The sequence below is a fragment of the Stenotrophomonas sp. GL_101 genome (genome assembly GCF_057835675.1).
The window spans coordinates 3982997-4040667 of record NZ_CM174432.1; the positions used below are offsets into that span (position 1 = coordinate 3982997).

The 57671-nt window shown below is 67.5% G+C and carries 46 protein-coding genes (1 of these 46 cut by a window edge); 11 read left to right on the forward strand and 35 right to left on the reverse strand.

The window, feature by feature from the left end:
- Positions 1 to 6: 6 nt before the first annotated feature.
- Together AC3IR9_RS17535 and AC3IR9_RS17540 are read right to left on the reverse strand one after the other, a co-directional pair.
- On the reverse strand, positions 7 to 873 hold the full coding sequence (locus AC3IR9_RS17535; protein WP_489292323.1) for an SDR family oxidoreductase: 867 nt from the start codon (positions 871 to 873) through the stop codon (positions 7 to 9).
- Between the two features lie 26 nt (positions 874 to 899).
- Positions 900 to 1556 (reverse strand): O-methyltransferase, encoded by a 657-nt coding sequence (locus tag AC3IR9_RS17540; RefSeq protein ID WP_489292324.1) that lies wholly within the window; start codon positions 1554 to 1556, stop codon positions 900 to 902.
- 130 nt (positions 1557 to 1686) lie between these two features.
- Here AC3IR9_RS17540 and AC3IR9_RS17545 point away from each other — a divergent pair, with 130 nt between their 5' ends.
- Complete coding sequence (locus AC3IR9_RS17545; protein WP_489292325.1) at positions 1687 to 2316, forward strand: TetR/AcrR family transcriptional regulator; 630 nt, start codon at positions 1687 to 1689, stop codon at positions 2314 to 2316.
- A gap of 68 nt (positions 2317 to 2384) precedes the next feature.
- Here AC3IR9_RS17545 and AC3IR9_RS17550 read toward each other — a convergent pair whose 3' ends face one another.
- The 3 genes from AC3IR9_RS17550 to AC3IR9_RS17560 all read right to left on the reverse strand — a co-directional run bounded on the left by AC3IR9_RS17550 (position 2385) and on the right by AC3IR9_RS17560 (position 6658).
- Entirely contained in the window at positions 2385 to 3011 is a 627-nt protein-coding gene (locus AC3IR9_RS17550) for a LysE family translocator (protein ID WP_489292326.1), read from the reverse strand.
- 147 nt (positions 3012 to 3158) lie between these two features.
- Positions 3159 to 6032 carry a TonB-dependent receptor gene (locus AC3IR9_RS17555; protein WP_489292327.1) on the reverse strand — a complete coding sequence of 958 codons (2874 nt, stop codon included), beginning with the start codon at positions 6030 to 6032 and terminating at the stop codon, positions 3159 to 3161.
- A 218-nt stretch (positions 6033 to 6250) separates the two neighbouring features.
- A complete protein-coding gene (locus tag AC3IR9_RS17560) occupies positions 6251 to 6658 on the reverse strand; it encodes an ExbD/TolR family protein (protein WP_489292329.1) in 408 nt (135 codons plus the stop codon).
- Between the two features lie 143 nt (positions 6659 to 6801).
- On the opposite strand from AC3IR9_RS17560, the gene AC3IR9_RS17565 reads away from it, so the two are divergent.
- Both AC3IR9_RS17565 and AC3IR9_RS17570 read left to right on the forward strand, forming a co-directional pair.
- A complete protein-coding gene (locus AC3IR9_RS17565; protein ID WP_489292330.1) occupies positions 6802 to 8781 on the forward strand; it encodes a transglycosylase SLT domain-containing protein in 1980 nt (659 codons plus the stop codon).
- 10 nt (positions 8782 to 8791) lie between these two features.
- Complete coding sequence (locus tag AC3IR9_RS17570; RefSeq protein ID WP_489292332.1) at positions 8792 to 10012, forward strand: multifunctional CCA addition/repair protein; 1221 nt, start codon at positions 8792 to 8794, stop codon at positions 10010 to 10012.
- A 286-nt stretch (positions 10013 to 10298) separates the two neighbouring features.
- Here the strand turns inward: AC3IR9_RS17570 and AC3IR9_RS17575 are convergent, their stop codons facing one another.
- From AC3IR9_RS17575 to AC3IR9_RS17605, 7 genes are all read right to left on the reverse strand, one after another.
- Complete coding sequence (locus AC3IR9_RS17575) at positions 10299 to 11336, reverse strand: S41 family peptidase (RefSeq protein WP_489292333.1); 1038 nt, start codon at positions 11334 to 11336, stop codon at positions 10299 to 10301.
- A 105-nt stretch (positions 11337 to 11441) separates the two neighbouring features.
- The gene (locus tag AC3IR9_RS17580; protein ID WP_489292334.1) at positions 11442 to 14423 is read right to left on the reverse strand and encodes an autotransporter family protein; all 2982 of its coding nucleotides are present in this window, start codon (positions 14421 to 14423) and stop codon (positions 11442 to 11444) included.
- Positions 14424 to 14575: 152 nt separating this feature from the next.
- The gene (locus AC3IR9_RS17585; RefSeq protein ID WP_489292335.1) at positions 14576 to 15643 is read right to left on the reverse strand and encodes an acyltransferase family protein; all 1068 of its coding nucleotides are present in this window, start codon (positions 15641 to 15643) and stop codon (positions 14576 to 14578) included.
- Entirely contained in the window at positions 15640 to 16788 is a 1149-nt protein-coding gene (gene nagA, locus AC3IR9_RS17590) for an N-acetylglucosamine-6-phosphate deacetylase (protein ID WP_489292336.1), read from the reverse strand. The genes AC3IR9_RS17585 and nagA overlap by 4 nt, the downstream gene beginning before the upstream one ends.
- Complete coding sequence (locus tag AC3IR9_RS17595; protein ID WP_489292337.1) at positions 16788 to 17816, reverse strand: SIS domain-containing protein; 1029 nt, start codon at positions 17814 to 17816, stop codon at positions 16788 to 16790. Before AC3IR9_RS17595 ends, nagA begins: the two co-directional genes overlap by 1 nt.
- Before the next feature lie 8 nt (positions 17817 to 17824).
- Positions 17825 to 18892, reverse strand: coding sequence for a LacI family DNA-binding transcriptional regulator (locus AC3IR9_RS17600; RefSeq protein ID WP_489292338.1), 1068 nt, complete (start codon positions 18890 to 18892; stop codon positions 17825 to 17827).
- 42 nt (positions 18893 to 18934) lie between these two features.
- On the reverse strand, positions 18935 to 20227 hold the full coding sequence (locus tag AC3IR9_RS17605) for a sugar MFS transporter (protein WP_489292339.1): 1293 nt from the start codon (positions 20225 to 20227) through the stop codon (positions 18935 to 18937).
- A gap of 368 nt (positions 20228 to 20595) precedes the next feature.
- Between AC3IR9_RS17605 and AC3IR9_RS17610 the strand changes: the two genes are divergently transcribed.
- The 3 genes from AC3IR9_RS17610 (at position 20596) to AC3IR9_RS17620 (ending at position 26872) form a co-directional block, all read left to right on the forward strand.
- Positions 20596 to 21615 (forward strand): glucokinase family protein, encoded by a 1020-nt coding sequence (locus tag AC3IR9_RS17610; protein ID WP_489292340.1) that lies wholly within the window; start codon positions 20596 to 20598, stop codon positions 21613 to 21615.
- Between the two features lie 154 nt (positions 21616 to 21769).
- Positions 21770 to 24439, forward strand: coding sequence for a TonB-dependent receptor (locus tag AC3IR9_RS17615; protein ID WP_489292342.1), 2670 nt, complete (start codon positions 21770 to 21772; stop codon positions 24437 to 24439).
- Positions 24440 to 24535: 96 nt separating this feature from the next.
- A complete protein-coding gene (locus AC3IR9_RS17620) occupies positions 24536 to 26872 on the forward strand; it encodes a beta-N-acetylhexosaminidase (protein WP_489292343.1) in 2337 nt (778 codons plus the stop codon).
- A gap of 105 nt (positions 26873 to 26977) precedes the next feature.
- Here AC3IR9_RS17620 and AC3IR9_RS17625 read toward each other — a convergent pair whose 3' ends face one another.
- Positions 26978 to 27367 carry a VanZ family protein gene (locus tag AC3IR9_RS17625; protein ID WP_489292345.1) on the reverse strand — a complete coding sequence of 130 codons (390 nt, stop codon included), beginning with the start codon at positions 27365 to 27367 and terminating at the stop codon, positions 26978 to 26980.
- A 1-nt stretch (position 27368) separates the two neighbouring features.
- Complete coding sequence (locus tag AC3IR9_RS17630; protein ID WP_489292346.1) at positions 27369 to 28553, reverse strand: class I SAM-dependent methyltransferase; 1185 nt, start codon at positions 28551 to 28553, stop codon at positions 27369 to 27371.
- A gap of 55 nt (positions 28554 to 28608) precedes the next feature.
- Here AC3IR9_RS17630 and AC3IR9_RS17635 point away from each other — a divergent pair, with 55 nt between their 5' ends.
- Positions 28609 to 29346, forward strand: coding sequence for a pteridine reductase (locus AC3IR9_RS17635; RefSeq protein WP_489292347.1), 738 nt, complete (start codon positions 28609 to 28611; stop codon positions 29344 to 29346).
- Between the two features lie 122 nt (positions 29347 to 29468).
- Here AC3IR9_RS17635 and folK read toward each other — a convergent pair whose 3' ends face one another.
- Positions 29469 to 29960 carry a 2-amino-4-hydroxy-6-hydroxymethyldihydropteridine diphosphokinase gene (folK, locus tag AC3IR9_RS17640; RefSeq protein WP_489292348.1) on the reverse strand — a complete coding sequence of 164 codons (492 nt, stop codon included), beginning with the start codon at positions 29958 to 29960 and terminating at the stop codon, positions 29469 to 29471.
- Between the two features lie 84 nt (positions 29961 to 30044).
- On the opposite strand from folK, the gene AC3IR9_RS17645 reads away from it, so the two are divergent.
- A complete protein-coding gene (locus AC3IR9_RS17645) occupies positions 30045 to 30791 on the forward strand; it encodes a proteasome-type protease (RefSeq protein WP_489292350.1) in 747 nt (248 codons plus the stop codon).
- An 85-nt stretch (positions 30792 to 30876) separates the two neighbouring features.
- On the opposite strand, the gene AC3IR9_RS17650 is transcribed toward AC3IR9_RS17645, so the two are convergent.
- The 4 genes from AC3IR9_RS17650 to AC3IR9_RS17665 form a co-directional block, all read right to left on the reverse strand.
- Positions 30877 to 32394 (reverse strand): two-component system sensor histidine kinase NtrB, encoded by a 1518-nt coding sequence (locus tag AC3IR9_RS17650; protein ID WP_489292352.1) that lies wholly within the window; start codon positions 32392 to 32394, stop codon positions 30877 to 30879.
- 4 nt (positions 32395 to 32398) lie between these two features.
- Positions 32399 to 32839: a response regulator gene (locus tag AC3IR9_RS17655; protein WP_017354409.1), complete on the reverse strand. Its 441-nt coding sequence runs from the start codon at positions 32837 to 32839 to the stop codon at positions 32399 to 32401.
- Positions 32836 to 34653: a sensor histidine kinase gene (locus tag AC3IR9_RS17660; protein WP_489292354.1), complete on the reverse strand. Its 1818-nt coding sequence runs from the start codon at positions 34651 to 34653 to the stop codon at positions 32836 to 32838. Before AC3IR9_RS17660 ends, AC3IR9_RS17655 begins: the two co-directional genes overlap by 4 nt.
- Before the next feature lie 196 nt (positions 34654 to 34849).
- Complete coding sequence (locus AC3IR9_RS17665; protein WP_489292356.1) at positions 34850 to 35224, reverse strand: BON domain-containing protein; 375 nt, start codon at positions 35222 to 35224, stop codon at positions 34850 to 34852.
- A 180-nt stretch (positions 35225 to 35404) separates the two neighbouring features.
- Here AC3IR9_RS17665 and AC3IR9_RS17670 point away from each other — a divergent pair, with 180 nt between their 5' ends.
- The gene (locus AC3IR9_RS17670; RefSeq protein ID WP_489295885.1) at positions 35405 to 36448 is read left to right on the forward strand and encodes an oxidoreductase; all 1044 of its coding nucleotides are present in this window, start codon (positions 35405 to 35407) and stop codon (positions 36446 to 36448) included.
- Between the two features lie 75 nt (positions 36449 to 36523).
- Here the strand turns inward: AC3IR9_RS17670 and gnd are convergent, their stop codons facing one another.
- From gnd to AC3IR9_RS17705, 7 genes are all read right to left on the reverse strand, one after another.
- Positions 36524 to 37429: a phosphogluconate dehydrogenase (NAD(+)-dependent, decarboxylating) gene (gnd, locus tag AC3IR9_RS17675; RefSeq protein ID WP_489292358.1), complete on the reverse strand. Its 906-nt coding sequence runs from the start codon at positions 37427 to 37429 to the stop codon at positions 36524 to 36526.
- 3 nt (positions 37430 to 37432) lie between these two features.
- On the reverse strand, positions 37433 to 38680 hold the full coding sequence (locus AC3IR9_RS17680) for a hypothetical protein (RefSeq protein ID WP_489295887.1): 1248 nt from the start codon (positions 38678 to 38680) through the stop codon (positions 37433 to 37435).
- A gap of 75 nt (positions 38681 to 38755) precedes the next feature.
- Positions 38756 to 39397, reverse strand: a complete 642-nt coding sequence (locus AC3IR9_RS17685) for a DUF2242 domain-containing protein (protein WP_489292360.1) — start codon at positions 39395 to 39397, stop codon at positions 38756 to 38758.
- Positions 39398 to 39536: 139 nt separating this feature from the next.
- Entirely contained in the window at positions 39537 to 41714 is a 2178-nt protein-coding gene (locus AC3IR9_RS17690; protein ID WP_489292362.1) for a carboxy terminal-processing peptidase, read from the reverse strand.
- Positions 41715 to 42099: 385 nt separating this feature from the next.
- Positions 42100 to 43116 (reverse strand): lipoyl synthase, encoded by a 1017-nt coding sequence (lipA, locus tag AC3IR9_RS17695; protein WP_489292364.1) that lies wholly within the window; start codon positions 43114 to 43116, stop codon positions 42100 to 42102.
- An 18-nt stretch (positions 43117 to 43134) separates the two neighbouring features.
- Positions 43135 to 43839 (reverse strand): lipoyl(octanoyl) transferase LipB, encoded by a 705-nt coding sequence (lipB, locus tag AC3IR9_RS17700; RefSeq protein WP_489292365.1) that lies wholly within the window; start codon positions 43837 to 43839, stop codon positions 43135 to 43137.
- On the reverse strand, positions 43827 to 44105 hold the full coding sequence (locus tag AC3IR9_RS17705) for a DUF493 family protein (protein ID WP_489292367.1): 279 nt from the start codon (positions 44103 to 44105) through the stop codon (positions 43827 to 43829). Before AC3IR9_RS17705 ends, lipB begins: the two co-directional genes overlap by 13 nt.
- Positions 44106 to 44298: 193 nt before the next feature.
- On the opposite strand from AC3IR9_RS17705, the gene AC3IR9_RS17710 reads away from it, so the two are divergent.
- Positions 44299 to 45363 carry a lipid A deacylase LpxR family protein gene (locus AC3IR9_RS17710; RefSeq protein WP_489292369.1) on the forward strand — a complete coding sequence of 355 codons (1065 nt, stop codon included), beginning with the start codon at positions 44299 to 44301 and terminating at the stop codon, positions 45361 to 45363.
- 160 nt (positions 45364 to 45523) lie between these two features.
- Here the strand turns inward: AC3IR9_RS17710 and AC3IR9_RS17715 are convergent, their stop codons facing one another.
- The 9 genes from AC3IR9_RS17715 to AC3IR9_RS17755 all read right to left on the reverse strand — a co-directional run bounded on the left by AC3IR9_RS17715 (position 45524) and on the right by AC3IR9_RS17755 (position 56896).
- On the reverse strand, positions 45524 to 46732 hold the full coding sequence (locus tag AC3IR9_RS17715; protein ID WP_489292370.1) for a D-alanyl-D-alanine carboxypeptidase family protein: 1209 nt from the start codon (positions 46730 to 46732) through the stop codon (positions 45524 to 45526).
- Between the two features lie 102 nt (positions 46733 to 46834).
- Positions 46835 to 48052, reverse strand: a complete 1218-nt coding sequence (locus AC3IR9_RS17720) for a septal ring lytic transglycosylase RlpA family protein (RefSeq protein ID WP_489292371.1) — start codon at positions 48050 to 48052, stop codon at positions 46835 to 46837.
- On the reverse strand, positions 48049 to 49194 hold the full coding sequence (mltB, locus tag AC3IR9_RS17725) for a lytic murein transglycosylase B (RefSeq protein ID WP_489292372.1): 1146 nt from the start codon (positions 49192 to 49194) through the stop codon (positions 48049 to 48051). Before mltB ends, AC3IR9_RS17720 begins: the two co-directional genes overlap by 4 nt.
- A gap of 611 nt (positions 49195 to 49805) precedes the next feature.
- Positions 49806 to 50912, reverse strand: coding sequence for a rod shape-determining protein RodA (rodA, locus tag AC3IR9_RS17730; RefSeq protein ID WP_489292373.1), 1107 nt, complete (start codon positions 50910 to 50912; stop codon positions 49806 to 49808).
- A 144-nt stretch (positions 50913 to 51056) separates the two neighbouring features.
- Complete coding sequence (rodA, locus tag AC3IR9_RS17735) at positions 51057 to 52169, reverse strand: rod shape-determining protein RodA (protein WP_489292374.1); 1113 nt, start codon at positions 52167 to 52169, stop codon at positions 51057 to 51059.
- Positions 52166 to 54229 carry a penicillin-binding protein 2 gene (mrdA, locus tag AC3IR9_RS17740; RefSeq protein ID WP_489292375.1) on the reverse strand — a complete coding sequence of 688 codons (2064 nt, stop codon included), beginning with the start codon at positions 54227 to 54229 and terminating at the stop codon, positions 52166 to 52168. Before mrdA ends, rodA (AC3IR9_RS17735) begins: the two co-directional genes overlap by 4 nt.
- Position 54230: 1 nt before the next feature.
- The gene (gene mreD, locus AC3IR9_RS17745) at positions 54231 to 54716 is read right to left on the reverse strand and encodes a rod shape-determining protein MreD (RefSeq protein WP_489292376.1); all 486 of its coding nucleotides are present in this window, start codon (positions 54714 to 54716) and stop codon (positions 54231 to 54233) included.
- Positions 54713 to 55720, reverse strand: coding sequence for a rod shape-determining protein MreC (mreC, locus tag AC3IR9_RS17750; RefSeq protein ID WP_489292378.1), 1008 nt, complete (start codon positions 55718 to 55720; stop codon positions 54713 to 54715). The genes mreD and mreC overlap by 4 nt, the downstream gene beginning before the upstream one ends.
- A gap of 129 nt (positions 55721 to 55849) precedes the next feature.
- Positions 55850 to 56896: a rod shape-determining protein gene (locus AC3IR9_RS17755; protein ID WP_489292380.1), complete on the reverse strand. Its 1047-nt coding sequence runs from the start codon at positions 56894 to 56896 to the stop codon at positions 55850 to 55852.
- 273 nt (positions 56897 to 57169) lie between these two features.
- On the opposite strand from AC3IR9_RS17755, the gene AC3IR9_RS17760 reads away from it, so the two are divergent.
- A protein-coding gene (locus AC3IR9_RS17760) for a carbohydrate kinase family protein (protein WP_489292381.1) crosses the window boundary here: on the forward strand, positions 57170 to 57671 show its 5' portion. 437 nt of this gene lie beyond the right edge of the window; the window shows 502 of its 939 coding nt (coding positions 1-502); it begins with the start codon at positions 57170 to 57172; the stop codon falls past the right edge of the window.

The window sequence follows — 57671 nt, forward strand, 5'->3', positions numbered from 1 at the left end:
CACCGCTTACCGGACGTAATAGCGGGGCTGATCCAGATCGGCCAGCAGGGCCGGCCCCACCGGCGTCCAGCCAAGCCGTTCCCGGGTGGCGGCGCTGGATACGGCCATGTCCGCGCCGGCCATGCGCGCGAACCAGCCGAAATGCGCGGCATCGCGTGCAGCCACCGGAACCTTCAGGTGGCGCCCGATCATCTCGGCGATGGCCTTGAACGGCACCGCTTCATCGGCCACGGCGTGGTACACCGGCTGCGAGGCGCCGTCCTCCAGCGCCAACCGGTAGACCCGGGCCGCATCATGGCGATGCACGCCGGACCAGCAGTTGTCGCCGGCGTCCAGATACGCCGACACGCCGGTCTGCCGTGCCAGATCCACCAGGAGCGGTACGAAACCATGATCGCCCAACCCATGCACCGACGGCGCCAGCCGCACCGTCGCCGCGCGCACGCCACGCTCGGCCAGCGCACGCGCGCTGGGCTCGGACAATCGCGGCGAGGCGGGATCGGGCAGCGCGGTTTCATCGGCACCGCGGCGCAGGCCAAGCAGCCCCGAGGTGACCAGCAGCGGGCGCGATGAGCCCTGCAGCGCTTCGCCCAGCGCCTCGATGACGCGACGGTCCAGCGCGCAGTTTTCAATGAATCGCGTGAAGTCGTGGTCGAACGCCGTGTGGATCACCGCATCGGCGGCGGCGGCCGCATGGCGCAGCACGCCTACCTCGTCCAGGGTGGCACGCACCACCGCCGCACCACTGGCAGCCAACGCCACGGCCTTGTCGCGGCTGCGCACCTGGCCGGTCACGGTGTGGCCGGCGGCCAGCAGTTCGTGGACCACGGCCGAGCCCACCCATCCGGTCGCGCCGGTGACAAATACATGCATGTTCTGTTTCCTTCTGTGGGGGACGATCAGCCGATCCGCATCGACACTTCAACGTCCCCGCCCACGGCAACGGACAGGTATCCGCTATCGGCTGCGCGCGCGCGCGCGAGGTAGTCCGGGGCGTCATCGGCGTTGTCGGCCACGATCAGCGCACCCGGGCCCAGCCGGGCTTCAAGCAGGTCCAGGATGTCGCCGTACAGCGCCTTGGCGCCGTCGAGCAGCAGCAGGTCGATGCGCTCGGGCAGGTCCTCGCGCAAGGTCAGCAACGCATCGCCTTCGCGGATCTCGACCAGGTCGTCCAGCCCAGCGGCCCGCAGGTGTACACCGGCCTGCTTGACCTTGCCCGGCTCGAACTCGCTGCTGACCAGGCGCCCGCCGCCGTTGTCGCGCAGTGCCGCGGCCAGGTGCAGGGTGGAGATGCCGAAGGAGGTACCGAACTCGACGATGCAGCGCGCGCGGCTGCTGCGCGCCAGCAGGTAGAGCAACGTGCCGGTCTCGCGGGAGACCGGCAGCCACAGGTCCTTGAGCTGGGCATACAACGCCAGATAGTCGGTGCGGCTGTGCTTCAGGCGCGCGCGGTCAGCGGCGGTCATGCCGGCCAGGGCCGGGCTGGTGGCCGCCTCGGCCTGGTTGAACAGGGTTGCCAGCAGCGGCGCCAGTGGTGGGGTGGTGAGTGTGTTCATCGGGGGACTCGGCAGGAGGATGGAGCGTGCGGTCGGGTTGACCTAAAATGCGAGTGATTCGTCGCATTTCCAGAATACGTGCGATCCCGCCGTCCCACTATTCGCATTCCCCAGGCACGCCATGGCGACCATGACAACACGCGCAACCCCGCAGATTTCCTCACGAAAACGCCCGCGACAGGCACGCTCCAGCGAGCTGGTGGCGGTGATCCTGGAGGCGGCTGCTCAGGTTCTGGCCCAGCACGGCGCGGCCCGTTTCACCACCGCCCGGGTCGCCGAGCGCGCCGGGGTCAGCATTGGTTCGCTGTATCAGTACTTCCCGAACAAGGCCGCGATCCTGTTTCGCCTGCAGGCCGACGAGTGGGCCCAGACCACCGACGTGCTGCGGCGGACGCTGGAGGACATCAGCCTGCCTCCACTGCAGCGGCTGCGTGCACTGGTGCATGTCTTCATCCGCTCCGAATGCGATGAAGCGCAGATGCGCGGGGCATTGAATGACGCGGCCCCGCTCTACCGCGATGCACCGGAAGCCCGGCAGGCACGTGCCGACGGTGACGCCGCGTTCGAGGCCTTCATGCGCGAGGTGCTCCCCGATGCGCCTGCTGCGGCGCGTGACGTGGCCGGTGACCTGATCATCACCACACTGAGCACGGTGGGAAAGGAGTTCTCCAGCACGGCACCGTCACCTCCCGCAATCGATGCATACGCCGAGGCGATGGCCGACATGTTCTGCGCGTATCTGCAGGCGCTGACCCGGTAATGCCGGCCAGCGGCCGGCAACCTCATGAACGATGACGGTCTTGCCTGGTTGCCGACCAGCGGCCGGCACTACGGCCGCGCGCGCAGCAGCGCCGCCCCGAACGCGATGAAGATCGTGCCCACCACGCGGTCGAACACCTTGCGCAGGCCCGGGCGCGCCAGGTAACCGGCCAGGCCACGGCCGCCGGCGGCGTATACGCCATACCAGAACATTTCCATCAGTGCGAAGGTGCCCACCAGCAGCACGAACTGCGGCAGCTGCGGCTGGGTGAGATCGACGAACTGCGGCAAAAACGCCGAGGCGAACAACAGCAGCTTGGGGTTGCTGATGCCGATGATGAAGCCATCGCGGAACAGGATGCGGCGCCGGGCCGGGGCGATCGCCTCGGTGCTGCCCACATCCAGCGGCGCGTCGCCGCCGCGCCAGGCCTTGATGCCCAGGTAGACCAGGTACGCCACGCCGGCGTAACGCAGCACGTCGAACACCATCGGCGAGGCCTTGAGCACCGCGCCCAGCCCGGCCGCGGAGATCGACAGCGCCAGTACCAGCGCGGTGAGGCAGCCGGCCATCGCGGCCACGCTGCGGGCAAAGCCGACCCGCACGCTGCGGGTCATCACGTGCAGCATGTTCGGGCCCGGCGTACCGCACAGGACGAAAACGGTGATGGCGAAGATCCACCAGGTATGCAGGTTCATGGCAACGTTCGTTTCAGAAGGAGGTGGCGCCGGGGGATACCCGGCGCCACCATGATGCCCGATCCTCGTAGAGCCGACCGTTGGTCGGCTGGATGCCAGGAGCAGCCGACCAACGGTCGGCTCTACCGCTTGTCGAACGCCGTTACCTCAGAACCGCAGGTCCGCGCGCAGGTACCAGTAGCGCCCGCGCGGGATGTCGTAGGTGGAGGCGTCATAGCCGTTGAGCGAGCACGACAGGCAGATCGGTGGATCCTTGTCGAACACGTTGTTCAAGCCGGCGGTCAGCTGCAGGCCCTTCATCCAGTCGATCTTGTAGCCCACCTGCATGTCATGGAAGGTGGTGGCGCTGAGCGTGTTGGTGCCGTCGGTCTGGTTGCTGCACACCGGGAAGGCCACCGCATCGCCGCACTGCTCGGTCAACTCGGAGATGTGCCGCACCGTCCACGAGGCATTCCACTTGTCCAGGCTCCAGCTCACGGTGGCGTTGCTGGTCCACTCCGGAATCGAGCTGTCGGCCACTTCCACGCCCGGCTCCTGCGGCTGCCGCTGGCCGGCCGCGCCGAGCGCTTCATAGCGGCCGACGAAGGTGTTCTGCCACCCCAGCTTGAACTGGCCGACGCTGCTTTCCGGCAATGTCCAGAACAGGTCCACGTCCCAGCCATCGGTCTTGATCGAACCCAGGTTGGTGAGCCGGTTGTTGAAGCTGCTGACCGCCCCGGTGCTCGCACGGCTGATGCCATCGCAGTACACCGGGTCCAGCGATTCCACGCACAGGTCCAGCTGGGTCTGGGCGTTGATCGCCTGGATGGCGCCTTCGATGTTGTGGCGATAGAAGGTCACTTCCACGTCGAAACGCTCGGACCAGGACGCGTTGCTGCCAAACCACGGGCTCCACACGAAACCGGCACTGAAGCTGCGCGAGCGTTCCGGATCCAGCTCGCTGTTGCCGCCGGTGGTGACCGAAATCTGCGAGTTGGCCTGCTGGAACCCGTTGGGCACCCCCAGCGCGGCACAGTTGGCCGGGTTACCGCGTGGCGCGGTGCCGCCCAGCCCGATCGAGCACGGATCGAACAGCTGCAGGTCCGCGCGCGCGGCCGAGCCATACAGCTCGCCGATGGACGGTGCACGGAAGCCTTCGGCGTAGCTGGTGCGCAGCACGAAGTCGTTGGTCACCTGCCAGCGCAGGCCGTACTTGGGGGTGAACTCGCCACCGAAGGTGGAGTAGTCCGAGTAGCGTCCGGCCAGGCTCAGGTCGAGTTTTTCGCCGATCGCGCTCTTGGCGAAGATCGGCACGCTCAGCTCCAGGTAGGCCTCGTTGACATCATAGGAACCGGAGGTGGGCAGCGAGGGCACGCCGTTGTAATGCCCGATCACGGTGAGCGGATCGGGCTGGTAGGCACCTTCATACTTGCGATGCTCAAGACCGGTGGCGAAGGCGACCGGCCCGGCCGGCAGGTTGAACAGCTCGCTGCTCAGGTTGGCGGTGAACAGGGTCAGCTCGTTCTGGCTGCGGTCGCGTACCACCGGCTGGATCCACTCCAGCATCGCCGGGGTGATCGAACCGACACCGCCGAAGATGTTCAGCGGCACGCAACCGGGCGTGGCCGCGCATACCGACGGATCGCCCAGGGCCATGTTGACCTTGAAGATGTCGTAGCTGCCGTAGTTGGTCTGCTCGGCCTTGTTCTTGCTGTACATACCGTTGAGGTCCCAGAACCAGCTGCGGTTGGCCGCCTCGAACTGGCCGACCAGGCCGGTGGCGAAGTACTGGGTGTTGACCTCCTGCTCGAAGATGCGCGCGCCGCCTTCCACCGGGCGCCGGCCGATCAGGCTCATGTTGCCCGAGGCCACCAGGTCGAAGCCGAACGGGTTGTACGGATTCAGCCCGGACACCACGATGTTGTCGGCCAGCGGATTGCCGGTGGCGCCATCGGGGCCGAAGAACAACGGCTCGGGACCGGCCTGGTTGGTGGATTCGCGGCGGTTGCCCAGCGCCTTGATGTACCACTGCAGGTTGTCGGTGATGTCGAAGCGGAACTGGCCGAAGATGCCCTTCCGCTCGGACGGGGTGAGCACCAGGTTGTATTCGGCGAAGTTGAAGCGATCGGCCGAGGTGAAGCAGTGGTAGTCATCGGTGCGGTTGCAACCGGCGCTGCCGTCGTAGCGCGGATTGCTGGCACCGGTGTTGGGCACGATGTCCTGCACCGCGCCGGTATTTGGATCGACAAACTTGAAGTGACCCTGCGGAATGCCGCCGCTGCCAAAGGCCAGGCCGGTGCCCGGGATCGGGAAGCGCGCCTGCTCGCGGTCGCGTGCATACACCGGGTCCTGCTTGGTGAAGCTGGTGCCGAGGAACAGGCTGTAGCGGTCGCCACTGGTGCCCCAGGCCAGGTCCACGCCCTTCTGGGTGCCGTCGCCCTTGCTGTACTCGCCGTAGTTGACCGTGACCTGGGCGCCGTCGAATTCGCGTCGGGTGATGATGTTGACCACCCCGGCGATCGCATCGGACCCGTACAGCGACGAGGCGCCGTCCTCGAGCACTTCGATACGCTCGACGATCGCCAGCGGAATGGTGTTGAGATCGGTCGCCGCGCCCACGCCCGACGCGGAGGATTCATTGACCCAGCGGATGCCGTCCACCAGCACCAGCACGCGCTTGGCACCGAGGTGGCGTAGATCGACCTGGGCCGAGCCGGCACCCACGCCGCTGCCATCGGGCGGGAAGCCGAAGTTGCCGGACGAATTGAACTTGGCGTTCAACGCCGAGCCGGACCCGGTCAGCTGCTGCAGCACTTCGCCGATGGAGTTCATGCCGGTGCGCTCGATCTCGGCGCGGGTGAGGGTCTGGATCGGCACCTGGCCTTCCACTTCGGCGCGCTTGATGCGGCTGCCGGTCACTTCGACGCGGTCCAGCTCGGTGGGGGCACGGGAGGTTTCCTGTGCGCTGGCCAGCACGGGCGCAGCCAACATCAGGCACAGCGATACGGCGACCGCCAAGGGGCGGTGGTGCAGGTCATTCATTCGCTCTCTCCACAAAGGAATGTTGGGCATTGGGACTGCCGCGCCCCCTGAAGCGCGACAGCGTCTCCTTTGTAAACAAACGGTAAATTTCCCGGCGTGATGGGCGACACTTTTTCACGCGATTCGCACAAATCCGAATACGCAACATCCAGCTGCCGCAACGAAAGACGCCCCTGCAGCGAGGGGCGTCGTTGGTGCGATGCAATGGCCGCGGCGGGCTACTGGACGAAGGCGATCCGGTCCAGATGCGCATTGGAGGCAGCGGCCAGCACCTTGGCCATCACCTCATAGTCCGACGCCGGGTCGGCCGCAATGCGCAGTTCCGGCAGGTTGCCGGCGTGGGTCTGCGCCTGCTCGGCCATCAACGCCTGCACGCTGGCCACGGCAACGGACTGGCCATTCCAGCGCACCTGGTTGCTGGCATCCACGCGCAGCTCGATCGGCGCTGGTGGCGCGGTCGGCGGCAGTACCACGGTGGTCGATTGCGGGAGGTTGACCGGGATGGGCATGGACACCATCGGCGCGGTCACGATGAAGATGATCAACAACACCAGCATCACATCGACCAACGGGGTGACGTTGATCTCGACGAGTGGTCCAGACGTCCCTGCTGCACTGAATGCCATGCGCTGCTCCCTCCCCGGGGCGGGTTGCCCCGCTACCGAGACTACGCTCGCCACCGACGCCGTAGCGGCCCCGCTCGGGGTTCGTTCATGATCGAGTCGGCTTGCCATCACCGCCTTTCACCGCACCCCGCTATGCTTCGCGCATGACTCGATTCCCCCTGTATCTCCTCAGCGCGACCACCCTGCTGGCCTGTTCCGGGGTCAGCCCGGTGGCCGACGCCCAGAACCTCGATGCCCAGCGCGCGCAGCTCAAGGCGGCCATCGACAACGCCGAGCGCGGCCAGTACGACCCGGCCCAGGCCGCTGCGCTGAGCAGGCACCCGCTGTATGGCTGGCTGGAATACACCACCCTGCGCCGCAACATCGATACGGTCAGCGCGGCCCAGGCGCAGGATTTCCTCAAGCGCTACAACGGCCAGGCCGTGGCGTCGGCGTTCCGCAACGTGTGGCTGCCCTCAGTGGCACGCCGCCAGGACTGGCCGACCCTGCTCGCCAACTGGGTGCCCACCGAGAACATCGGCCTGCGCTGCGCCCAGCTCAACGCGCGCCAGGCCACCGGCAAGGCCGATGCGCAGTGGGTGAGCGAGGCCCAGGCGATCTGGCGCAGCACCGGCAAATCCCTGCCCGATGCCTGCGACCCGGTGTTTGCCGTGCTCGACGCCAAGGGCGGGCTGAGTGCCGAACTACGCTGGGCGCGCATCGACGCGGCCGCCGACGAACAGCAGCCGGCGGTGATGCGCAGCGCCGCGCGCGGCTTGCCGGCCGCCGACCTGACCCTGGCCAACACCTATGCGGCGTTCGTCGACAAGCCCAACGCCAGTGCGTTGAACTGGCCGCGCAACGAACGCAGCCGGCGCATCGCCACCGATGGCCTGGCCAAGCTGGCCAAGGCCGACCCGGCGGCCACCGAACAGCAGTTGCCGCAGTACGCCGGCGCGTTGCAGTTGAGCGCGGACCAGCAGGCCCAGGTGCTGTACCAGATCGCGCTGTGGACGGTGGCCTCTTACGGGCCCGACTCTGCGCGCCGCCTCAATGCGGTACCGGACGCGGCCTATGACGAACGCCTGCACGAATGGCGTGCGCGCGAAGCGATGTCGCGTGGCGATTGGCCGCAGGCGCTGACGGCGATCCGCAAGATGGGCGCCACCCAGCGCAGCGATTCGCGCTGGCGTTATTTTGAAGCACGCATGCTGGACAAGACCGGCAAGCGCAGCGAGGCCCAGCCGCTGTACCGCGAAGCGGCACGCGCGGCGACCTTCCACGGGTTCCTGGCCGCCGACCAGCTCGGCCAGTCCAGCTACACGCTGTGCCCGTGGGAACCCAACGACAGTGCCCAGGCGCAGGCCGCCGTTGCCCGCGATCCGGCGATCGTGCGTGCGATGGAACTGTTTAAGATCGAACGTGCCGGCTGGGCCGTGGCCGAGTGGAACGACGCGCTCAGCCGCTACGACACCACCCAGCGCCGGATCGCGGTGGAGGTGGCGCGCGACAATGGCTGGTTCGACCGCGCGGTGTTCTCGCTGGGCAAGACGCCGGACGAGCAGCGGCTGTATTCGCTGCGTTTCCCGCTGCACCACGACGAGGCGATCCGCCGCGAATCGGCACGCAATGCGATCGATCCGGCCTGGGTGGCCGCGGAGATCCGCGCCGAAAGCATCTTCAATCCCAAGGCGCGCTCGCCGGCCAATGCAATGGGCCTGATGCAGGTGCTGCCGGCCACCGGGGCCAGCGTGGCCAAGTCGATCGGGCTGACCAACTATGGCGGTGCGGCCAGCCTGTATGACCCGGACACCAACATCGCCATCGGCACTGCCTACCTGCGCCAGCTGATGAACAAGTACGAGGGCCTGCCCTACATCACCATCGCCGCCTACAACGCTGGCCCGACCCCGACCGCGCGGTGGCAGACCCAGCGCCCCGGCTTCGACCCGGATATCTGGATCGAGACCATCAGCTACAAGGAAACCCGCGAGTACGTCGCGCGCATCCTGGCCTTCAGCGTCATCTACGACTGGCGCTTGAACGGCACCGCACTGCCGGTGACCGATCGCATGAACGGCCGCCTGCAGGCCAAGCGCAAGAACCTCGCGTGTGCGGCCAATGCCGACAAGGGCGGCGACTGAGTTGCCCGACATGAATATCTATCTGGTGGGCGGCGCCGTGCGCGACCGCTTGTTGCAGCAGCCGCCCGGCGACCGCGACTGGGTGGTGGTCGGTGCCACCCAGGCGCAGATGGAGGCGCAGGGCTACAAGGCCGTGGGCCGAGATTTCCCGGTATTCCTGCATCCGGATACGGGCGAGGAATACGCGCTGGCGCGCACCGAACGCAAATCCGGGCGCGGCTATCGTGGCTTCGTGGTCGATGCCGATCCGTCGGTAACGCTGGAAGAAGACCTGCTGCGCCGCGATTTCACCATCAACGCCATCGCCTGCGACGAAGCCACCGGCACGCTGGTGGATCCGTATGGCGGCGTGCGCGACATCCAACAGCGCGTGCTGCGCCATGTCGGCCCGGCCTTCGTCGAAGATCCGCTGCGGGTGCTGCGCGCGGCGCGCTTCATGGCCCGCTTCGCACCGTTGGGCTTTACCGTCGCTGCGGACACCATGGAGCTGATGCGCCAGATCGCCGCCAGCGGCGAGCTCGATGCACTGGTACCCGAACGGGTCTGGCAGGAACTGCGCCGCGCGCTCACCTGCGCGCAGCCCTCGGCGCTCCTGCGCACTTTGCACGACGCCGACGCACTGCGCGCGATCCTGCCCGAACTGGACGCTTTGTATGGCGTGCCGCAACGCGCCGAGTTCCATCCCGAAGTGGATACCGGGATCCACCAGGAAATGGTCAGCGACATGGCCGCGCAGCTGGCGCCGGGCGATGACCTGATCGGCTTCGCCGCGCTCACCCATGACCTCGGCAAGGGCCTGACCCCGCCGGAAGAGTGGCCGCGCCACATCATGCACGAGCAGCGCGGCGTGGCTCCGCTGCGCGCGTTGTGCGACCGCCTGAAGGTGCCGCTGGACCATCGCCAGCTGGCCGAAGCGGTGTGCCGCGACCACCTCAACGTGCACCGCATCGACGAACTGCGCGACGCCACCGTGCTGGAGCTGCTGGGCCGCTGTGACGGTTTCCGCCGACCCGAGCGGATCGCCCAGATCGCGCTGTGCTGCGAAGCCGACAAGCGCGGCCGGCTGGGGTTTGAGCACAGCGATTATCCGCAGGGCGCAACGCTCAAGCGCCTGCACCAGGCCGCGCTGGCGGTGCAGGCGCGTGACCTGGACCTGAGCCACTTGAAGGGGCCGGCGGTGGGAGAGCAGTTGGCCAAGGCGCGCACCCGGGCGATCGGCGCGGCGCGCTGATTGCGTCGCCCCGGCATGCGTTCCTGCGCACGCTGCGTGGGGGCTGCAGCTTGCGGGGTCTTCGCTTGGCTTTCGCGCGAGCGTCCGGGGCCGCTTGGCGGCTCGGCTTGCGGAACGCACAGACGCACTTCTATGTTTGTCGTGGGCCGCCAGGGTTTTCGACACGTGGGCACCGATGCCCTTGCTGAGGTAGGTCACCACCGTTGGTGGTGACGCTGTTCGCCGTGGGACGTCGCACGCAAGCGCATCGGTGCCGGGCATCATCCCTTGGAGTCTTGCCGTGCTTTCAAGGCTGTTCCGGGCTGCATGCCGGCTGCGACAGCAGCCACGCGCGCGCCGCCACGGCCGCATCCTGGCCTTCTGCCACCGTCACATCCGGCTGCAAACGGCTGCCGTCGCCGTTGCCGTTGCGGTCGGCCATCACGCTGCCGGTCAACAGCAGCATGCTGCCATCGGCCAGCCGCGGCGTGGTATTGGCGGTGGAAAAGCCGGCGCTGGGCTGGCCGAAGCTACGCGATGCCGCGCGACCGCGGAACGCCAGCACGATTGCCTCACCGGAACTTGCGGTGCGCGACCCGAACAGCACCGCCACCGGCGCGCCTGTGCGGCGCAGTTGATAGTGCGCCTGACGCGACCCCACCACCGCCCTGCCGCCCGACCAGGCCGCGCCGTCGCGATAGGCCCACGGTTGGCGTTGCCCGCCGCTGACGAACATGCCGACAGGATCGGCGCCATTGGCATCGCCCAACAACGGCCCCAGACCCAGCAGCATCGGCCACATGTTGCCACCGCTGTTGCCGCGCAGGTCGACGATCCAGCCGCAGCGGTTGCCATCGTCCTGTTCGCCGATGCGCGTCTGAAGCGCGATCGCAGCCTGCTTGATCGCGTGGTTGATCTGCTCCGGGGTTTGGGTCTGGTCGTTCAGGTAGGCGCCCACGGTGATCCAGCCCAGCTGCGGCGTCGGCCCCCTGCCGGCATTGTTCGCCGTGAGCGGCGCTGGCGCTGCCCCCATCGCGGCCTGGGTGGCCTGCGCGTGTTGGGCGCGGTTGCGCAACTGCTGCGCCGATATCCAGCGCCCGTGCCCGCCGCTGCTGCGCTGGATCGCCGCGTCGAGCAGCGCGCGCTGCTGCGCCGGGGCGGTAGCGCCGGCAAGATCGGCGCGGACCTTGGCCCAATCCACGCGGTCCCGGTACAGCGACTGCTGCTGCAGCAGGTCCAGGATCCGGGCCTGTGCCTCGGCGCTTGGCACCTCCTGTGCGGCGGCACCGCCACACACGGCCGCCAGCGCCGATGCCACCAGCCAACTGCATCCACGTGCTTTCATCGTGCTACATCCGTGTAGTGAAGAAGCTGCAGCCTAACGCCACCGGCTGCACCGCGCAGGCACGGGTTCACGCAATGCCGCGGCCATGCAGTGAATCCGGTCGTGCTACCAGTCGAACCGCATGCCGATATTGCCTTCGATCACCCGGCGTTCCTTCTGCCGGCTGCTTTCCAGATCCCGCGTGTAATCGGCCACGGCAAACGCGCTCACGTTGCTGTTGAAGCGCGCCACCACGCCAACCCCCACTTCCAGCGCGCGCGAATCCTGCTGGTTGGTGATGCGGTTGCTGTCGAAGTCGATGCGGTCCTCGCCATCCAGGGTCTGCCAGTAGTTGAGCTTGAAATACGGCTGCCAGCCATTGCCGGCGATGTCGTAGTCGGCAGCCAGGCGCAGCCCGACACGGCCGGTCCAGGCATTGTCGGCGTCGAAGCGTAGTGCCGATACCGCATCGCCGGTGTCGTCGATCGCGGTGCGCTGCCAGATGATCTGCGCCTGCGGCTCCAGCCACCATGCGGACTGGCCGATATGCCACAGCGGCTTGCCCACTTCCAGCGATGCGGTGGTGCCATCGCCGCGTATGTCGGTGCCCAGGCCGCGCGCGGAGGTTGCATCGCCGTCGTAGCGGCTCTGCATCACCACCGCGTCCAGGTAGCCACCGGCGCTGCCCACGCGGGTCCAGTACACGCCTACGTGTTTGTCATCCAAGCGGGTGCGGCCAACCGCAACATTCTCCCAGCCGATCGCAAACCCGGTCACATTGCCCTGCGCGCGGGTGCGGCCCACGAACACGCCGAACTGGTCGCGATGGGTGTCCTCGGCGTTGGCGTACAGGTCCAGACCGGCCTGGATGCCCTGGATGTCGCCGTCGAAGCCGGGCTGCGCATCGCCTTCCCAGTGCTGCTCATGGCTTTGCCCGACCAGCCGCGCCCACGCCGCGCGCACGCCGCCCTGCCCGGCCAACAGGCGTTGCTCGCCCTGGCGTTCGTGGAAGGTGCCGAGGCTGGCCAGGCTGGTTTCGCGCAGCAACGGCGGCACCACCGAATACAGGCCGGTCTCCAACCGGTACAGCGGAATGACATCGCCCTGCGCCGGGCGGGCCCCGGGGCTGGGCGGGACGGCCAGCGGCCCGGGCACGCCGGCGACGTCGTCAGGCACCGCCGGCGGGGTATCGATGGTCGGCGGCGCGACCGGGGCCGGGTCGGCCGGTTCCGGCGGCGGCGGCGGTTCGACTGCCAGTGGGTCGGGATTCTCCGGCGCGTCCGGTGACGGGGGCGGCGGCAGCGGCGGCGGCGGCGTGCCGATGACCTCCGGTGGCGGCGGCGGTGCAACCGTACCGTCGCCCGGTCCGGGTCCCGGCGCCGGGGTGACACTGGCGGTGATGGTCGAGCGCAGGTACCAGTTTTCACTGGTGCCGCCGCTGACGCCGCCCTTGAACAGGAAATACTCGTAGGCGCCGGCGGCCACCGGGTTGTACAGCGCGAACGCATTGGCGGCGGTGGTCGCACCGTTGATCGCCTGCACCACCAGGATGCCGTCGACCACGGTGGCCGCGCCCGCACCGCCCACGTTGAGGATGCCCACGCCGGTGGTGCCACTGGCGGTGCCATTGGCGATCACCAGCTTGTCCGATAGCGAGCTGTCATCGCCCAGCACCGTCTGCAGGTACAGCCCACCGCCCCTGCCGACATAGTTGCCGACGATGGTGAAGGTATCGCCCGCGCCGCCGCCATTGCTGAGGTCGATGCGCCCGGCATTGCCGACCGTGGCCAGCTGCCCGGCCGTGAAGGGTGCGATGCGTCCGTTGGCACCCCCGCCGAATACCGCACTGCTCGCATCGATGTCCAGCGTACCCGTGCCGCTGCCACTGTCGCCCAGGGTCCAGGTGCCATCGAAGGTGAGCTGGCTGTCGTCGCGCAGGTTGACCTGTTCCCAGTTCGCAAACCGCGCCACGCCATTGGTCTTGACGTTGTCCAGGCCAAGCACATCGTTGCCCAGGCCACCGTCGAACGCCGGCAGCGCCCCCAGGTGGGAGACATTGAGGCTGCTCAACTGGGCACTGTCATCGCCCTCGCCGAAATCAACCGCGCCATGCACCACGCCGCCGCCACGCCAGTCCATGCGGTCGTTGCCGAAGCTCAGGCGCACTTCCCCGCGTACGGTGCCGCCGGTGATGGTCACCGAATCGTCGCCGCCACTGACACTGATGTTGCCGCCGATGTAGCCGTCGGACAGGATGATGGTGTCGTTGCCGAACCCGGCCACCAGGTTGCCGTCGATGGTGCCGCCGGACATGTCGAAGGTGTTGTTGTCCAGCTTGAGGTTGACCCGACCGATGCGGCCGCCAGTCATTTCAGCGTAGTCGCCATCGTCGAAGGCGCCGATGATGCGGCCGCCGGTCATGCGGAAACGGTCCAGCGCATTGCCCTGCAGCAGCGCGCCAATGGTGCCGCCGGTCATCAGGAAGGTATCGATGCCCGACCCCTGCTGCACGGTGCCGGTGACGCTGCCACCACTGATCTCCAGGCTGTCCTCGCCATCGCCCTGGTCGATGCTGTCGATCACGCCATCGCCGATCACCAGTGCATCGTTGCCCGCGCCGAACAGCACCCCGCCACTGATGCTGCCACCGAGCATGTCCAGGCGGTCGTTGCCGCTGCCGAACACGATGCCACCGGTGCTGCCGCTGATCACCCCGCGATTGGTGACCGCAGTGGTGCCGGTGAGCTGCAGCGCGCGCCCCGCACTGGCCAGGATGCTGCCCTCGTTGACCACCGCGTGGCCGCCACCATTCTGCAGGGTGAGGGCATTGCCGCTGGCCACGCTGAGCTGGGCGCCGGTGAGGACGTTGACGGTGATGTTGGATGCACCGGCGGCGCTGGTGATGGCCACCGGGTCCGGGTTGGGGGCGGCGGCGGTACAGGTGACCGTCTGTCCGTTGCCCGGTGCCGGTAGATCGCAGCCGGCCCAGGCCGGCGCGATCGCAGTCACCAGGGCGGTGCCCAAGGCGCCTTTGCAGCCGACGCGGATCCACAGGGCGATGTGATCGGCCAGCAGCGATCGTGCCGGCGAAAGAGTCGTGAGGCGCATACACCATTCCTGTGAGACCAAGAGGGGGTACGGCAACGACCCCGTGCTTGGACGCAGGCCGGCGTCGGTACTCTCACTGTCCTCCTGTGACGGACGGGTCAAAGCGAGACGTCGATCATGTGCTATCCGGCGTCGGGACCGCGCCCGTCGGGCTAGATCTTCAAGTAGATGTGACGTCTGTCCAACAGCCAGGCCACGCCCCACCACAGCGCGACATACGCCGCCGCACACAACAACGAGGCCAGCTTGGCGGCCTCGGGCATGGCCGCCATCATCTGCTGGAACAGCCAGTGCCACGCGCCGCTGGCCATCAACAGCAAGGCCAAGGCCGACGATCCCAGGTAGGCGGCGATGGCGTTCACGCCAAAGCGGCGCCCGAGGGCCGGCATCGCCCAACGATCCACCATCCAATGGGCCAGCAGCAACGCAGCCACCGACATGCCCCCGGCCCACAGGACGAAACTGGGGGTCCACAGCTGCTTGTTGAAGGGCAACCACAGCGCACCCAGCGCACCGGCCAGCAGGCAGGCCACGGCCAGGCCGGCGAGCGCACGCAAGCGACCCGCCCGCAGCCAGCCGCCCGCGATCAGCCCCAACAAGGTGGTGGCGATGGCCCCAAGGCTGCTGAGCAGGCCCTCGGGATCATGCCCGAGCCCGGTCAGCGGATCGATCTTGTACAGCAGCGGGGCGAACAGTGCGGTATCCAGCCGGCTGGCCGGATTGAGCCAGGGTTGCAGCGTGTCGGCGGTGAGCAGGATCGCCGCATAGCCGCCGAGCAGTACCAGCAGGATCCCTCCCTGGGTGCGGGCCCGCGCATGGATCGCCACCAGGCCGACCACCGCCACGCACAGCGCGATCCGCTGCAGCACGCCCCAGAGCCGGTAGGCCGGCAGGTCCAGCAACCACCACGCCAGCAGGTGCAACGCCGCACCGGCCAACAGGATGCGCAGCGCGCGCTGCAGCAGGTTCCTGCCCAGCGCCGGACGCAACGTGGCATCGCTGGCGCGCGGGGCCAGGCTGAAGGCCATCGAGACCCCGGCGATGAACAGGAACAGCGGGAAGATCAGGTCGGTCGGGGTGAAGCCGTGCCAGTCCGCGTGCAGCAGCGGTGCGTACACATGCCCCCAGTCGCCGGGATTGTTGACCAGCAGCATCGCCGCCACGGTGAGCCCGCGCAGCGCATCGATCGATCCCATCCGCGACGATGCGGACGTGCTCATGCGTCCTCGCGCTGGCCGGCGATCCAGGTCGATTGCACCTGCAATGCATCATCGAGCAGCACCAGGTCGGCCTGGTAGCCTTCGGCGATCTCGCCCAGCCGATCATCCACGTTGAGGAACTGCGCCGGATAGCGCGAGGCCATGCGCGCCGCTTCGGCAAGCGGCAGGCCGAGCAGCTGCACGCTGTTGCGCACCGCGGTGGCCATGTCCAGCGCCGAGCCGGCCAGCGACCCGGCGGCGTTGCGTACCACCCCGTCAACGGCGGTGATCACTTCGCCATACAGCATGTAGCTGGGGTCATCGGCCCCCACCGGCGGCATCGCGTCGGTGACCAGCATGACCTTGCCACGTGGCTTGGCCGCCAGCGCCACGCGCAGGCTGGCCGGGTGCACGTGCACGCCGTCGGCGATGATGCCTACCCAGCTGTCGCGGTCTTCCAGTGCCGCGCCCACGGCCCCCGGCTCGCGGCCGGTCAGCGGCGACATCGCGTTGTACAGATGGGTGAAGCCGCGGATGCCCGCCTCCAGCCCGGCACGTGCCTGTTCATAGCTGGCCGCGGTATGCCCGGCCGCGACGATGACGCCACGTTCCACCAGCGCACGGATGCTCTCCAGCGGTACCCGCTCCGGCGCCAGGGTCAGCAGGGTCACGCCGTTGTCGAGCGAGGCGGCCAGTGCGATCTCCGCAGCGTCGGGCACGCGGAATTTGTTGGCATCGTGGGTGCCCTTGCGCGCGGGCGCGATGTAGGGGCCTTCCAGATGGATACCCAGCACGCCGGGCACGCCTTGTTCGATCGCCGCACGGGTGGCCGCGATCGCGCGGCGCATCACCTCCACGTCGTCGCTGATCAGCGTGGGCAGCAGCGCGGTGGTGCCGAAGCGGCGGTGCGCGGCGGCCAACGTGCGCAGGCTTTCCACGTCGGGCGTGTTGTTGAACAGCACGCCGCCACCGCCGTTGACCTGCGCATCGATGAAGCCCGGCAGCAACCAGCCGCCACCGAGGTCGACCTGTTCGTCGGCCGCCCCCAGCTGCGGCGCCGCGTCGGCGACCAGTGCGGTGATCCGGCCCGCTTCGATGACCACGGCCAGGTCATCGCGGAACGTATCGCCGGCCAGGATGCGGGCATTGCGCAGAACGGTTTTCATCAGACGGTTTCCGTCACCTTGTTCAGATGCGGCGGCAGGTCCGGGTTGTGCCCGCGACGCAATGCCAGCGCATTGATCGCGCGGTAGAACGCCTGCACCGCCAGCAGCGGCGCGCAGGCCGGGTGCGGCGCGGCCGGCAACGGCAGGTCGCCGTCGACATCGGCCAGCCACACCTGCGCGTCGCGCGCCGCAAATTCCTGCAGCACCGCACGCGTGCCGGCGCCGGTTTCATCGGGCTGGGCAAAGGCCAGCACCGGGAAGCCCGGGCCCACCAGCGCCATCGGGCCATGCTTCACTTCGGCCGAGCTGTAGGCTTCGGCATGCAGGCCGCAGGTTTCCTTGAACTTGAGCGCTGCTTCCTGCGCCGCGCCCAGGCCCAGCCCACGGCCGAGCACGAACAGGTTGTGCGCCGGCACCAGGCCGTCGGTCAGGGCTGACCAGTCGCTGTTCCAGGCCTGCCGCAGCGCATCGGGCAGGGTGCGCAGCGAGGCGATCAGCGCCGCATCCTGGCTCCAGTACGCCACCAGCTGCAGGATCGCCGACAGCGAGGCCAGGTAGCTTTTGGTCGCCGCCACGCTGCGCTCGGCGCCGGCACCCAGCGGGATGACCGTCTCGGCCAGCTGTGCCAGCGGCGAGTCTTCCACGTTGACCAGCGCCACCACGCGCGCGCCCGCCGCACGCGCCGCTTCGGCATTGCGCAGCAGGTCCGGGCTCTTGCCCGACTGCGAAATGACGATGTACAGCGCGCCGCGCAGCTTCAGCGGCGCTTCGTACACCGAGCCGACCGACGGCGAGGCCGACGCGGTGACCAGGCCCAGCCGGGTTTCCAGCAGGTACTTGGCATAGGTGGCGGCATGGTCCGAGCTGCCGCGCGCGCAGGTCACCACGAACGGCGGCGGTGCCGCACGCAGGCTGGCGGCCAGGGTTTCCACGGCGACCTGGTTGCGCGTGAACTGCGCGGCGATCACGTCGGCGGCTTCCGCAGCTTCGCGGTACATCAGGGTGTCGTGGGGAGCAGGCAGGGACATGCGAGGACTCAAGTGGTTTCAGGAGAAGGAGGTCGAGCGGTCTGCGGGCGCATCGGTGCGGTCGAGCCGCGGACAACCAGTTGCGGCACGAAGCCCTGGTTCTGCAGCTGCAGCGGCGCATCATCGTAGGCGTCGCTGCGCAGCTGCGCGATCAACAGGCGCGCGGCGTGCCGGGCGATGTCCTCGGTGGCCTGCTTGGCGGTGGTCAGCGGTGGCCACGACTGGCGCGAGAACGGGCTGTCCTCGAAGCCGGCGATGGACAGGTCGTACGGCACGTTCATGCCGGCCGATTTGGCCGCTGCCAGCACGCCGGCGGCGATCTCATCGTTGGAGCCGAAGATCGCGGTGGGCGGTTCGCGCAGCGCCAGCAGCCGGCGCGCACCGCGGAAGCCATCGTCGAAGGTGTAGTCGCCCTGCACCACCAGGTGCTTGTCGATGCTCATGCCGTAGTCGCGCAGCGCCGCTTCATAGCCGGCGTAGCGCTCGCCGCTGGAGCGGTGCGAGCTGCCGCCCCAGAGGAAGCCGATGCGCTGGTGGCCCAGCTGGATCAGGTGCTCGGTGATTTCATAGGCGGCCTCGCGGTCATCGACGAACACGCAGGCGCCGTCTTCCGGGTCGGCGGTGGCGGCGATGATCCGCACCAGCTTGATCCCACGCGCGGTCAAGGCGGCGACCAGGTCGCGGCGCTCGGACATCGGTGCGGTCAGCACCAGCCCGGCCAGGCGCGAACGCTGCACCCAATCGGCCAGTTCCTCGGCCAGCATCGGGCTGCTGGAATCGCAGGGATGGATCTGCAGCCCGAACCCGGTCTCGCGGCAGGCGGCCAACACGCCGTTCTGCACGCCGATGATGTGGTACGGGTTGGGGTTGTCGTAGACCAGCCCGACCACCAGCGTGGTGCCGGTGCGCAGGTTGCGCGCAGCCGGATCGGGCTCGTAGTCCAGCTCGGCGATCGCGCGCAGCACCCGCGCGCGGGTCGCCTGCATGACCGACGGCTCATTGTTGATGACGCGCGACACGGTCTTCAGCGAAACCTTGGCCCGTTCGGCCACGTCCTTGATGGTCGCTCTGCGCATGCTCTTGTCCTGGCTCACCGGTTGAGCGTCCATGATCGCCGATCACTGCCCGTCGCGGGGCAGGCCGAGCCGGTGGCCACGGATCGAGTAGAACAGGATGTACAGGTAGCAGGGCACCATCAGCCCGGCGAACACCAGCTGGAAGTCGAAGTGCTGCTTGAGCACCGCAAACGCCTGCGGAATGATCGCGCCACCGGCAATGGCCATGACCAGCAGCGCCGAACCGGTTTCGGTGAAACGGCCCAGCCCGCGGATCGCCAGGGGGAAGATCGCCGGCCACATCATCGCGTTGGCAAAGCCCAGCGCGGCCACGAAGCCCACCGACACATAGCCATGGGTGAGCAGCGCGCCGATGCAGAACACCACCCCCAGCAGCGCCGAAATGCTCAGGTAGCGCGACTGCGAGACCAGGTGCGGGATCAGGGCCAGGCCGACCAGGTAGCCCAGCAACATCGCGCCCAGGGTGATCGAGGTGAACATCTTGGTCTGGTCCAGCGGCAGGTCGAAACCATGCCCGTAGGTACCGATCGCATCCCCGGCCATCACCTCCACGCCGACGTACACAAACAGGCACAGCACGCCCAGCCACAGGTGCGGGAACTGGAAGATGCTGGTGCGCTCGGCGCTGCCGGCCGCGCGCGGCGGGGTGGCATTGGCCTCGGCGGCCTTGATCTCCGGCAACGGCGAGAACAGCACGCCGATGGCCAGCACCACCAGCAAGCCAGCCATGGCCATGTAGGGCATCTGGATCTTGTTGGCGAAGGTATCCAGCAGCGCGTTGCGGGTGACCGGATCGGCCGCGGCGACCTGCTCGGAGAGGTCGCCGATGCCATGCAGCACCAGCGTACCGATCAGCACCGGGGCCAGCATGCCGGCGATCTTGTTGCAGATGCCCATCAGCGCGATGCGCCGCGCGGCGGTCTCGATCGGGCCGAGGATGCTGATGTACGGGTTGACCGCGGTCTGCAGCAGGGCCAGCCCGCTGCCGATGATGAACAGGCCACTGAGCGCGCCCGGGTACCAGCGCTGCTGGGCGAAGTGCGCGAACACCACCGCACCGGCGGCCATCACCAGCAGGCTCAGGCTCAAGCCCTTCTTCATGCCGGTGCGCTTGAGGATCCACGAGGCCGGCAGGGCCAGGAAGAAGTAGGACAGGTAGAACACCATCAGCACCAGGAAGGCGCCCACCTCGTCCAGCTCGAAGGCCAGTTTGACGAAGGTGATCAGCGGACCGTTGAGCCAGGTGAAGAAGCCGATCAGGAAGAACAGCACGCCGATGATGAAGATCGAGGTGAGCACGCTCGAACGCGCGGAAGCAGCAGGCACGGCAGACATCAAGAGAGCTCCTGCATCGACGGCGCGCGATGCGGCGTCGGAAGAGTGGCTGGGAACAACGTTGTCACATTTATTCGTCGCCGCGCCCGGTTTTGTCAACAACCGGTTTGGCAACGCGGCTTGGAAAACCCCATGCTGCAGTTGCGCAAAAATCCCGCCATGCCACGGCAGGTGGTCATCGAGTCATGTTTTTCAGGGACTTTGCGAAAACATGACGGCAGTACTGTGAAAGCGTTTCCACACCCAGTCGCCCGCTGCAGCGCAACATCGAAAGTCGACGGTTATCGTTGACATCGTTGTCAGAACGATTACAGACTCCGCCTCAATCGCCGGGTCTGGACCTGGCCGCGCCTACCAAGGGAGTCCGTGTGACCGCAGCTGCCCACTCTGTACCGGCCCATGTCCTGCCCACTGCGGTGCCGCCGTTCCTGGCCGCCGACGTGGGTGGCACGCATGTCAGGGTGGGCCGGGTGCAGGCCAGCGCCGACCCGGCCCATCCGGTGCAGCTGCTGGAGTACCGCAAGTTCCGCAACGCGGACTACAGCGGGCTGAGTGCGATCCTGGCCGAGTTCCTGGCCGACGGCGCCCGCCCGGCACACTGCGTGGTCGCCACCGCCGGCTATGCCCGCGACGACGGCACGGTGATCACCGCCAACCTGCCGTGGCCGCTGTCGGCCCGCCAGATCGAGCGCGACGTGGGCCTGGACCAGGTCTACATCGTCAATGATTTTGAAGCGGTGGCCTACGCCGCCGCCCAGGTCGATGCCAGCGGCGTGCTGCAGCTGACCGGCCCGGCCACCGCCCCGCGCGGCCCGACCCTGGTAGTCGGCCCCGGCACCGGGCTGGGCGCGGCGGTGTGGATCCCGACCGCGCACGGCGCGGTGGTCCTGGCCACCGAGGCCGGCCAGCCGACCCTGGCCACCACCACCGAACTGGAAATGGCGATCGTGCGGCAGATGCAGCGCGAACACGCGCACGTATCGGTGGAGCACGCCCTGTCCGGCCCCGGGCTGATGAATCTGTACCGCGCGCTGTGCGCGCTGAACCAGCAACCCGCCACGCTGGCCACCCCCGACGCGATCACCGCCGCTGCCATGGCCAACCAGGACGGACTGGCCCGGCAAAGCCTGGAGGTGTTCTGCGGCCTGCTGGGCAGCACCATCGGCGACATGGCCCTGCAGTACGGCGTCACCGGCGGGGTCTACCTGGCCGGCGGCATCCTGCCGCAGATCCGCGAGTTCCTGTTGAACAGCACCTTCGTCGAGCGGTACCTCAACAAGGGGCCGATGCGCGAGGCGCTGGAACGCATTCCCGTGAAGGTGGTCGAGCACGGGCAGCTGGGCGTCATTGGCGCCGCCAGCTGGTACCTCGGCCGCTCGGACACCTGATCTGCCGCCGCGCCAACATCGGCGCGACGGACACCGCACCACGCAGTACGTAGCACCCAGGCGCACCCGGGCAACGGGCGCGCGGCACAGTCGTACCAGACGCAAGAAAACAGACGCCGCAGCCGGCGACCACCGAGTGATGAGGAGAGACATCATGAACACCCGCAAGACCCTGCTTTCTGCAGCGATCGTCAGCTGCCTCGCCTTCGGCGCCCACGCGCAGCAGGCCCCCGTCGCCGCTACCGCCACCGACCTGGACACCGTGCAGGTCACCGGTATCCGCGGTTCGATGGAAAAGTCACTGGACACCAAGCGCGAATCCAACGCGCGCATCGAAGTGGTCACCGCCGAAGACGTTGGCAAGCTGCCGGCCCACAACGTGGCCGACACCCTGCAGCGCCTGCCCGGCGTGAACATCAGCTCCTCCAGCTCCGACGAAGGCGGCTTCGACGAAGCCGACCGCGTCAGTCTGCGCGGCACCAGCCCGAGCCTGACCCAGACCCTGATCAACGGCCATAGCGTGGCCTCGGCCGACTGGTTCGTACTCAGCCAGGGCAACAACGTCGGCCGCAGCGTCAGCTACTCGCTGCTGCCGTCCGAGCTGGTCAGCTCGGTGGAAGTGAACAAGTCCTCGCAGGCCAAGCTGCAGGACGGCGGCACCACCGGTACCGTCAACATCATCACCCGTCGCCCGCTGGAGTTCGCCAAGCAGTTCACCGCTGAAGCCTCGGTCGGCGCGGTGCGTTCGGACCAGGCCAAGTCGACCGATCCGCAGCTGTCGGCACTGTTCAATTACAAGAACGACGAAGGCACCTTCGGCGTGATGGTGCAGGCCTTCAGCCAGAAGCGCGAGCTGCGCCGCGAAGCGCAGGAAATCCCGGGCGGCTTCTTCGAGATTGCCGCCACCGATCCGGTCGGCATCAGCAATCCGGACCTGGTCGGGGTCAAGGTTCCCGGCCTTCTCGGCTCCACCCTGTTCGAGCAGACCCGCGAGCGCAAGGGCGGACTGGTCTCGCTGCAGTTCAAGCCCAGCGACACCCTGACCCTGGGCCTGGAAGGCTTCAGCTCCAAGCTGGAAGCCAACAACTACAACCGTAACTTCATGATGTTCGGCGCCGGCTTCGGCCGTTCGCAGGCGCCGGACCCGGGCTACACGGTCAAGGATGGCGTGCTCACCAACGCCACCTATACCGGCAAGACCGGCACCAATTACGGCGTGTACGACATGATCTACCGTGAAGCCACGGCCAAGACCAACTACGTCACCTTCGACGCCGATTGGCAGATCACCGACAATCTCAACGCCAAGTTCCAGGCCGGCAACACCAAGGGCACCGGCGAAACCCCGCGCCAGTACATCGCCGAAGTCACCCTCGGCGGCGGCGGCGGCGCCAGCTGGGCCACGCACGGCAATGGCTCGCCGGTGGATTGGAACATCGGCGGCGACCTCAGCCCGAACGGCGTCACCACCTTCGGCACCTGGGGCAACCAGCAGGTCACCGCCGAAGACAAGGAGAAGTGGGCCAGCCTGGACTTCAGCCAGTACTTCAGCAACGGCGGCGTGCTGAACTCGATCGACTTCGGTGCACGCTTCGCCGACCACACGCGCGAAGCGCTGTCGCCGGAAGGCGCGACCCCGGGCAACATCTGGGCCGCGCTGCAGGGGTCGGCCACCGGCAACTATCCGAACGGCTTTGCCGGCGACATCGGCGGCAACTTCCCGCGCAACATCTGGTACTACACCCCCGGTGCGCTGAAGAACGCGGTGACCAACAACTCCACCTGGCTGGCCGGCGATGACGGTCCCAACGGTCGCCACAACTATGGCGCCGAATGGAAGGTAGCCGAGAAGAACTTCGGCGCCTACGTGCAGGCCAACTTCAGCGGCGACCGCTGGAGCGGCAACGCCGGCCTGCGCTACGTCAACATCAAGCAGGACATCGATACCTACGCCACGGCAACCGGCTCGATCGTGCCGGATGTGAGCAGCCTGTTCGGTGCCTGGACGCGTGAAGCCTTCGAGAACAAGCACAACCGCGTCCTGCCGAGCGCGAACCTGAAGTTCGACCTGGCCGAAGACCTGGTGCTGCGCTTCGCCGCCTCCCAGACCCAGACCCTGCCGGACTTCTCGGCGCTGGGCACCTCCTCGTGGGGCTCGGACCTGAACAAGCTCGGCGGCGGCGGCAATCCGAACCTCAAGCCGGTGCTGTCGACCAACTTCGATGCCAACCTGGAGTGGTACTTCATGCCGCGCGGCCTGGTGTCGCTGGGCGTGTACACGATGAACCTGAAGGACTACGTGGCCTTCAGCACTGAAACGCAGATGCTGTTCAGCGAACTCACCCACCAGCTGGAAGCCTACGAGATCTCCAAGCCGAAGAACGCCGACGGCAAGGTGCGTGGCCTGGAAGTGGCCTACGAGCAGCCGATCGGTGAGTACTTCGGCGTCAACGCCAACTACACCTACGCCGACGGCAGCACCTCGCACACCTGGGACGACGGCAGCAACAACCTGCTGGGCACCTCGAAGAACACCTACAACGTCGGTGCCTACTTCGAGAACGAAACCTTCGGTGCACGCGTCGGCTACACCTACCGCTCCTCGTTCCTGATCGGCCTGTCCGGTGCCAACCCGTACTACCAGGATGATTTCGGCACGCTGTCGGCGTCGTTGAGCTACAAGGCCACCGATTGGCTGAGCGTCAGCTTCGATGCGCTCAACCTCAACAACCCGACCTACAAGTACTATCAGAGCGCGGCGGTGCCGACCTCGTTCTACAGCAACGGTCGCCAGTACTACCTGAACTTCCGCTTCAAGTACTGATCCACACCGCACCACGCTGATCGCCTGACCAACGGGCCCGGACCTCCGGGCCCGTTTTTACAGGTGGACTCCAGATCGCTACAAAGGAATGACCCGATGCACACCCGCACCCGTCGTACCTCGCTGTCACTGCTGTCCTTCGCACTGGCTGTTTCGCTCGCCCCGCTGGCGCACGCCGCCGACGCACCGGCACCCGACGGCCCGCAGGCCCTGCCCGGCACCTTGCCGCTGATTCCGGCCCCGGCCACCATCGAACGCCTCGCCGGCGCCGCCTTCAAGGTGGACGCGCGGACCCCGGTACGCGCCGATGACCCGGCCGCTCGCCGCGTTGCCACCCAGTTCACCGGCCTGTTGCGCTCCAGCGGCGGCCCCACATTGCAGATGCAGGCCGCGCGCGGCGCAGCAGGCATCACCTTCGTCCTGGACCGCGCGCTCAAGACCGGCGCCGAAGGCTACCAGCTGCGCTCCAGCGCCGACGGCGTGACCGTCCGGGCCGCGACCGAAGCCGGCCTCTTCTACGGTGCCGCCACGTTGTCCCAGCTGCTCACCGGCGGCAGCGACGGCGTGTTGCCGGCGTTGCGCATCGAGGATGCACCGCGTTTCAGCTGGCGCGGCCTGATGCTCGATTCGGCCCGCCACTTCCAGAGCCTGGATGAAATCAAGCAGGTGCTCGATGCGATGGCCGAACAGAAGCTCAACACCTTCCACTGGCATCTCACCGACGACCAGGGCTGGCGCATGGAGATCAAGCGCTACCCGAAACTGACCGGGGTCGGCAGCTGCCGGATCCCGGCCGGCGATGGCGGCCGCGACCCGGTCACCGGTGCGCCGCGCCCGTACTGCGGCTTCTACACCCAGGCGCAGATCCGCGAGGTGATCGCCTATGCGGCGGCGCTGCACATCCAGGTCATCCCGGAGATCGACGTACCCGGCCACGCCACCGCGGCGATCGCGGCCTACCCCGAGCTGGGCGTGCTGGACACCCCGCTGCAGCCCCTGAGCGAATGGGGCGTGTTCCCCAATCTGTTCAACACCGAGGACAGCACCTTCACCTTCCTGGAAAACGTGCTGGAAGAAGTCATCGCATTGTTCCCGGCCAAATACGTGCACGTCGGTGGCGATGAGGCGGTCAAGGACCAGTGGGAAGCCTCGGCACGGGTGCAGCAGCGCATGCGCGAGGTGGGCGCGGCCGATGAGATGGAAATGCAGAGCCACCTGATCAAGCGCCTGGAAACGTTCCTTGAACAGCACGACCGCCGCCTGATCGGGTGGGATGAGATCCTCGAAGGCGGCCTGCCGCCCGAAGCGACGGTGATGTCCTGGCGCGGCACCGAAGGTGGCCTCAAGGCGGCCAGCGAGGGCCACGACGTGGTGATGTCGCCGGTCACCGATATGTACATGGACTACCTGCAGACCAACTCGCCCAACGAACCGCCGGGCCGCCCGCTGACCACGCCGCTGGCGCGCGTGTACGGGTTCGAGCCGGTGCCTGCGACCCTGGCCAGGGACAAGCAGCAGCACATCCTCGGCCTGCAGGCCAACATGTTCACCGAGCACACGCGCAGCTATGCGCGCCTGCAGCACAACCTGTTCCCGCGTCTGGCCGCCGTGGCCGAGACCGGCTGGTCGCCGCCGGAGCGCCGCAACTACGCCGATTTCCTGGCCCGCCTGCCGACCCAGCTGCAACGCTGGCAGGCAATGGGGATTGCCTACGCGCAGACCCCGTTCCAGGTGGAGCTGGACAGCAACGACGCGCGCAAGCCCGGCACGGCCACGCTGGCGCTGCGCAGCCCGCTGGGCTACGACATCCACTACAGCGTGGATGGCAGTGCGGTCACCGCGCAGTCACCGCGTTACGCCGCGCCGCTGCAGCAACCGCTGCCGGTGCACCTGCAGGCCGCCACGTTCTTCAACGGCCAGGCCCTGGCCAGCGCCGCCAGCCGCTTCGATGTCAGCGCCGCCTCGCTGCTCAGCCGCAGCGACGAACAGCTGGCGATGTGCCCGGGCGAAGGCAAGCTGCTGCTGCGCCTGGAGGACGACGGCCCGGCCGAGGGCACGCGCGCGATCTTCAACGTCAACATCTTCAACCCGTGCTGGCTGTGGCAGGCCGCCGACGTGGACGGCATCACCCGGCTGCGCGTGCGGGCCGGGCAGATTCCGTACTACTTTCAGCTGGCTCACGACGAGCCGCAACGCAGGTTCAGCCCCGCACGCAGCGCGCATGGCGAGATGGACGTGCTCAACGGCAACTGCGATGGCAAGCCGCTGGTCAGCGTGCCGCTGCCGGCCAAGCCCGGCGCCGACGGCTTCATCACCCTGGAAGCGGCACTGCCGCGTTCGCTGAAGGGCAAGCAGGACCTGTGCGTGCGTTTCACCGGCGATACGCGGCCGACGATGTGGGTGCTCGATGAGATGACGATGCAGCCGCGCTGAGTGAGCGCAACAACCAACGGTCGTTGCCTACCAGCACAACGGTAGGTGACGACCGTTGGTCGTCACGCCATCGACGGTAGGTGACGACCGTTGGTCGTCACGCCTTCACCCGCGCAATCGCAGCAGCAGGTCGCGCAGCGGGGTAAAGGCCAGCGTCATGCCCGCCACGACCCCGATGCTGTTGGCCAGCACATCGCTCGGGTCGGCCATGCGGGTGGTGGTCAATGCGCCCTGGGCGAACTCGATGCCGATACCCATCGCAATCAACCCTGCCCCCACCCACAGCAACGCCACGCCGGTGCGGTAGATCTGCACCGCCGAGGCCGCCAGCAGGAAGTAGGCCAGGAAATGCTCCACCTTGTCGCTGTTGTCGGGCAGGTCCATCGGCGGCAACCGCACCAGGCACACGGCAATGGTGACGGCAATGGCCAGCCACCACAGCGCCAGCCATGCGCGCGGCCAGCGCAGTGGTTTCAAGACACCGGTCGCGGTCATCTCAGAGGCGCCAGGTCAGGTCGCCGAGCAGGAACGCCGCATCGAAATCCACGTCGCGCTGGAACCCCATCACCTGGAAACGCTCGCCCATTTCGCTGGGCAGGGTGAGTTTCTTGACCTGGTCGCGCAGACGCAGCGTGCCGACCGCATCGGCACGCGCCTCGGCCTTGGCCAACAACGCATCCAGGCCATTGCCCAGCAGGAAGCTGGCCTGGGTGCAGTACCCGGCCAGCTCGAACCCGGCGCCGGTGCCGGCTTCTGCCAACGCGGTGAAATCCACCGACGCGGTCAGGTCCTGCAGGCCCGGCCAGCGATACAGGTCGTTGTGCACGTGGTGGCGGTAGAACGCACGCACCGTGCCATCGTCGCGGTCGTCCTGGTAGAACTCGCCGCGCGGATAGCCGTAATCGACATACAGCATCGCACCGCGCTGCATGCCCCCGGCCACCGCCTGGATCCAGTACGGCAACTGCGGCAGCAATTCGGACCGGTAGCCATCGGCGAAGGGCCGCCCGCGGTATTTTTCGACGTGTCGCACCGCCGCGCCAAGCAGGGCATCGGCCGGCTGCGCACCACGCACGAACGCGCCGTCGGCATCCAGCTCCACCGTCTCTTCATAAACCATGCCGTCGCGGGCGAGGAAGCGCGGAGTCGGCAATGCATCGATCACCTCGTTGGCGAACACCATGCCGTCCCAGTCGTCATCGAACGGGCGGTCCAGCCACTCCACCAGTGCGAACAACGGCGGGATCAGGGCACTTTCCAGGCGTTCGCGCTGGCGTTCGCGCAGGTCCGCGCTGGGCTCGAGGATCGCGTAACGCTCGGGCAGCGCGTCCAGTTCCAGCAGGCGCTTGAGCAACACTTCGGCGAACGCGCCGCTGCCGCCGCCCAGTTCCAGGAACCGCGCCTGCGGCCCCAACTGCTGCATCACCGGGGCGATCGCGTTGGCCAGGGTGGCGGTATACAGCGGGCCCAGTTCCGGTGCGGTGGTGAAATCGCCGGACGCCCCGAACTTGCTCGCGCCGGCGCTGTAATAGCCCCATCCGGGTGCATACAGGCTCAGTTCCATGAACCGGGCGAACGGCATGGCGCCGCCATTGGCGAGGATCTCGGCGCGCAGCGCCGCCGCCAGCTGGTCGCTGTGGGCCAGGGCGTCCGAATCGGGGGTGGGCAGTGGGGAATGCATGGGGCGGGCGATTGCGGTGACAATGCACAGCATAGCCGAGCACGGAGAACCCCCGATGACCGCCACCGCCCCCGTGGTGCTGATTACTGGCAGCGCGCGCCGGATCGGCGCGGCGATCGCCCGCCAGTTCCATGCCTGTGGCTGGTCGGTGGTGCTGCACGCGCATACCTCCACCGCCGAACTGCAGCAGATGGCCTTCGACCTGGACATGCTGCGCCCCGGCAGCGTGCTGGCGCTGCAGGCCGACCTGCGCGACGCCGATGCCCTGCCCGACCTGGTCGAACAGACCGTGGCCCAGTTCGGGCGGCTGGATGCGCTGGTCAACAACGCCTCCAACTTCTACCCCACCCTGCTCGGCCAGGTCACCGCCGCGCACTGGGACGACCTGTTCGCGGTCAACGCGCGCGCGCCCCTGCTGTTGGCCCAGGCCGCCGCGCCGCAGCTGCGCCGTCACCAGGGCAGCATCGTCAACCTGACCGACCTGCACGGCACCCAGCCGATGCGCGACCACCCGGTCTACAGTGCCGCCAAGGCCGCGCTGGAAATGGTGACCCGGTCGCTGGCGCTGGAACTGGCGCCGAAGGTGCGGGTGAATGCGGTGGCGCCGGGGGCGATCCTCTGGCCGGAACAGGGCAAGGATGATTTCGCCCAGCAGGCGGTGCTGCTGCGCACGCCGCTGGCGCGCACCGGCACCGTGGAGGAGATCGCCGAGGCGGTGTACTGGCTGGTCACCGATGCCCCGTTCATCACCGGGCACACCCTGCGCGTGGATGGTGGGCGCAGCTTGACCTGAGGGTCTGTACCGACCAACGGTCGGTACCTACCGCGGTGGCATCTTTCTGGTGGGCGGCCACCGTTGGTGGTCGCACAGGGCGTCCGAATCACCCGATTACCGTACCGACCAACGGTCGGTACCTACGCGGGGATCAATGCCATCGTGTCGAATGGCTCGCCGTGCTGCCGGTGCGCCCGCCACAGCGTGGCCAGGCTCAGCCCGCTGACCGGGTCGATGAAGGTCGGGGCGATGTCGGCCAGCGGCTTCAGCACGAAGGCGTGCTTCAGCTCCGGGCGCGGAATGCGCAGGTGGCCGGGGCCCTCCACGATCAGGTCGCCGTAGAAGATCACGTCCAGGTCCAGGGTCCGGTCGGAGAAGCGCGGCCCGCTGCGGTCGCGGCCGTGGGCATCCTCCAGCGCGTGCAGCCAGCCGTCCAGCGCATCCAGCGGCAGGTCGGTGTCGATCGCCACGGCGTTGTTGAGGAAATCCGGGCCATCGAAGCCGACCGCGGCGGTGCGGTAGGCCGGGGAGACCGCGATCGCGCCGAAGCGCGCACGCAGGGCCTCCACCGCGGCGTGAAGATGCTGTTGCGGCTGCAGGTTGCTGCCCAGGCTCAGGAGCACAGTGGTCATGGTATTCAGCATGCGTGGGGCGGCTCCACACGGGGCCAACAGGGCCACCGCATAGAATCGGGGTGCACATCATAGGACACCGACATGACCTATTGCGTCGGCATCGAGGTGGACGAGGGCCTGGTCTTCGCCGCCGACACCCGCACCAATGCGTCGCTGGACGACGTGCGGGTGCACCGGAAACTGCACGAATTCGAGTTTCCCGGGCAGGCCGCGTTCGTGATCATGGCCGCCGGCAACCTGGCCACCACCCAGCTGCTGGTCTCGCGGCTGCGGCGTGACGTGGAGGAACAGCGGCCGGAGAACCTGCGCGCCTACCGCCACCTGTTCGAGGTGGCCGAGTACGTGGGCCGGGTGCTGGTGGACAGCCAGGTCATTTCCAGCACCCCCGAGCATGGCCATGACGGGGTCAATACCCAGGCCACGCTGATTCTCGGCGGCCAGGTCGGCGGCGAGCAGCCGGGGCTGTACATGATCTACCCGCTGGGCAACGCGATTGCCGCCTCACCGGAAACCCCGTTCCTGCAGATCGGCGAATCCAAGTACGGCAAGCCGATCCTGGACCGCATCCTGCGCCCGCAGACGCGGCTGGAAGATGCCGCGCGCACGGCGATCGTGTCGCTGGACTCGACCATCCGCTCCAACCTGTCGGTCGGCCTGCCGGTGGACCTGGTGTTGATCCGCGCCGGCGACCTGCGCATCAGCCAGCGCATGCGGCTGGCCGGGGATTCGCCGCTGTATGCGGAAATCCACGGCAGCTGGTCGCACAAGCTGGAACAGGCCGTGGCCAGTCTGCCGGCGTTCCCCTGGGAAACGCCGGCAGACCGGTAGGTACCGACCGTTGGTCGGTACATCGCATCACATTCGCGATCCACGCGCCACGACCAACGGTCGTGGCCTACCGGGGTAGGCCGGTCTACGCGGTCTGCAACGCCTCGGCGACCGAACGAAACACCTGCTGCATCTCCAACGGCTTGCGCAGCACATGCACGTTGATGGTGGACGGGAACACCGCCAGCGGCACGGTGACATCGGCCTCTTCCAGCACCAGTGCCGGGCCACGGAAGCCCAGCGAGGCCATCTCGCCCAGCAGGTGGCTGGCCGACAGCAGCTTGGAACCGGCATCGGCGATCACCAGCGCCGGCATCGCCTCCTGTTGCATCCAGCGCAATGCCGCCGCGCCATCGGAGGCCAGCTGCAGGTGGTAGCCCTGGCTGGACAGTGCGTTGCCCAGCAGCGACAGGCGGGTGGCCTCGCCATCCACCACCAGGATCGACTGCCCGGCGCCGGCGGTGCTCGGCGGGTCGATCGCATCGCTGTCGGTGCTCACTTCCTGCATCGGCAGCAGCAGGTCAAAGCGCGTGCCCACGCCAACAGTGCTGTCCACGTGGATGCTGCCATGCACCCCTTCGACAATGCGCTTGCACGAAATCAACCCCAGCCCGGTGCCGTTGGCCTTGGTGGTGAAGAACGGATTGAACAGGTGCGACAGGGTCTCCGCATCCATGCCGGTGCCCTCATCGGTCACCGAAATGCGCAACCAGTCCTCGCCCTGCCCTTCGACATCGGCGGCGGCACGCAGGGTCAGGCGGCCACCGTTGGGCATGGCCTGGATCGCGTTCAACGCCAGGTTCAACAACACCTGCTGCAACTCGGTGTAATTGGCATCCACGGCCAGGCCTTCCTCGGCCACGTCCAGGTGCAGGGTGACCTTGTCCGGCAGGTTGCTGCGCAACAGCAGCTCGACGGCTTCAAACAGGTGGGCGATGCAGATCTGTTCGCTGGGCTTGCGTGAGCCGCGCACGAAGGACAGCATCGATTCGGCCATCTCATGCCCACGCCGGCCACACTCGGCGATCACATCGGCCAGGTGGTGCAGCTGCGGGTCTTCGGTACGTGCCTTGAGCAGGTCCGGCATGATCAGCAGCGGCTGCAGGATGTTGCGCAGGTCGTGGCTGAGCCCGGCGGCGAGCAGCGACAGGCTTTCCAGCCGCTGCGCACGCATCAGCTCGGCTTCCACCCGCTGGCGGTCCATCGCGCTGCGCGATTCGCGCACCGCACGTGCCACCGCCGAAGGCAGCCGCGCCGGCTGGTGCTTGATGATGTAATCGTTGGCGCCCTGATGCAGCGCAGCCACCGCGTTCTCCTCACCCATCGTGCCGGACACGAAGATGAAGGGCACATCGGGGTGCCAGTCGCGCACGATCTGCAGCGCCTGGTTGCCCGAGAAGCCGGGCATGCTCAGGTCCGACAGCACGATGTCCGGGGAGAAGCGGGTCAGCGCGTCGCGCAGCTCGTCGGCGCTCTCCACCCGCTCGAAGCTGGCTTCAAGCCCGGAATCGAGCATCTGCTCGCACATCAGTTCAGCGTCCTCGGGGGAATCTTCCACCAGCAGGACGCGCAGCATACCCAGGGAGGGGCCAGTCAGCGGCATGGACTTACTCGAGCTCCGGTGCCTGGTTGATCACGGCCCAGAACTTGCCCAGGGTCTGTACTGCACCAAAGAACTGGTCCACGTCCACCGGCTTGACCACGTAGGCGTTCACGCCCATGTCCCAGCTGCGGGCCAGGTCGCTCTCTTCGCGCGAGGACGACAGGATCACCACCGGCAGGCGCTTGAGTTCATCGGTGTTGCGGATTTCGCGCAGCACTTCCAGCCCGTCCATGCGCGGCATCTTGATGTCCAGCAGCAGCACGGCCGGCAGGCCTTCCTCGCGGTTGGCGAAGGCACCGCGGCGCAGCAGGTAGTCCATCGCTTCCACGCCGTCTTCAACGTGCACGATTGGGTTGGCCAGGCGGGCTTCCTTCAGGGCATCGACGGCCATCTCGGCGTCGGCCGGACTGTCCTCGGCGAGGAGAATGGTACGAAGAGCGGTCATGCGGAGGTACCTTTGTTGATTGCGTCTAGCGCAGGGGGAAGCAGGAAGTGGAAGCTGGCGCCCTCGTCGACCACCGACTCGGCCCAGATGCGGCCGCCATGCCGGGTCAACACGCGGCGCACGCTGGCCAGGCCGATCCCGGTTCCCGGGTAATCACTGGCTTTGTGCAGGCGCTGGAACACACCGAACAGCTTGCCGGCGTAGGCCATGTCGAAGCCTGCACCGTTGTCGCGGACCGTGAACAGGTGCCCGCCATCGGCTTGCAGCTGGTAATCGACCTCGATCCTGGCCGGGTCGCGGTTGGAAGAATACTTGATCGCATTGCCGAGCAGGTTCAGCCACACCTGGCGCATCATGTTCTCGTCGGAGACCAGGATCGGCAGCGGCGCGATCTTCCACTCCACGTGCCGCGAGACACCGGTTTCCTCGGCCTCGCTCTGCAGGTTGGCGTCGAGCATCGAGCGGGTATCGGCCACCAGCGACTGCATGTCCACCGCCTGCATGCGCATCGCCGCGCGACCCAGCCGCGAGTACACCAGCAGGTCATCGATCAACGCGGCCATGCGGCGTGCCGAGTTGGAGATCACGCCCAGGTAGTGCAGTGATTTTTCATCGGCCTCCTCGCCAAGGTGGCGGGTCAGCTTGTCCGAGAAACCGGCCACGTGACGCAGCGGCGCACGCAGATCGTGCGAGACCGAATAGCTGAACGCCTCCAGCTCGCGGTTGACTTCGGAAACCTGCTCGACCTTGCCTTCCAGCTGCCGGTTCAGTTCTTCCACGCGCTGCTGCACGGCCCGCTGCACGGTCACGTCGCTGACGGTCATCAGCACCACTTCGTCGTCCTTGTCCGGCAGCGGCATGCGCCGGGCATTGATCAACATGGTGCGCACCTGGTCATCGGCGGTGCGTTGTTCGTGTTCGTAATCCCACAACTCGCGGCCGCGCAGCAGCACGTCGATCAGGCGCTGGCGCACCACCGCATCGCTCCAGGCACCGTCACCGATGCTGTCCAGCGTGCGGATCTCGCTGCTGTCCTCGTCCAGCCCGTACAGCTCGGCAAAGGCCGGATTGTGCAGCTGCACCTTCAATTCGCGGTCGAGCAGTACGATCGGCTCGCGCACGGTATGCAGCACCGAGGCGGCACGCGCGGCCGAGCGCAGCGACGCGCGTTCGGCCAGCGCGCGGTGCCCGATCTGGCGGTACAGCAGCCACAGCACCAGGCCCAGCAGTGCCAGCTGCACCGCCAGCGCCGACCAGGACACGAACTGGCCCTGGCGTTGCTGCTGGGCGAAAGTGGCGTTGCGCTCCTGCAGCAGCCTGTCTTCGCTGGCCTGCAGTTCTTCGATCAGGCCGCGGATCGGATAGCGGGTGGTCAGGTCCTGTACCAGCTGGCGCTGGTCGACATCCGGCGAGGACCGCGCCAGTTGCCTGGCCAGTTCCATGCGCCGCTCCACCATCGACTGGATGCGTCCGATCCGGACCAGTTGTTCGGGGTTGTCGCGGGTCAGCTCGGCCAGCCGTTGCAGGCGCAGCGGAATATCCTTGGCCTGGCCCATGCGCTCACGCAGGCCAGGCGCATCGATCCCTTTGGACATGGTCAGCGCGGCCGATTCCACGTCGCGCACGTCGGCCTGCAACTGGTACACGGCCACACCCACGTCCTGGGTATGCACCACCCAGCTCATCGCCTGTACGTTGTCGTCAGCCAGCTTGCGCAGGGTCAGCCACGGCACCACGATGATGGCCACGGCGGCGAAGGCCAATGCCGGCAAGCGCCAGCGGTCCCACGTGTCGTCACTGAAAACCAGCGCCATAGTCCCTCTTCGATCAGACGTTTGCCGTGGCCGGCGGTGCACCCCGCAGGACGGGACGACAGGAACGCCATGACAGAAATGGCGAAGCGCTCAATATAACCCAGCGTTTATCTGAATACGTGGCCGGGTGTGTTTCCTGAATCATTAAAAAAGGGCGCGCCATCAGGCGCGCCCCGGGGCTTGCGGAGGGGCGGGTTCAGCGCGTCGCGCTTGCCGCCACCTTCAGGCCACTGGCATCGACGCTCTTCACGCCCTTGATGCCCTGGGTCACGCGTACCGCCTTGTCATGCTCGGCCTGGCTGGCCACGGCACCGGTCAGGGTCACCACGCCGTTCACGGTCTCCACCTTCACTTCGGTGCCCGGTACGTTCTTGCTGGTGAGCAGGTCGGTCTTGACCTTGGTGGTGATCCAGCTGTCGGTGACCGGTTCGGCCGATTCATGCGCATCGGCATGGGTCATGGCCGCATGGTCGGTGGTCTTCGGCGGCGTCTTGGCCATCACCGAGGTCGTGCCCAGCACCATACCGAGCGCCAGCGAGGCAGCAAGCAGATTACGGGTAGCAATGGTCATGTCCGGTGTCTCCTTGGGTGTGTGGCCAGTCTCCGGGAACGCTCGTGTGCAGTACGTCGGCAGCAGATAACGCCGCCGTGAACCGCTCAGCTTGATTTACAACCGTTCATGTTTCGATGTGGCTGGTGCAGCGTTACGCTGTGCTGCCCCTTGTTCGTCGTGGAGCACGCCATGCCGCCCCTGCAGACACCGCTTCAGCTTGGATTGATCGGCTATGGACTGGCCGGCAGCGTCTTCCATGCACCGCTGATCCAGCACACGCCCGGCCTGGCGCTGCACAGCATCGTCAGTTCGCAGCGCGACCGCCTGCTGCGCAGCTTCACCGATGTGCGCCTCTGCGAGGACCCCGCCCAGGTGTTCGACGACCCGGCCGTGGATGCGGTGGTGATCGCCACCCCGAACGCCCAGCATGCACCGTTGGCGATGGCCGCACTGCAGGCAGGCAAGCATGTGCTGGTGGACAAACCCTTCACCCTGGACGTTGCCGAAGCCGAGGCCGTGGTGGCCGCCGCACGCGCGGCCGAGCGGGTGGTCTGCGTGTTCCAGAACCGGCGCCACGACGCCGATTTCCTCACCCTGCGCAGGCTGCTGGCCGAAGGCGTGCTCGGCCAGGTGGCCGAATGCCATTCGCACTTCGACCGGTTCCGGCCGCAGGTGCGCGATCGCTGGCGCGAGAGCGAGGCGCCCGGTGCCGGGTTGTGGATGGACCTGGGCCCGCACCTGCTCGATCAGATGCTGCAACTATTCGGTTGGCCGCAGGCGATCAGCGCCGACCTGGCCGCGCAGCGCGCGCAGGCGCGCAGCGATGATTACTTCCATGCGGTGCTGCACTACCCCACGCACCGCGCGATCGTGCATGCCGGTTCGCTGGTGGCCGCCTCGGCCGCACGCTTTGCCGTGCATGGCAGCCTGGGCAGCTACCTCAAGGAAGGTCGTGACGTGCAGGAAGACCAGCTGCGCGCCGGCATCGCGCCGGGGGCACCGGGCTGGGGCGTGGATCCCCAGCATGGCCAGTGGGTACGCGTGGAGGCCGACGACCGCGTGCAGCGCACGACGGTGGACAACATGCCGGGCGACTACCGGCAGCTCTATGCGCAGTTCCGCGATGCCATGCTGGGGCTGGCCGAACCGCCCGTCACTGCCGAACAGGCGGTGCAGCTGATGCGGTTGCTGGAGGCCGGGCAACGCAGTGCACGCCAGGGGGCGCGCATTGATCTGGATTGAGCGGGGGATCGGGCAGTGGGGCGTGCCGCGGTAACGGCACGCCACGCATCCGGCCCGGGGGTGCTACGCGGGGTGTTACTTCGTCTTGATCGCGTGGCCGCCGAATTCGTTGCGCATCGCCGCGAGCAGGCGGTCGCTGAAGGAGTTCTTCTCGCGTGAGCGCAGGCGCTCCAGCAGCGACAGGGTGATTACCGGGGCCGGCACGTCCAGGTCGATCGCCTCGGCGACGGTCCAGCGGCCTTCGCCGGAATCCTCCACGTACGGCGCGATGCCGTCGAGCTGCGGATTGCGCTCCAGCGCATCGGCACTGAGGTCCAGCAGCCACGAGCGCACCACACTGCCGTGTTGCCAGGCCTTGGCGACCTGGGCCAGGTCGAGGTTGAAATCGGTCTTGTGCTGCATCAGCGCGAAGCCTTCGGCATAGGCCTGCATCATCCCGTACTCGATGCCGTTGTGGACCATCTTGCAGAAGTGGCCGGCACCGCTCGGGCCCACATGCGCCCACCCACGATCTTCCGCCGGTGCCAGCGTGCGGAAGATCGCACCGATGCGTTCCACCGCCGCGGCGTCGCCACCGATCATCAGGCTATAGCCCTCCTGCAGCCCCCACACGCCGCCGCTGGTGCCGCAGTCGATGAAGGTCACCTCCTCGGCCTGCATCTGTTCGGCGCGGCGCATCGAATCCTTGTAGTACGAGTTGCCGCCATCGATCACCACGTCGCCTTCGGACAGGTGCGGCGACAGGGCCGCCAGGGTCTGGTCGACCACCTCACCGGCCGGCACCATCAACCACACCACGCGCGGTACCGACAACGCGCCCAGGGCATCGGCGATCGACGCGCTGACCTCCAGGCCACGCTTGGCCGCCCCCGCGCGCGCGCCTTCGCCCGGGTCGACGCCGATGACCCGATGGCCGCCGCGATGCAGCCGTTCGGCCATGTTGGCGCCCATGCGACCCAGCCCGATCATTGCAATTTCCATGTGTCACCTCTGCTCAGCGTGTGAATGCGATTGCTGCGGTGCCGTCGCGCACTGCCCCAGGCGTGCGTCGACCCAGCGCCGGTACAGCGTGGTATGCAGGTTGTGCAGGCCCAGCTCGATCGCGAACGGTGTTCGCCGATTGCGGTCGAGCAGGCGCGCGATGTGGAATCCGATGGGACGTATACCGCGAGGATGCACGTAAATCACGAACCCCTGGTAGAACGGATCGTCCAGCAGTGCGTCCAGTTCAGCCAGCAGCGGCTGCTGCGCGGCCGGCACCTCGCGGCGCCAGATCGGATCACGCTCGATCAGCAGCCGCTCGAAGCGGCGCGGACCGGGCCCGGGCATGTGCTGGGCGATCTCCCAGATACGCCGGTTGCGTGCATCGTAGTAAGCGAATCCATCGTGCCCGCGCAGCGCGCGCGCTGCGGCGTCGCTGACATCCACCACCACGAAGTTCTCGGCCTGGTTGTTGATGTCGTCCAGGTAGCTACGGTCGAACACGTGTTCAATGAAGCCGGGCACGCCGACGAAGGCCTGGCGACCGCGCCGGGAGGTGCGCACGGCCTTGCCATCGGCGAGGAACTCGCCGGCGTGCTGGCCGAGCAGGATGCTGTCGGTGTCGTGCAGGGTGAGGAAGGTGCCGATCGACAGCTCGCCCGGGGTGAACTCGGTATCGAACGCCGCATCGCCGTACAGCTCGCGCTGGGTGGCCAGCTGCGCGACCTGGCGGCCGACGCCGCATTCGGAGCGCACCGTGCCAGCGTAAAAGGACTGCAGCGCGGCACTGTTGGCGCCAACCGGCTGGTAACCGCGGCCGAAGCTGCGGAAGCGCTGCCAGCCCTGCGCCGGCGCACCGCGTGCACCGAAGCCGATCCAGCCCAGTTGCAGTGCCGAGAAACGGTAACCCGGGTTGTCCTGCAGTTGCGTGGTCGCGCGCCGGGTCGCCTGGCCCAGCCGGAAGGCATAGGCACACACCGTTGCCGGCTCCTCCAGCAGCGCTGTCATGAAGGCGGCACGACGGGGGGCGTCCCAGTCACGCGGCAGCTGCGCGCGCAGGTCACCGGCCCGTTGCGCCTGCTGCAGGTCCGCGCGCGTACAGACCGGGCCGCCGTGCACGACCGGCGCGGTCACTGCGGCGGTGTCGATGCGCCAACCGAGCTCTTCCAGCAGCGCCTGCGTGCAGGCCGCGCTCGCTGGCGCGGCCCGGGCGCTCAGCAGGGGCATCGCCAACAGGACGGCCCACAGCATCGGCGCGGCCAACACGCCGCGCACCTGCGTCGATCTACCCGACTCCCTGGCGGACTGCACTCCCTGTCCGCCTGCTCAGGAGCGTGCGGGAATCGCGGTGTCGGCGACCGGCGCCGAGACCGGTTCGGGTACCGCGTCCGCTGCCGGCGGCGGTGTGGGATTCACCGGCGGGGGCGGCGATGACGGGGCTGCAGGCGCGGGGGCGGCCACAGGCAGGTACTGCTGCAGGCGGTCGAAGAAGCGACGGTAGAAACCGGCATCCTGCACGGTGCTGCTGGCCACCTTCACCAGCGAATCGTCGTTGCTGCCGAACGGCAGCGATACCGAGCCCAACGCGCCCACGCCAACGCTGGCCGAGGTGGGGCTCTTCTTCAGGGCATAGCGGTCCTGCACGGCGCTGACGAACACCAGCGCCTGGTCGCCGCGCGGCGCACAGGAAATGCGCAGCACCAGTTGCTCGTGCTCGTCATCGCGGGGCTGGAAGTTCTTGTTGCCCTCCACCGCCGCCGTATCGGCCCGCGCGATCGCATAGCCCTGGCTGAGCAGGGTACGGCGTGCGGCTTCGCAGGCGTCGGCCGGGCGGCCGGGCACGGTCCGGGAATAGGTATCGCCCGAGTCGAAGGACTCGCGCAGCAGCGTGCTGTCGGCCGCGCGACCGCCACAGGCACTGAGGGTGGCGACCAGCACGGCCGCGGTAGTTGCATGGGACAGCCGCATGGGCAGCTCCTGCGAAGGACGACGCCGGCCAGCATAGCCCCCGGCCCGTATGCGGCAGGTCGATAAAGCGAAAGGCCGGCACGATGGCCGGCCTTTCGTTGTTTCGCGGTTCACCGGGGCAAGCCCAGGGCCTTCGCCGTCAGTCCGCCCAGCGGCCTACGCCGGTAGACTGCGGCAACACCTGCGCCGACAGCGGGCGATCGGCTTCCAGCAGGTTGACCGCATCGGCCAGGATCGAGGCCGATTCACGCAGCAGCGGGTCCGGGCGCTTCTCGGCGGCCTTCTCGCGCGCGGCATCCTTGACGATGTCGCGCTCGTTGCCGGTCAGGCCATCATCGTTGCTGTCGTCGGCCAGCGGATCCAGGTCCAGGCCCAGCTCCTTGCGGATCGCCTGGCGCTGCTTGCGCTGGGTGTCCTGTTTGTCGCGCTCGGTGCGGCGCTGGGCCTCGTTGAGCGAGATGTACTTCTTGGCGGCCTCGGTGCGGAAGGTTTCCACATCCTCGTTCCACCACTGGAATTCCTTGTCGGTGACGATGCGCGCGGCATGCCGCGTTTCCAGCTTGGGCAGCAGCGGGCCGAAGTTGCCGTACTGGGTATGCGGCACGGCGGCGATACGGGTCCACGGCAGCGCATTGTCGTAGGTGCTTTCGCCGTACTCGCTGGCATCCACGCTGGCCGGGAAGGCCAGGTCGGGCACCACGCCCTTGTGCTGGGTGCTGCTGCCGCTGACCCGGAAGAACTGCGCGATGGTCAGCTTGACCTGGCCGAAGCGCTGCGCCTCGCCACTGGGCCAGCGGTCCAGGTCGACGATGTTCTGCACGGTGCCCTTGCCGAAGGTGGTCTCGCCGATCACCAGGCCACGCCCGTAATCCTGGATGGCACCGGCAAAGATCTCCGACGCCGAGGCCGAGCCGCGGTTGATCAGCACGGCCAGCGGACCGTCCCACGCCACCGCTTCGCTGCGGTCGCTGTTGACGGTGACGCGCCCACCGGATTCACGCACCTGCACGACCGGGCCCTGCTCGATGAACAGGCCGGTCAGTTCAATGGCTTCATCCAGCGAACCACCGCCGTTGTTGCGCAGGTCCAGCACCACGCCGTCGAGCTTGTCGGCCTTGAAGCCGACCAGCAGCTTGGCCACGTCGCGGGTTGCCGAGGCATAGTCGGTCGCATTGCGACGGCGGCCTTCGAAGTCCTGGTAGAACGTGGGCAGCTTGATCACCCCCACCTTGCGTGCCGGCTCACCGTCGCGGGCCGGGATGGTCAGCGTTTCGCCCTTGGCGGCCTGCTCGGCCAGCCGCACCTTCTGGCGGGTCAGCACCAGGGTGTGGTGCTTGCCATCCACGCCCTCTTCGGCCGGAATGAACTCCAACCGCACCTGGGTATCCTTCTTGCCGCGGATCTTGGCCACCACGTCATCGATGCGCCAGCCGATCACATCCTCGATGGGACCGGACTTGCCCTGGCCGACACCGACGATGCGGTCGCCCGGCTTCAGCGAGCCGTTGACCGCGGCCGGGCCACCGGCGATGACCTCACGGATCACCACCATGTCGTCCTGGCGCTGCAGCTGCGCACCGATCCCTTCCAGCGACAGCGACATCGCCTGGTTGAAGTTCTCGGCGGTACGTGGGGTGAAGTAATCGGTGTGCGGGTCCACCGCGCTGGTGTAGGCGTTGAGGAAGAACTGGAACACGTCCTCGCCCTTCAGCTCGTTGACCGACTTTTCCAGCGTCGCATAGCGCTTGTCCAGCGTCTTGCGGATTTCCGCCGGCGCCTTGCCGGCCAGCTTCAGGCGCAGCCAATCGTTCTTGACCGACTTGCGCCACAGGTCATCCAGCTCCACGTTGCTGGCCGCCCACGGCACGTCCTTGCGGTCGTACTCGAACTTCTCATCGCTGCTGAACTCGAAATCCTGCTTGAGCAGCTTGCGCGCATAGCCGATGCGCTCGCCTACCCGTTGCTTGTACACCGCGAACACCTGGAACGCCGGCTCCAGCTCACCGCCCCGGATGGCCTTGGCGATGTTGGCCTCGAACGGCGCGAAGCGGGTGATGTCGGCCTGGGTGAAGAACTGCTTGCTGCCGTCCAGCGACTCCAGGTAACGCTTGAACACGTCCTTGGAGGTGGCCTCATCGAGCGCGCGGGGCCGGTAGGCATAGCGGCTGTCCGACAGCAGCCCGTAGACAAGCTTGGAGGTAGTGACCTGGTCGGCGGTTGCCGCCGACGGCAGCGCCGGCGAATCGGCATAGGCGGCCAGTGCCAGCGGCGCGGTCAGCGCCAGGGCCAACAGGAATGCGGGGGCTTTGAATTTCATCGACTTGCTCGTGGCACCTTGCCAGGGGGGAGACTGCGTGCGGATCAGACCACACGACAGTGCCGAAAGTTGCGGGGTTTGTCATCCATCCCCGCGCAACGGGGATTTCCAGCCTAAACGGCGGCGTGTAGCAAATTGTGAATGGCCGAGGTGCGGCAAGATCCCCGGTAGCCACCGACCGTTGGTCGTTGGGCAGGTGCCATGGGCCCTGAGCCAAGCGCGTACCGACCAACGGTCGGTACCTACCAAATGTTGTCCGCAAGAGGAGCCCCCTGAGTCAGGGGGCGCGCCGACAGGCGCGGGGTCTGGGTGAACAGTAAGGCGGGGCCCACGATCCGCATGGCGGATCGTGGGAAGCAAAGCGCGTATGCGTTGAAGCGACCGCTTACGCGACCGCCACCCCCGCGCCCTTGGCCTGGACGTTGGCATGGTAGGACGAGCGCACCATCGGGCCGGAGGCCACGTGGCTGAAGCCCAGCTCGTAGCCGTAGACCTCCAGGTCCTTGTAGTCCTCCGGGGTCCAGTAACGCAGCACCGGATGATGGTGCGGCGTCGGCTGCAGGTACTGCCCGATCGTGATCATGTCCACGTCGTGGGCGCGCAGATCGCGCATCGTCGCCCGCACCTGCTCCATCTCCTCGCCCAGCCCCAGCATGATCCCGGACTTGGTCGCGATGGACGGATGCTGCGCCTTGAAGTTCTTCAGCAGCGTCAACGACCACTGGTAATCGGCGCCGGGGCGCACGTTGCGGTACAGGTCCGGCACGGTCTCGATGTTGTGGTTGAACACATCCGGCGGGTTGGTCGCCAGGATGTCCAGCGCCCGCTCCATGCGCCCCTTGCCACGGAAATCCGGGGTCAGCACCTCGATCCGCGTGTTCGGCGAGCTGGCACGGATCGCCCCGATGCAGTCGGCAAAGTGCTGCGCGCCACCGTCGCGCAGATCATCACGATCCACGCTCGTCACCACCACGTACTTCAGGCCCATGTCGGCCACCGTCTGCGCCAGGCTGGACGGCTCGTTGGCATCGGGCGGCTTGGGCCGGCCGTGGGCCACATCGCAGAACGAACAACGCCGCGTGCAGACCTCGCCCAGGATCATGAACGTTGCCGTGCCGTGGCTGAAGCATTCATGGATGTTGGGGCAGCTGGCTTCCTCGCAGACCGTCACCAGGCGGTTCTCGCGCAGCTTGGCCTTCAGCGCCTGCACCGCATTGCCCGAGGGAATCCGGACCCGGATCCACGACGGCTTGCGCAGCACCGGCACATCGGCGAACTGCACCGGTGAGCGGCCGATCTTGTCACCGCCCAGCTGTTTTACCCCCGTCTGCAACGGCGCGGCGGACGGCGTGTCGCCCTGCACGATCTGCAGGGGAATGAGGCGAGCAGTGGTTTCAGTCATGGCCTTGGTCGGCGGCGTTCACGCCGCGTCTGTCAGATCGGGCAATTCGGAGGCAGGCTGGAGGTCCAGGCCGAACTGGCGGGCCAGATGGCCCAGCAGCACCGGCTTGACGGCCGCCATGCCGGACGGTCCCCCCAAGTCTACCACCGAGGTTACCTGCAGCCCTTCGTAGCCACAGGGGTTGATGCGGTGGAACGGCTCCAGGTCCATGGCCACGTTGAAGGCCAACCCATGGAAGGTGCAGCCACGGCGGACCCGGATGCCCAGCGCGGCGACTTTGGCGCCGCCCACATAGACCCCCGGCGCCCCGTCGCGCCGTTCAGCGCCGATATTCCAGTCGTCCATCGTGTCGATCAGCGCCTGCTCGATCCGGCACACGTAGTCGCGCACCCCGATCCCCAGCCGCCGCAGCTGCAGCAACGGGTAGATCACCAGCTGGCCGGGCCCGTGGTAGGTCACCTGGCCGCCGCGGTCCACGTGCAGCACCGGAATGTCGCCCGGCGCCAGCACATGCTCCGGCTTGCCGGCCTGGCCCAGGGTGAACACCGGATCGTGCTCGACCACCCACAGCTCGTCGGCGGTGGCATCGTCGCGCACATCGGTGAAACGCTGCATCGCATGCCACACCGGCGCGTAGGGCTGGCGGCCCAGGTCGCGCACGATCGCCGGCTGCGCCGGTCGGGTGCCCGGCGGGGTTGCCTCGCCGCTGCCTACACCGTCCACTTCACTTCCGGATGGTCGCGCAGCGCCGCGTGGGCCGCATCGTACTGCTCGCGGTTGTCGGCCTTGAACACCAGCCGCACCGACACATACTTGCCGTTGGACGAGTGTTTCCAGCTGACCTGCTCGGTCAGTACTTCGACGCCGGCCAGCTCAAGCAGGCGCGGCAGTTCGCGTTCCAGTTCCGTGCCAGCCGCGCCCATGGCGCTGAGTTCGAATTGGCCGGGAAACTGGAAGCCGTGGTCAGGGTTGTCAGACGTAATCTCCATGACCGCGATTATGGGGACGCCGACGGCCGAACCCAAGCGCTGCGTGATCGTGCCCACAGTTGCAGCCACCGCGACGTGAAAACCCGCCTTCATCAGCAAAACGCACCAGTGCGCGCGCGGGCCTGTTCACAGGCTCACACCCCGTCTACCCTGCTTCGGCTTAAAAACAGAACACATCCTGAGCGGGAATCCCATGTCGTTGAAGCCCTACGCGTTGTCGGCCGCACTTGCCGGCGTCCTGGCGATCGTCGCCCCAGCGGCATACGCCGCCAACCAGTGTGGCCCGGACTCGATGCGCGACCACCCCCCGCAGGTCAATTTCCGCGTGGACAACGACCTGTTTGGCGGCAAGGACCAGGACCAGGGCTACACCAACGGCGCCCAGATCACCTTCGTCTCGCCCAACCTGGTCGACTTTACCGACGATCCCTGCCTGCCGCGGCTGGCGCGCTGGGTCAACGGGCACCTGGAAAAGCTGCACCCGGGCGAGTTCGAGCAGCAGAACATGATCTTCAGCATCGCCCAGGGCATTTTCACCCCGAGCGACTTCACCCGCAAAGACCTGATCGAGGACGACCGGCCCTATGCCGGCGTACTGATCGGCAGCTTCGGCTACAACGCGCGCCGCGGCGACCGCCTGCAGACCACCCAGCTCACGTTGGGCGTAGTCGGCCCGTGGGCACAGGGCAAGCAGGTCCAGAATGCGGTGCACGACGCGCTGGGCGACGAGAAATTCCAGGGCTGGGACAACCAGCTGCGCAACGAACCGGTGTTCATGCTGACCCACGAGCGCATGCGCCGCTGGCCGGCCGATGCCAGCCTCAATGCCGGCGGCTGGGGTTGGGATGCGGTCAGCCACTACGGTGGCGCGGTCGGCAACCTGGCCACCCACCTCAACGCCGGTGGCGAAGTGCGCTTTGGCTGGAAGCTGCCCGACGACTTCGGCAGCACGCCGCTGCGCCCGGCCGGCGAGAACACCGCCCCCACCCGCGGCGGCCGGCCGGCCGGCTGGTCGTGGCACCTGTTCGCCACCACCGATGCGTCCTGGGTGATCCGCGACATCACCCTGGACGGCAACACCTTCCGCAGCAGCCACAGCGTGGACAAGCGCCACGTGGTCGGCCAGGCCGGCTACGGCCTGGCGGTGATGCGCGGCCGCTGGAAGTTCGCCATGGCCCGCTACCACAGCACCCGCGAGTTCGACGGCCAGCGCCAATCGCCGGTGTTTGGCAGCTTCACCATCAGCCGGTCGCTGTAAGCGACCGGAGGTAGAGCCGACCGTTGGTCGGCTGCGCGGTATCCCGGGTCGCAGGCATTCGCCGCGCGGTGCGCGGCAGCCGACCAACGGTCGGCTCTACGGTTGGCGCAAAAAAGACCGGCCATTGGCCGGTCTTTTTGTCTGGATCAGCGAACCGGGATTACTCCGATTCCCACCACATCCAGAAGCTGTCCCACAGGCGCTTGAAGAAGCCGGCTTCTTCCACCGCGGCCACGGCCACCAGCGGGGCCTGCGCGACCACCTTGCCATCCAGGGTCACCTTCAACGTGCCCACCTGCTGGCCGGCGGTGAACGGGGCCTCCAGGGTCTTGGGCACGTCGATGGTCGGCTTGAGGTCGTTGTAGCGGCCGCGCGGCACGCTCACCAGCATCGGCTGGGCTACGCCCAGCTGCACGTTGTCGGCCTTGCCCTTCCATACCTTGTGCTCGGCCACGGCCTTGCCCGGCTCGTACATGCGGTGGGTTTCAAAGAAGCGGAAGCCCCAGTTGAGCAGCGCCAGGCTGTCATCGGCGCGCTGCTTTTCCGAGCTGCCACCCAGCACCACCGCGATCAGGCGCTGGTCGCCGCGCTGCGCCGAGCTCATCAGGCAGTAGCCGGCTTCGGAGGTGTGGCCGGTCTTGATGCCGTCCACGCTGCCATCGCGCCACAGCAGCAGGTTGCGGTTGGGCTGCTTGATGCTGCCGACCGTGAACTCCTTGACCTTGTTGTAGGCATAGGTTTCCGGGTAGTCGCGCACCATCGCGCGGCCCAACAGCGCCAGGTCGAAGGCGGTGCTGTGGTGGCCCGGCGCGGTCAGGCCGTGCGCATTGACGAAGTGCGAGTCCTTCATGCCGATCTTGGCGGCGTAGCTGTTCATCAGCGAGGCGAACGCTTCTTCGCTGCCGGCCACGTGCTCGGCCAGGGCAATGGCGGCATCGTTGCCGGACTGGATCGCCATGCCCTTTTCCATGTCTTCCAGACGCGCGGTCTGGTTGACCGGGAAGCCGCTGTAGCTGCCATCGGTGCCCGCGCCGCCTTCGCGCCAGGCGCGCTCGCTCATCATCACCTGGTCATCGGGACGGACCTTGCCGTTCTTGACCTCCGCGGCAACGACATAGGACGTCATCACCTTGGTGATGCTGGCCGGGGCCAGCTGGGCATGCTCGTTCTCGCCGGCCAGCACCTGGCCGGTGGCGTAATCCATCAGTACCCAGGCCTTCGACACGCTCGGCTTGGGTGCCGGCGGCGTGGCGACGGTGATCGGGGCGGCGGCAGGCGCAGGTACCGGCGTCGGCTGGGGGGTCTGGGCGAAGACCACGCCCACGAGCAGGGTCGTGGCCATGGCGGCAGCGGCAAAGCGGAATTTCATCGGACAGCAAGCTCCTGGAGGACGCCAAGGGGGGAAAGAGGGAGTGTGGCCATTGTAGGCCCATGCAACGGGGGCGCGGCGCGCCCCGGGTAACCACGAAGGTCAGTCCTTCACGATCTGCGGCGCGCCAAACCCCAGACCGGTAATGCGGCCGGCAAGTTCCGAGGCGCTGGCGTGGTCGGCAGCGGCCACCCGCAGCCGCCACAGGGTGCGGCCACCGCTGACGATGTCGCTGATGCTGGCACCGACGATGCCGGCCGACGACAACTGGCCCAGCGCACGGGTGGCATTGTCGCGGCTGGCAAAGCTGGCCACCTGCAGCAGTACGTTGCCGACCTGCTGCGGCAGGCTGGTGCCGCTGGCCACCGAGGCAGGCGCTGGCCGGGCCACCGGCGTGGTGGCCAGCGGTGCCGCCGGCAGCGCGCTGACGGTGACCGGCGCGTCATTGAACTGCGCCGCCTGGGTAGCGGCCGGACGCCCGCTGGACGGCGAAGACGCGGTACTGGCCACCGCCGAAGGCGGCAGGCGGCCCACCAGGGTGTCCATGTCGCTGGTGCCGCGCGGCGACGCGGCGGCCGCCGCCGTGGCGGCACGGCGCTCGCGGCGGGTGGGCTTGTCGGCCAGCAGGGTTCTGTCGCCCGGGCTCAGCGCACGCACTTCCACGTTGCCGGTGCCGCGCTGGGTGATGCCCAGGCGCACGGCGGCGGCATAGCTCAGGTCGACCACCCGGCCATCATGGAACGGGCCACGGTCGTTGACCCGCACGATCACCGATTCGCCGTTGTCCAGGTTGGTGACCCGCGCAAAGCTCGGCAGTGGCAGGGTCTTGTGCGCCGCGGTGAAGGCGTACATGTCATACACCTCGCGGTTGGAGGTCAGCCGGCCATGGAACTTGGCGCCGTAGTAAGAGGCGGTGCCCTTCTCGGCATAGCCGCCGGTCTTGTCCATCACCTGGTACTGCTTGCCCAGCACCACGTAGGGCGATTTGTTGCCGACCGGCGAGCGCGGCAGGTCGACCACGTCCGGTTCGGGGATGCAGGCCACATTGGGAACATAGGTCGGCGTGCTGTCGTTGACGCCCGGCTTGTACAGCCCACCGGCGCGATAGTTGCCGCGGGTCGCCGGGTCTTCGGCGGCGGCCTTGTACGGCGAGCCCTCCGGGCATTGCGTCGGGCGCCCACCCTTGCCCTGCACCAGGGTGCCACCCGGCTTGCCGCTGGCGCCGGCGGTGGCCGGCTTTTTGGGCGCACTGCTGCAGGCGGCCAGCGCCAGGATCAACAGCCCGGGGATCAGCCATCTGCAGCGTGCGAGTGCATTCATGCCGGCGGCAACTCCTGTCCGGCGATGGCCTGGGACAACTGGTACACGGCCATCGCGTACATCTTGGAAAGGTTGTAACGGGTGATCGCGTAGTAATTCTGGAAGCCCAGCCAGTACTGCTTGCCGCCGCTGCCATCGAGCGTGATCGGCGTGGCGGTCAGCCCGGCCGGCACCGGAGCGCCTGGCTGGTAGCCGCGCTGGGCCAACTCGGACAGGGTCCAGGTCGGGGCCCATTCGGTGGGATTGAATTCGTCGCGACCGGCCGCCAGCGTGGCGGGCACCACCACCGGACCGCCGCGCACCCAGCCGCCCTTCTTGACGAAGTAGTTGGCGATCGAAGAAAACACGTCGTCATAGCTGGTGAACAGGTCGCGGCGACCATCGCCATTACCGTCCACGGCAAAGTCGAGGTAGCTGGACGGCATGAACTGGCCCATGCCCATCGCACCGGCGTAGCTGCCCTTGATCGCGGTGATGTCCAGCTTCTCGTCGCGGGCGAGCGCGAACAGGCGCGACAGTTCATCGCGGAAGAACAACTCGCGGCGCACTTCGCGCTCGAGCTTGGCCGGATCGCCACTGCGCGGGTACTTGAAGGCCAGCGTGTACAGCGCATCGAGCACGCGGTAGCTGCCGGTGTTGCCGCCGTAACTGGTTTCCACGCCGATGATCGCCACGATCACTTCGGCCGGAACACCGGTGCGCTGCTGCACGCGCATCAGCTCGTCGCGGTGCTGGGCCAGGAACTTCCTGCCGCCATCGATGCGCGCCTGGCTGATGAACATCGGCCGGTACTCGTTCCACGGCTTGACCCGCTCGGCCGGGCGCGACATCGCGGCGATGATCGGGTCGCGGATCTGCGCCTGGGCCAGCACCGCCTCGATCTGTGCCGCGGGAATGCCGTAACGCTTGGCCGTATCACGCACGAAGGTGGCACGCGCCACCTCGAACGGAACCGGGGTCAGGTCGACCGGCGCGGCGGTGGCGGCCGTAGCCTCCGGTGCGGCTTCGGCCGGGCCCTTTTGCCCGGTTACCGGTTTGTTCGGTGCGCCCGAGGCCTGCGGCGATGGAGACGGAGAAGGCGGCTGGGTCGCGCAGGCGACCAAACCGAGCGTAAGCATGCAGGCCAAGGTGCGTCGGATCATCGCGGCAGATTAGCAGGTCAAGGATGAATTAAAACCCCTAAGACCATGAATCACAACGATTTGCCCACACCACGGGACAATCGTTAAGACCGCGTCCACATTGACTGCGGTCACACTCCCCATTCAGCCATGCTGCCACCCACCCGTCGGGTGCATGGCCGCTTTCTGTCAATGAGGGTGCGCCAACGGCGCCGGTCCCAAGTGAACTGCGCGGGCACGGCGCTTTGTGCCGCTGCCGCACTAAGGTCGTGCCGGCTGCGTCCCCATCCCCATGGACGCAACCGGCCAAACCGACCAGGTCGGTACCAGCGCGGCGCGCTAACTCCCCAGCGCACGCCTCGCCCATGTACCAGTAAGGTCAACTACTCCCGTCAAGCTCCCCATGCGCATCACTTGGCTCGATGCACCTGCTGACGGGCCGCCATTGTGCAGGCCGTTTACGACATGTCCATTGATCAGGATCAAGTCGCGTCATATCTGTGGACGCCATCCCACTTTTCCGCCACTTTGTTGACGTTACCTGCACCAAACATGACGCGAGCTGACGCAATCGCCGCAACTTCTCGCCGTATGGCGCCAGCGCACTGACGTGGTCGCCAGCATCGCACGCGTCAACCATGGCCCCCGTGCACCCGTTGATGGTTGCGTGCGGCCATCACCAGTCCGAACCCGGCCAGCAACGACACCGCCGAGGTGCCGCCATAGCTGATCAGCGGCATCGGCACGCCCACCACCGGCAGCACCCCGGAAATCATGCCGCCGTTGACCAGCACATAGACGAAGAACACCAGCCCGGTGGTGCCTGCAAGCAGGCGCGCATAGCTGTCGTGCGACTGCGCGGCGATCCACAGGCAGCGGCCGATGACGCACAGGAACAGCACCAGCACCGCGACCACGCCGATCCAGCCGAACTCTTCGGCCAGCACCGAGAAGGCGAAATCGGTGGTGTACTCGGGCAGGAAATCCAGCGCTGCCTGGGTGCCCTGCCCCCAGCCTTTGCCCTGCAGGCCGCCGGACCCGATCGCGATGCGCGACTGGATGATGTTCCAGCCCGTGCCCAGCGGATCGTTCTCCGGGTATAGAAAGGTCAGCACCCGATCCTTCTGGTATTGCCGCAGGAGACCGAACCACGCCAACGGCGCCGCCACCGCCACGGCCCCCGACGCCAGCGCCAGCCAGCGCCACTGCAGGCCGGCCAGCAGCAACGCGAACATGCCGCTGGCGGTCACCAGCGTGGCGGTCCCCAGGTTGGGTTGCATCAGGATCAATCCGGCCGGCATCCCGATCAGCAGCGCCGCCACCAGCACCACGCGCGGGCGCGGCGGTAGCGGCTGCCGGTGCAGGTACCAGGCCATCATCATCGGCAGGCTGAGTTTCAGCAGTTCCGAAGGCTGCAGATAGAACACCCCCAGGTTCAACCAGCGCTGCCCGTATTTGCCCGTGCCGATCACATACACCGCGATCAACGGCAGCAGCGACACCGCGTAGATCCACGGCGACCATGCCCGCAGCTGCCGCACCGGCAGCCGCGACAGCACCCACATCGCTCCCAGCCCGGCGCCATACCGCCATGCCTGCGCCTGCACCGGCCCGTCCACGCTGTGCAGCACGGCCAGGCTGGCCATCATCAGCGTGGCCAGGGCGGCCAGCAGTGGCAGGTCCAGGCTGTGCAGGAAAAAACGCAGGACGGCGCGTACGCGCTGCAGTAGTTCGACCATGCGGACGACTCCTGTGGATGACGCGACGCACAGCAGACGGCGACACGATGGGGCGGAGGGCAAGCGCAGGACCGTAACACGCAGCACCGCCGCGCACCTGAGCCGACGCCTACCGGCCCGGCGTTGCCCCTGGGTCGCTACCCATCAACCGTAGCCGCCATGCACCGGCTGATGACGGCGCGCGGCCATCACCAACCCGAAGCCGGCGAGCAACGACACCGCCGAGGTACCGCCGTAACTGATCAGCGGCATCGGCACGCCCACCACCGGCAGCACCCCGGAAATCATGCCGCCGTTGACCAGCACATAGACAAAGAACGCCAGCCCCGTGGCGCCAGCCAACAGGCGCGAGTACGAATCGCGCGACTGCGATGCAATCCACAGGCAGCGCCCGATCACCACCAGGTACAAGGCCAGCACGATCGCCACGCCGATCCAGCCGAATTCCTCGCTGAGCACCGAGAACGCGAAGTCCGTGGTCTGCTCCGGAATGAAGTTCAGGTGCGACTGGGAGCCCTGCCCCCAGCCCTTGCCGTCGAACCCGCCCGAACCGATCGCGATCTTTGACTGGATGATGTTCCAGCCGGCCCCCAGCGCATCCATCTCCGGGTCCAGGAACATCATGATCCGATCCTTCTGGTAGGGCCGCAGCAGCCAGAACCACGCCACCGGCGCCGCCGCCGCCACCCCGCCGACCGCCACGCCCACCCACCACCACGGCAGGCCAGCCAGCAGCAGCACGAAGGCCCCGCTGGCCGCGATCAGCACACCGGTACCAAAGTCCGGCTGCAGCATCACCAACGCCGTGGGTACGCCGATGATCACCGCGCTGACCATCACCGTGGAAAAACGCGGCGGCAGCGGCATGCGGTGCAGGTACCAGGCCACCATCATCGGCAGGCTCACTTTCAGCAACTCGGCCGGCTGCAGGTAGAACAGTTTCAGATCCAGCCATTGCCGCCCGTACTTGCCCGTGCCCAGCACGAACACTGCCAGCAGCGGAATCATCGACACCGCATAGATCAGCGGCGTGGCCGAGCGGATACGCAGGATCGACACTCGTGAAATGACCCACATCGCGCCCAGCCCAACCACGAAGCGCGCGCCCTGCGCGACCACCAGGCCGTCGCCACCGGCGCTTTTGAGCACCGCCAGGCCGATCACCATCAGCGCGCCCAAGGCCAGGCACAGCACCCAGTCCAGCGTGCTGCAGAAGCGCACGACCATATCGGTCGCCCAGCGCAGGAACTCCTTCATCGGCTGCGCTCCGGTGCGGCCGGCGGTGCGGTGGCAGCCGGCAGCGGTGCGCCCGGTGCCGGTATCGGTGCAGGTGCCAGCGGCACCCCCACCACCACCGGCAGCGTTTCCAGCACGGCGGCCGCGGCATCGCCGGCCACCCGCGCATCGGCATCGCCACTGTCCACGCCGATGATGCCGATCGCCGTCGTGCCGCGCTCGCTGTCCAGCGGCTCCAGCCCGTCGGGCATCTTGCCCAGCAGCCAGGCATCGAACAGTTTGCGCGCGATCGGCGCGGCGGCCGAGCCGCCATAGCCACCGCCCTCCACCGCAATCGCCAGCACGATCACCGGGTTTTCGGCCGGCGCGAAGCCGACGAACAGCGAACGATGGCGCAGGTGCATCGGCAGGCTGCGCGGATTCACCGAGGCCGTGCCGCGACGGCTGATCACCTGCGCGGTACCGGTCTTGCCGGCGATCGTATACGGCGCACCGGCCGCCGCCCGCGCGCCGCTGCCGCCGGGGCGCATGGTCCCCATCATGCCTTCGCGCACCGCCTGCAGGTTGCCCGGGCTGGGGCTGACCGGCCGGGTCTCGCCCGCCGCCACCGGCACCCAGTCCGCATCGAAACCGGCCCGCTCCTGCATTACCAGGTGCGGCGTGCGCAGCTGGCCGTCGGCGATGCCGCCGATGCCGTGCACCAGTTGCAACGGGGTGACCTTCCAGTCGCCCTGGCCGATGCTGATGTTGACGGTGTCGCCGGGATACCAGCGTTCCTTGCGCGCCTTGTACTTGTTCTGCGGCGACGGCAGGATGCCGCCGATTTCGCCGGTGAGATCGATCCCGGTGGGCTGGCCGAAGCCGTAGTAGCCCATGTAGTGGTCGAAGCGCTCGATGCCCATGTCCAGCGCCAGCTTGTAGTAGTACGTGTTGACCGACTGGGTGATGGACTTGCGCAGGTCGGTCCAGCCGTGTCCGCCGCGGTTGGCATCGCCCCAGCCGCGCGAGGTTCCCGGCAGGTAGAACATGCCGGTGGAGAGGATCTTGTCCTCCGGCCTGCGCGTGCCGCTGTCCAGCCCGGCCAGGCCGATCAACGGCTTGATCGTCGAGCCCGGGGCCACGCCGCCCAGCACCAGGCGGTTGAACTGCGGGCGCGAGGGGTTGTCGTTGAGCGCCTTGAAATCGGCATGGGAAATGCCGTTGACGAACAGATTGGGGTCATACGACGGCAGGCTGACCATGGCCAGGACCTCGCCGGTACGCGGGTCCATCGCCACCGCCGCGCCTTCAAACTCACCGAACGCGGCCACCATCGCCCGCTGCAGGTCGGCATCGATGGACAGCCGCAGGTCGCTGCCCGACTGCGCCGCGACCCGGCCGATAGTGCGGATCGCACGGCCCTGCACGTTGGTCTCGACCTGCTCATAGCCGACCTTGCCGCGCAGCTGCTGCTCGTAATAGCGCTCCAGCCCGGACTTGCCGATGTGGGTCAGCGCGGCATTGCCCTCGCCAAGGATCTCCAGGTCCTTGTCATCGACCCGGCCGACGTAGCCGATGATGTGCGCGAACAGGTCGCCATAGGGATAGCGACGGGTCAGGTAGGGTTCCAACTCCACCCCGGGATAGCGCCAGCGGTCGACCGCGAAGCGCGCCATTTCCTCATCGGTGACGCGCAGCTTCAGGGTGACCGGCAGGAAGCTGCGGCGCGCCTTGCGCGACTTGTTGAAGGTTTCGATGTCCTCGGGGCTGAGCGCCAGGATGTTGGCCAACCCGGCCAGGGTGGCGTCCATGTCCTTGACCTTGTCCGGGGTGATGTCCAGCCGGAACGCGGGCACGTTCTCGGCAAGCAGCCGGCCATTGCGGTCATAGATCATGCCGCGCCCGGGGACTACCGGTCGCGGCTTGATGCGGTTGGCTTCCGAGCGCGTGGCGTAGATGTCGTGGTCCAGCACCTGCAGCTTGAAGTACCAGCCGCCCAGCCCGACCAGGCACACCAGCACGCCGAGGAAGCCCAGCGCGGCGCGGCGCCGGAACTGCTCCGCTTCGGCGTGGGGGTTCTTGGCCTGGCGGCGCATCTGCATGTCAGCGCCCGCGACGCCCGAACCGCACCGCATCGAGCAGCACGAACACCAGCGGCCACAGCCCCATGCCCAGCAGCGGCGCCCACCAGTACGACCACGGCAGAGTCGGCTCGCCCACCACGATGTGCACCACCGCGCTGATGATGCGGTCGTTGAACAGCAACCCGCCGATCGCCAGCATCTGCTGGGACATCGGGAAGAACCGGATGCGCGCGCGGAAGCGTTGCAGGATGAAGGTGAGCATCACCAGCCGCAGGGCCTGTTCGCCCAGCACCCCGCCATACAACAGGTCGGCGACCACGCCGCTGGCAAAGGCGATGCCCAGACCGACCCGGTCGGGGGTTTCGATCACCCAGTAGGCCAGCACCAGCGCCAGCCAGTACGGCCGCAGCGGCTGCAGCAGGGCCGGCAGGGGCAGCAGGCCCAGCAGCAGCGCCAGCACCACGCTGACCGGCAGCACCCAGGCTTTGTCGCGCAGGCGGCTCATCGGGTCGGCTCCTGCGGCGGCGGAGATTCGGGCTGCCGGGCAGAGCCCGGCACTACGCTGGCCCCGGCCGCCGACGGCGCGGGGTCAAGGGGGGATGTCCCCCCGGCAGCCGGGTTCGCCGCAGGCGAACCTGGCTGAGGCAATTGCCGCGCCGCAGGCAAGGTAATTGCCGCACCCGGGCGCAGCAGCAATACGTCGCGACCGCGATCCAGCTGCGCGGCCGGATTCAACTCGCCGACCAGGAAGGCGTGGGTGTCGTCCGGGCGCAGCGCGGTGATTTTTCCCACCGGGAAACCGGCCGGGAAGCGCCCACCCAGGCCGGAGGTCACGATCTCATCGCCTACCTCCACGCCCGCGCTGAGCGGGATGTCGCGCAGTTCCAAGGTGTCGCCACGCCCGTATACGATCAGGCGCACGCCGTTGCGGGCCACGGTGACCGGCACCGCGTGGTCCGGGTCGGTCAGCAGCAGCACGGTGGCATTGCTGCCGGTGGTGGCGATCACCTGGCCCATCAGGCCACCGCCGTCGATCACCGCCTGGCCGATGTGCACGCCATCGCGGCTGCCGGCGGCCAGCACCAGGCGCTGCCGGACCGGATCCAGGTCGATGTCCAGGATCGGCGCCAGCTGCACGTCCAGCCCACTGCGTTCGGCCACGTTGAGCAGTTCGCGCAGCTGGGCGTTGTCCAGTGCGGCGGTCTGCAGGCGGGTCAGGCGGGCGTTGGCGATCAGCAGCTGGTTGCGCAGCAGGCGGTTTTCATCGACCAGCTGGCCATGGCTGGCGGCATTGTCCTTGACCTGGGTGCCGAGCCGGCCCGGCAGGCCGGCCAGCGCCCACACCGGCTGTACCAGCACGTTGGCCTGCGCGCGCAGGCGCGACAGCCAGCCGGCCTGGTCGTCGAGCACGATCAAGGTGATGGCCAGGGCCAGATATGCGAGCAGCCGCAGTGGACTGGCGGCATCGCCCTGGCGGGAGGCTACGGGAGGACCGGCGTAAGGCGGCACGACAGGCTTCGTCTGGAGAAAGGCGGAAAGAGGATGCAACAACGCCCCGGCGCTGCGATACCCGGCGTGGCTTGCACGCAACGGGTATCACGCCGCAGGGGCGCGTCCACGACACAGGGCCGGTACGGCTTACTCCGGCGCAAAGAACTCGTTGCCGTGCATGTCCACCAGTTCCAATGCACGACCACCGCCGCGGGCCACGCAGGTCAGCGGGTCATCGGCCACCTGCACGTGCAGGCCGGTTTCCTCGGAGATCAGGCGGTCCATGTCACGCAGCAGGGCGCCACCACCGGTGAGCACGATGCCGCGCTCGGCGACGTCGGCGCACAGCTCCGGCGGGGTCTGCTCCAAGGCCAGCTTGACCGCGCTGACGATGCCCGACAGCGGCTCGTGCAGGGCTTCGAGCACCTCGTTGGAGTTGATCTTGATCATCTTCGGCACGCCCTCGGCGAGGTTGCGCCCGGAGATTTCCATCTCGATCACCTGTGCCTGCGGGTAGGCGCAGCCCAGCTCGACCTTGATCCGCTCGGCGGTGGCTTCACCGATCAGCATGCCGTGGTTGCGGCGCACGTAGTTGGTGATCGACTCGTCGAAGCGGTCGCCACCGATGCGGACCGAGGCCGAATAGACGATGCCGTTCAGCGAGATCACCGCCACCTCGGTGGTGCCGCCGCCGATGTCGATGACCATCGAGCCACGTGCCTCGGTCACCGGCATGCCGGCGCCGATCGCCGCGGCCATCGGTTCCTCGATCAGGAACACGTCACGCGCGCCGGCCTCCTCGGCCGATTCCTTGATGGCGCGGCGCTCGACCTGGGTCGAGCCGGCCGGCACGCAGACCAGCACGCGCGGGCTCGGGCGCAGGAAGCGCGACTTGTGGACCTTCTTGATGAAGTGCTTGAGCATCGCCTCGGTGTAGGTGAAGTCGGCGATGACGCCGTCCTTCATCGGGCGGATGGTGGTGATATGGCCCGGGGTACGGCCCAGCATCTGCTTGGCCTCGGCGCCGACGGCAGCCACCGAACGGGTGCCACCGATGGCGCGGTCCTGGCGCACGGCCACCACGGACGGCTCGTTCAGCACAATTCCCTGCCCACGCACATAGATGAGGGTGTTGGCCGTGCCCAGGTCGATGGACAGGTCATTGGAGAACATGCCGCGCAATTTCTTGAACATCTGGGTGTTGATCCTGAGGGGTGTCGCGCCCAACGCGGGATGGCGAAAAAATGGGCAGAATTCTAGACCGACAAGCCTAGCAATCCCCCTGTGCGCGAGCAAGGACAAATCTGGTCGAAAGCCAGCCTTCCCGGCCATTCAGGCGGATCTGGACGACCCGGTTCTGGCCCTGCGGCGCCGCACCCGTTAACCTTTGCACCGCAGGGCGCCCCAGGGCGCCGTTTCGTTGCCCGCCCGACGGGCCTCAAACTCCTTTCCGCATAGGCTTAATCGATGTCCGCTTTGATCTGTGGTTCTCTTGCCTTCGACACCATCATGGTGTTTCCGGACCAGTTCAAGAATCACATCCTGCCGGACAAGGTGCACATCCTGAATGTGTCGTTCCTGGTGCCGCGCATGCGTCGTGAATTCGGCGGTTGCGCCGGCAACATCGCCTACAACCTGCACCTGCTGGGCGGCGAGCCGATCCCGATGGGTACGGTGGGCACCGATTTCGGCCCGTACCGCGAGTACTTCCAGGGCCTGGGCATCGACCTGAGCCGGGTCAAGGTGATCGACGAGCTGTTCACGCCACAGGCCTTCATCACCACCGACCACGACAACAACCAGATCACCGCCTTCCACCCGGGCGCGATGATGCGGTCCTACGAGAACCACGTGAAGGACGTGCCGGGCGTGACCCTGGGCCTGGTCGGCCCAGACGGGCGCGAAGGCATGATCCAGAACTCGCAGGAATTCTTTGAAGCCGGCGTTCCGTTCATCTTCGACCCGGGCC

Bases quoted from the DNA above. Each gene is read 5' to 3' on its own strand.
- AC3IR9_RS17535 (WP_489292323.1), bottom strand. From the start codon at position 873: ATGCATGTATTTGTCACCGGCGCGACCGGATGGGTGGGCTCGGCCGTG.
- AC3IR9_RS17540 (WP_489292324.1), bottom strand. From the start codon at position 1,556: ATGAACACACTCACCACCCCACCACTGGCGCCGCTGCTGGCAACCCTG.
- AC3IR9_RS17545 (WP_489292325.1), top strand. From the start codon at position 1,687: ATGACAACACGCGCAACCCCGCAGATTTCCTCACGAAAACGCCCGCGA.
- AC3IR9_RS17550 (WP_489292326.1), bottom strand. From the start codon at position 3,011: ATGAACCTGCATACCTGGTGGATCTTCGCCATCACCGTTTTCGTCCTG.
- AC3IR9_RS17555 (WP_489292327.1), bottom strand. From the start codon at position 6,032: ATGAATGACCTGCACCACCGCCCCTTGGCGGTCGCCGTATCGCTGTGC.
- AC3IR9_RS17560 (WP_489292329.1), bottom strand. From the start codon at position 6,658: ATGGCATTCAGTGCAGCAGGGACGTCTGGACCACTCGTCGAGATCAAC.
- AC3IR9_RS17565 (WP_489292330.1), top strand. From the start codon at position 6,802: ATGACTCGATTCCCCCTGTATCTCCTCAGCGCGACCACCCTGCTGGCC.
- AC3IR9_RS17570 (WP_489292332.1), top strand. From the start codon at position 8,792: ATGAATATCTATCTGGTGGGCGGCGCCGTGCGCGACCGCTTGTTGCAG.
- AC3IR9_RS17575 (WP_489292333.1), bottom strand. From the start codon at position 11,336: ATGAAAGCACGTGGATGCAGTTGGCTGGTGGCATCGGCGCTGGCGGCC.
- AC3IR9_RS17580 (WP_489292334.1), bottom strand. From the start codon at position 14,423: ATGCGCCTCACGACTCTTTCGCCGGCACGATCGCTGCTGGCCGATCAC.
- AC3IR9_RS17585 (WP_489292335.1), bottom strand. From the start codon at position 15,643: ATGAGCACGTCCGCATCGTCGCGGATGGGATCGATCGATGCGCTGCGC.
- nagA (WP_489292336.1), bottom strand. From the start codon at position 16,788: ATGAAAACCGTTCTGCGCAATGCCCGCATCCTGGCCGGCGATACGTTC.
- AC3IR9_RS17595 (WP_489292337.1), bottom strand. From the start codon at position 17,816: ATGTCCCTGCCTGCTCCCCACGACACCCTGATGTACCGCGAAGCTGCG.
- AC3IR9_RS17600 (WP_489292338.1), bottom strand. From the start codon at position 18,892: ATGCGCAGAGCGACCATCAAGGACGTGGCCGAACGGGCCAAGGTTTCG.
- AC3IR9_RS17605 (WP_489292339.1), bottom strand. From the start codon at position 20,227: ATGTCTGCCGTGCCTGCTGCTTCCGCGCGTTCGAGCGTGCTCACCTCG.
- AC3IR9_RS17615 (WP_489292342.1), top strand. From the start codon at position 21,770: ATGAACACCCGCAAGACCCTGCTTTCTGCAGCGATCGTCAGCTGCCTC.
- AC3IR9_RS17620 (WP_489292343.1), top strand. From the start codon at position 24,536: ATGCACACCCGCACCCGTCGTACCTCGCTGTCACTGCTGTCCTTCGCA.
- AC3IR9_RS17625 (WP_489292345.1), bottom strand. From the start codon at position 27,367: ATGACCGCGACCGGTGTCTTGAAACCACTGCGCTGGCCGCGCGCATGG.
- AC3IR9_RS17630 (WP_489292346.1), bottom strand. From the start codon at position 28,553: ATGCATTCCCCACTGCCCACCCCCGATTCGGACGCCCTGGCCCACAGC.
- AC3IR9_RS17635 (WP_489292347.1), top strand. From the start codon at position 28,609: ATGACCGCCACCGCCCCCGTGGTGCTGATTACTGGCAGCGCGCGCCGG.
- folK (WP_489292348.1), bottom strand. From the start codon at position 29,960: ATGACCACTGTGCTCCTGAGCCTGGGCAGCAACCTGCAGCCGCAACAG.
- AC3IR9_RS17645 (WP_489292350.1), top strand. From the start codon at position 30,045: ATGACCTATTGCGTCGGCATCGAGGTGGACGAGGGCCTGGTCTTCGCC.
- AC3IR9_RS17650 (WP_489292352.1), bottom strand. From the start codon at position 32,394: ATGCCGCTGACTGGCCCCTCCCTGGGTATGCTGCGCGTCCTGCTGGTG.
- AC3IR9_RS17655 (WP_017354409.1), bottom strand. From the start codon at position 32,839: ATGACCGCTCTTCGTACCATTCTCCTCGCCGAGGACAGTCCGGCCGAC.
- AC3IR9_RS17660 (WP_489292354.1), bottom strand. From the start codon at position 34,653: ATGGCGCTGGTTTTCAGTGACGACACGTGGGACCGCTGGCGCTTGCCG.
- AC3IR9_RS17665 (WP_489292356.1), bottom strand. From the start codon at position 35,224: ATGACCATTGCTACCCGTAATCTGCTTGCTGCCTCGCTGGCGCTCGGT.
- gnd (WP_489292358.1), bottom strand. From the start codon at position 37,429: ATGGAAATTGCAATGATCGGGCTGGGTCGCATGGGCGCCAACATGGCC.
- AC3IR9_RS17680 (WP_489295887.1), bottom strand. From the start codon at position 38,680: ATGCTGTGGGCCGTCCTGTTGGCGATGCCCCTGCTGAGCGCCCGGGCC.
- AC3IR9_RS17685 (WP_489292360.1), bottom strand. From the start codon at position 39,397: ATGCGGCTGTCCCATGCAACTACCGCGGCCGTGCTGGTCGCCACCCTC.
- AC3IR9_RS17690 (WP_489292362.1), bottom strand. From the start codon at position 41,714: ATGAAATTCAAAGCCCCCGCATTCCTGTTGGCCCTGGCGCTGACCGCG.
- lipA (WP_489292364.1), bottom strand. From the start codon at position 43,116: ATGACTGAAACCACTGCTCGCCTCATTCCCCTGCAGATCGTGCAGGGC.
- AC3IR9_RS17705 (WP_489292367.1), bottom strand. From the start codon at position 44,105: ATGGAGATTACGTCTGACAACCCTGACCACGGCTTCCAGTTTCCCGGC.
- AC3IR9_RS17710 (WP_489292369.1), top strand. From the start codon at position 44,299: ATGTCGTTGAAGCCCTACGCGTTGTCGGCCGCACTTGCCGGCGTCCTG.
- AC3IR9_RS17715 (WP_489292370.1), bottom strand. From the start codon at position 46,732: ATGAAATTCCGCTTTGCCGCTGCCGCCATGGCCACGACCCTGCTCGTG.
- AC3IR9_RS17720 (WP_489292371.1), bottom strand. From the start codon at position 48,052: ATGAATGCACTCGCACGCTGCAGATGGCTGATCCCCGGGCTGTTGATC.
- mltB (WP_489292372.1), bottom strand. From the start codon at position 49,194: ATGATCCGACGCACCTTGGCCTGCATGCTTACGCTCGGTTTGGTCGCC.
- rodA (WP_489292373.1), bottom strand. From the start codon at position 50,912: ATGGTCGAACTACTGCAGCGCGTACGCGCCGTCCTGCGTTTTTTCCTG.
- rodA (WP_489292374.1), bottom strand. From the start codon at position 52,169: ATGAAGGAGTTCCTGCGCTGGGCGACCGATATGGTCGTGCGCTTCTGC.
- mrdA (WP_489292375.1), bottom strand. From the start codon at position 54,229: ATGCAGATGCGCCGCCAGGCCAAGAACCCCCACGCCGAAGCGGAGCAG.
- mreD (WP_489292376.1), bottom strand. From the start codon at position 54,716: ATGAGCCGCCTGCGCGACAAAGCCTGGGTGCTGCCGGTCAGCGTGGTG.
- AC3IR9_RS17755 (WP_489292380.1), bottom strand. From the start codon at position 56,896: ATGTTCAAGAAATTGCGCGGCATGTTCTCCAATGACCTGTCCATCGAC.